The organism is Pseudomonas sp. CCC3.1 (genome assembly GCF_034347405.1).
GTDB lineage: Bacteria > Pseudomonadota > Gammaproteobacteria > Pseudomonadales > Pseudomonadaceae > Aquipseudomonas.
Genome location: NZ_CP133778.1, coordinates 5,297,157 through 5,354,132, shown reverse-complemented (window position 1 = coordinate 5,354,132; position 56,976 = coordinate 5,297,157). Strand labels below are relative to the sequence as shown.

Annotated in this window: 50 protein-coding genes and 1 pseudogene (2 of these 51 running past the window's edge); 29 read left to right on the top strand and 22 right to left on the bottom strand. The window is 58.3% G+C overall.

What is annotated here, in order from left to right:
* Positions 1 to 792: the 3' portion of a sulfate ABC transporter ATP-binding protein gene (locus tag RHM56_RS23405; protein WP_322236502.1), read on the top strand. 189 nt of this gene lie to the left of the window's left edge; the window shows 792 of its 981 coding nt (coding positions 190–981); its start codon lies beyond the left edge, outside the window; the stop codon is at positions 790 to 792.
* A gap of 108 nt (positions 793 to 900) precedes the next feature.
* Here the strand turns inward: RHM56_RS23405 and RHM56_RS23400 are convergent, their stop codons facing one another.
* Positions 901 to 1,179 carry a YheV family putative zinc ribbon protein gene (locus tag RHM56_RS23400; RefSeq protein WP_095027602.1) on the bottom strand — a complete coding sequence of 93 codons (279 nt, stop codon included), beginning with the start codon at positions 1,177 to 1,179 and terminating at the stop codon, positions 901 to 903.
* Positions 1,176 to 3,254, bottom strand: coding sequence for an oligopeptidase A (gene prlC / locus RHM56_RS23395; RefSeq protein ID WP_322236499.1), 2,079 nt, complete (start codon positions 3,252 to 3,254; stop codon positions 1,176 to 1,178). The genes RHM56_RS23400 and prlC overlap by 4 nt, the downstream gene beginning before the upstream one ends.
* Before the next feature lie 75 nt (positions 3,255 to 3,329).
* On the opposite strand from prlC, the gene RHM56_RS23390 reads away from it, so the two are divergent.
* Together RHM56_RS23390 and RHM56_RS23385 are read left to right on the top strand one after the other, a co-directional pair.
* Positions 3,330 to 3,878: a gamma carbonic anhydrase family protein gene (locus RHM56_RS23390; protein WP_322236497.1), complete on the top strand. Its 549-nt coding sequence runs from the start codon at positions 3,330 to 3,332 to the stop codon at positions 3,876 to 3,878.
* Positions 3,879 to 3,899: 21 nt separating this feature from the next.
* Entirely contained in the window at positions 3,900 to 4,544 is a 645-nt protein-coding gene (locus RHM56_RS23385; RefSeq protein ID WP_322236494.1) for an HAD family hydrolase, read from the top strand.
* Between the two features lie 72 nt (positions 4,545 to 4,616).
* Here the strand turns inward: RHM56_RS23385 and RHM56_RS23380 are convergent, their stop codons facing one another.
* The 3 genes from RHM56_RS23380 to RHM56_RS23370 form a co-directional block, all read right to left on the bottom strand.
* A complete protein-coding gene (locus RHM56_RS23380; protein ID WP_322236492.1) occupies positions 4,617 to 5,108 on the bottom strand; it encodes a DUF962 domain-containing protein in 492 nt (163 codons plus the stop codon).
* Between the two features lie 258 nt (positions 5,109 to 5,366).
* Positions 5,367 to 6,182, bottom strand: a complete 816-nt coding sequence (locus RHM56_RS23375; protein ID WP_322236490.1) for an ABC transporter ATP-binding protein — start codon at positions 6,180 to 6,182, stop codon at positions 5,367 to 5,369.
* On the bottom strand, positions 6,179 to 7,777 hold the full coding sequence (locus tag RHM56_RS23370; protein WP_322236489.1) for an ABC transporter permease: 1,599 nt from the start codon (positions 7,775 to 7,777) through the stop codon (positions 6,179 to 6,181). Before RHM56_RS23370 ends, RHM56_RS23375 begins: the two co-directional genes overlap by 4 nt.
* Before the next feature lie 307 nt (positions 7,778 to 8,084).
* Between RHM56_RS23370 and RHM56_RS23365 the strand changes: the two genes are divergently transcribed.
* Entirely contained in the window at positions 8,085 to 9,107 is a 1,023-nt protein-coding gene (locus RHM56_RS23365; protein ID WP_322236486.1) for an ABC transporter substrate-binding protein, read from the top strand.
* Between the two features lie 52 nt (positions 9,108 to 9,159).
* Positions 9,160 to 10,065, top strand: coding sequence for a TauD/TfdA family dioxygenase (locus RHM56_RS23360; RefSeq protein ID WP_322236484.1), 906 nt, complete (start codon positions 9,160 to 9,162; stop codon positions 10,063 to 10,065).
* Positions 10,066 to 10,149: 84 nt separating this feature from the next.
* Here RHM56_RS23360 and RHM56_RS23355 read toward each other — a convergent pair whose 3' ends face one another.
* A complete protein-coding gene (locus RHM56_RS23355; protein WP_322236481.1) occupies positions 10,150 to 11,763 on the bottom strand; it encodes an alkaline phosphatase family protein in 1,614 nt (537 codons plus the stop codon).
* Positions 11,764 to 11,863: 100 nt separating this feature from the next.
* Entirely contained in the window at positions 11,864 to 12,811 is a 948-nt protein-coding gene (locus tag RHM56_RS23350; protein ID WP_322236479.1) for a LysR family transcriptional regulator, read from the bottom strand.
* A gap of 155 nt (positions 12,812 to 12,966) precedes the next feature.
* Between RHM56_RS23350 and RHM56_RS23345 the strand changes: the two genes are divergently transcribed.
* From RHM56_RS23345 to RHM56_RS23325, 5 genes are all read left to right on the top strand, one after another.
* Positions 12,967 to 15,339, top strand: a complete 2,373-nt coding sequence (locus RHM56_RS23345) for a TonB-dependent receptor (protein WP_322236477.1) — start codon at positions 12,967 to 12,969, stop codon at positions 15,337 to 15,339.
* Positions 15,340 to 15,554: 215 nt separating this feature from the next.
* A complete protein-coding gene (locus RHM56_RS23340; RefSeq protein WP_322236475.1) occupies positions 15,555 to 16,136 on the top strand; it encodes an alpha/beta hydrolase in 582 nt (193 codons plus the stop codon).
* 50 nt (positions 16,137 to 16,186) lie between these two features.
* A complete protein-coding gene (locus RHM56_RS23335; RefSeq protein ID WP_322236473.1) occupies positions 16,187 to 17,083 on the top strand; it encodes a sigma 54-interacting transcriptional regulator in 897 nt (298 codons plus the stop codon).
* 195 nt (positions 17,084 to 17,278) lie between these two features.
* A complete protein-coding gene (locus RHM56_RS23330; protein ID WP_322236472.1) occupies positions 17,279 to 18,061 on the top strand; it encodes a MetQ/NlpA family ABC transporter substrate-binding protein in 783 nt (260 codons plus the stop codon).
* Between the two features lie 149 nt (positions 18,062 to 18,210).
* The gene (locus tag RHM56_RS23325) at positions 18,211 to 19,254 is read left to right on the top strand and encodes an RHS repeat-associated core domain-containing protein (protein WP_322236470.1); all 1,044 of its coding nucleotides are present in this window, start codon (positions 18,211 to 18,213) and stop codon (positions 19,252 to 19,254) included.
* Positions 19,255 to 19,261: 7 nt separating this feature from the next.
* Here the strand turns inward: RHM56_RS23325 and RHM56_RS23320 are convergent, their stop codons facing one another.
* Positions 19,262 to 20,422, bottom strand: a complete 1,161-nt coding sequence (locus RHM56_RS23320) for an AAA family ATPase (protein WP_322236468.1) — start codon at positions 20,420 to 20,422, stop codon at positions 19,262 to 19,264.
* A 221-nt stretch (positions 20,423 to 20,643) separates the two neighbouring features.
* On the opposite strand from RHM56_RS23320, the gene RHM56_RS23315 reads away from it, so the two are divergent.
* The 3 genes and pseudogenes from RHM56_RS23315 (at position 20,644) to RHM56_RS23305 (ending at position 25,857) form a co-directional block, all read left to right on the top strand.
* Positions 20,644 to 21,735 carry an efflux RND transporter periplasmic adaptor subunit gene (locus RHM56_RS23315; RefSeq protein WP_322236466.1) on the top strand — a complete coding sequence of 364 codons (1,092 nt, stop codon included), beginning with the start codon at positions 20,644 to 20,646 and terminating at the stop codon, positions 21,733 to 21,735.
* The gene (locus RHM56_RS23310; protein ID WP_322236464.1) at positions 21,732 to 22,799 is read left to right on the top strand and encodes an efflux RND transporter periplasmic adaptor subunit; all 1,068 of its coding nucleotides are present in this window, start codon (positions 21,732 to 21,734) and stop codon (positions 22,797 to 22,799) included. The genes RHM56_RS23315 and RHM56_RS23310 overlap by 4 nt, the downstream gene beginning before the upstream one ends.
* Positions 22,796 to 25,857 (top strand): annotated as a pseudogene (locus tag RHM56_RS23305) (efflux RND transporter permease subunit). Before RHM56_RS23310 ends, RHM56_RS23305 begins: the two are co-directional and overlap by 4 nt.
* A 194-nt stretch (positions 25,858 to 26,051) precedes the next feature.
* On the opposite strand, the gene betT reads toward RHM56_RS23305, so the two are convergent.
* Complete coding sequence (gene betT, locus RHM56_RS23300) at positions 26,052 to 28,055, bottom strand: choline transporter BetT (RefSeq protein ID WP_322236462.1); 2,004 nt, start codon at positions 28,053 to 28,055, stop codon at positions 26,052 to 26,054.
* A gap of 195 nt (positions 28,056 to 28,250) precedes the next feature.
* Here betT and RHM56_RS23295 point away from each other — a divergent pair, with 195 nt between their 5' ends.
* Positions 28,251 to 28,406, top strand: a complete 156-nt coding sequence (locus RHM56_RS23295) for a hypothetical protein (RefSeq protein ID WP_322236460.1) — start codon at positions 28,251 to 28,253, stop codon at positions 28,404 to 28,406.
* Here the strand turns inward: RHM56_RS23295 and RHM56_RS23290 are convergent.
* The 3 genes from RHM56_RS23290 to RHM56_RS23280 form a co-directional block, all read right to left on the bottom strand.
* Positions 28,401 to 28,835 carry a hypothetical protein gene (locus tag RHM56_RS23290; RefSeq protein ID WP_322236458.1) on the bottom strand — a complete coding sequence of 145 codons (435 nt, stop codon included), beginning with the start codon at positions 28,833 to 28,835 and terminating at the stop codon, positions 28,401 to 28,403. The two genes, RHM56_RS23295 and RHM56_RS23290, sit on opposite strands and share 6 nt — an antisense overlap.
* A 92-nt stretch (positions 28,836 to 28,927) precedes the next feature.
* Positions 28,928 to 29,758 (bottom strand): lipid II-degrading bacteriocin, encoded by an 831-nt coding sequence (locus tag RHM56_RS23285; RefSeq protein ID WP_322236457.1) that lies wholly within the window; start codon positions 29,756 to 29,758, stop codon positions 28,928 to 28,930.
* 162 nt (positions 29,759 to 29,920) lie between these two features.
* The gene (locus RHM56_RS23280) at positions 29,921 to 30,247 is read right to left on the bottom strand and encodes a DOPA 4,5-dioxygenase family protein (protein ID WP_322236455.1); all 327 of its coding nucleotides are present in this window, start codon (positions 30,245 to 30,247) and stop codon (positions 29,921 to 29,923) included.
* Positions 30,248 to 30,408: 161 nt separating this feature from the next.
* On the opposite strand from RHM56_RS23280, the gene RHM56_RS23275 reads away from it, so the two are divergent.
* Positions 30,409 to 31,977, top strand: a complete 1,569-nt coding sequence (locus RHM56_RS23275) for a SulP family inorganic anion transporter (protein WP_322236453.1) — start codon at positions 30,409 to 30,411, stop codon at positions 31,975 to 31,977.
* Between the two features lie 76 nt (positions 31,978 to 32,053).
* Here RHM56_RS23275 and aroE read toward each other — a convergent pair whose 3' ends face one another.
* Together aroE and hemF are read right to left on the bottom strand one after the other, a co-directional pair.
* Positions 32,054 to 32,875, bottom strand: a complete 822-nt coding sequence (gene aroE, locus RHM56_RS23270; RefSeq protein WP_322236451.1) for a shikimate dehydrogenase — start codon at positions 32,873 to 32,875, stop codon at positions 32,054 to 32,056.
* A 22-nt stretch (positions 32,876 to 32,897) separates the two neighbouring features.
* Positions 32,898 to 33,812 (bottom strand): oxygen-dependent coproporphyrinogen oxidase, encoded by a 915-nt coding sequence (gene hemF, locus RHM56_RS23265; protein WP_322236449.1) that lies wholly within the window; start codon positions 33,810 to 33,812, stop codon positions 32,898 to 32,900.
* A gap of 159 nt (positions 33,813 to 33,971) precedes the next feature.
* Here hemF and RHM56_RS23260 point away from each other — a divergent pair, with 159 nt between their 5' ends.
* Together RHM56_RS23260 and RHM56_RS23255 are read left to right on the top strand one after the other, a co-directional pair.
* The gene (locus RHM56_RS23260) at positions 33,972 to 34,949 is read left to right on the top strand and encodes an NADPH:quinone reductase (protein ID WP_322236447.1); all 978 of its coding nucleotides are present in this window, start codon (positions 33,972 to 33,974) and stop codon (positions 34,947 to 34,949) included.
* Between the two features lie 137 nt (positions 34,950 to 35,086).
* Positions 35,087 to 36,154: an IS110 family transposase gene (locus tag RHM56_RS23255; RefSeq protein WP_322241852.1), complete on the top strand. Its 1,068-nt coding sequence runs from the start codon at positions 35,087 to 35,089 to the stop codon at positions 36,152 to 36,154.
* Positions 36,155 to 36,483: 329 nt separating this feature from the next.
* Here the strand turns inward: RHM56_RS23255 and RHM56_RS23250 are convergent, their stop codons facing one another.
* Entirely contained in the window at positions 36,484 to 37,041 is a 558-nt protein-coding gene (locus RHM56_RS23250; RefSeq protein ID WP_322236445.1) for an L-threonylcarbamoyladenylate synthase, read from the bottom strand.
* Positions 37,042 to 37,076: 35 nt separating this feature from the next.
* Entirely contained in the window at positions 37,077 to 38,174 is a 1,098-nt protein-coding gene (dprA, locus tag RHM56_RS23245; RefSeq protein ID WP_322236444.1) for a DNA-processing protein DprA, read from the bottom strand.
* Between the two features lie 394 nt (positions 38,175 to 38,568).
* Here dprA and def point away from each other — a divergent pair, with 394 nt between their 5' ends.
* From def to RHM56_RS23220, 5 genes are all read left to right on the top strand, one after another.
* Positions 38,569 to 39,075, top strand: a complete 507-nt coding sequence (def, locus tag RHM56_RS23240; RefSeq protein WP_322236442.1) for a peptide deformylase — start codon at positions 38,569 to 38,571, stop codon at positions 39,073 to 39,075.
* Positions 39,076 to 39,216: 141 nt separating this feature from the next.
* Positions 39,217 to 40,167 carry a methionyl-tRNA formyltransferase gene (gene fmt / locus RHM56_RS23235; protein WP_322236440.1) on the top strand — a complete coding sequence of 317 codons (951 nt, stop codon included), beginning with the start codon at positions 39,217 to 39,219 and terminating at the stop codon, positions 40,165 to 40,167.
* The gene (gene rsmB / locus RHM56_RS23230) at positions 40,164 to 41,474 is read left to right on the top strand and encodes a 16S rRNA (cytosine(967)-C(5))-methyltransferase RsmB (protein ID WP_322236438.1); all 1,311 of its coding nucleotides are present in this window, start codon (positions 40,164 to 40,166) and stop codon (positions 41,472 to 41,474) included. Before fmt ends, rsmB begins: the two co-directional genes overlap by 4 nt.
* 23 nt (positions 41,475 to 41,497) lie before the next feature.
* Positions 41,498 to 42,874, top strand: a complete 1,377-nt coding sequence (gene trkA, locus RHM56_RS23225; protein ID WP_322236437.1) for a Trk system potassium transporter TrkA — start codon at positions 41,498 to 41,500, stop codon at positions 42,872 to 42,874.
* 12 nt (positions 42,875 to 42,886) lie between these two features.
* Positions 42,887 to 43,207, top strand: a complete 321-nt coding sequence (locus RHM56_RS23220) for a tetratricopeptide repeat protein (RefSeq protein WP_322236435.1) — start codon at positions 42,887 to 42,889, stop codon at positions 43,205 to 43,207.
* A gap of 42 nt (positions 43,208 to 43,249) precedes the next feature.
* Here the strand turns inward: RHM56_RS23220 and RHM56_RS23215 are convergent, their stop codons facing one another.
* Together RHM56_RS23215 and RHM56_RS23210 are read right to left on the bottom strand one after the other, a co-directional pair.
* The gene (locus RHM56_RS23215; RefSeq protein ID WP_322236433.1) at positions 43,250 to 44,137 is read right to left on the bottom strand and encodes a lysophospholipid acyltransferase; all 888 of its coding nucleotides are present in this window, start codon (positions 44,135 to 44,137) and stop codon (positions 43,250 to 43,252) included.
* A gap of 108 nt (positions 44,138 to 44,245) precedes the next feature.
* Positions 44,246 to 44,803 carry a DNA-3-methyladenine glycosylase I gene (locus tag RHM56_RS23210; RefSeq protein ID WP_322236431.1) on the bottom strand — a complete coding sequence of 186 codons (558 nt, stop codon included), beginning with the start codon at positions 44,801 to 44,803 and terminating at the stop codon, positions 44,246 to 44,248.
* 81 nt (positions 44,804 to 44,884) lie between these two features.
* Between RHM56_RS23210 and glyQ the strand changes: the two genes are divergently transcribed.
* The 4 genes from glyQ (at position 44,885) to RHM56_RS23190 (ending at position 49,281) form a co-directional block, all read left to right on the top strand.
* Positions 44,885 to 45,838, top strand: a complete 954-nt coding sequence (glyQ, locus tag RHM56_RS23205) for a glycine--tRNA ligase subunit alpha (protein ID WP_003437964.1) — start codon at positions 44,885 to 44,887, stop codon at positions 45,836 to 45,838.
* Positions 45,835 to 47,889 (top strand): glycine--tRNA ligase subunit beta, encoded by a 2,055-nt coding sequence (gene glyS, locus RHM56_RS23200; protein ID WP_322236428.1) that lies wholly within the window; start codon positions 45,835 to 45,837, stop codon positions 47,887 to 47,889. Before glyQ ends, glyS begins: the two co-directional genes overlap by 4 nt.
* Before the next feature lie 7 nt (positions 47,890 to 47,896).
* A complete protein-coding gene (gene gmhB, locus RHM56_RS23195) occupies positions 47,897 to 48,433 on the top strand; it encodes a D-glycero-beta-D-manno-heptose 1,7-bisphosphate 7-phosphatase (RefSeq protein ID WP_322236427.1) in 537 nt (178 codons plus the stop codon).
* A gap of 77 nt (positions 48,434 to 48,510) precedes the next feature.
* The gene (locus RHM56_RS23190; protein WP_322236425.1) at positions 48,511 to 49,281 is read left to right on the top strand and encodes a lysophospholipid acyltransferase family protein; all 771 of its coding nucleotides are present in this window, start codon (positions 48,511 to 48,513) and stop codon (positions 49,279 to 49,281) included.
* A gap of 242 nt (positions 49,282 to 49,523) precedes the next feature.
* Here the strand turns inward: RHM56_RS23190 and RHM56_RS23185 are convergent, their stop codons facing one another.
* Entirely contained in the window at positions 49,524 to 51,149 is a 1,626-nt protein-coding gene (locus RHM56_RS23185) for an MFS transporter (RefSeq protein ID WP_322236423.1), read from the bottom strand.
* A gap of 90 nt (positions 51,150 to 51,239) precedes the next feature.
* Positions 51,240 to 52,901: a GMC family oxidoreductase gene (locus RHM56_RS23180; RefSeq protein WP_322236421.1), complete on the bottom strand. Its 1,662-nt coding sequence runs from the start codon at positions 52,899 to 52,901 to the stop codon at positions 51,240 to 51,242.
* A gap of 137 nt (positions 52,902 to 53,038) precedes the next feature.
* Here RHM56_RS23180 and RHM56_RS23175 point away from each other — a divergent pair, with 137 nt between their 5' ends.
* The 3 genes from RHM56_RS23175 to RHM56_RS23165 all read left to right on the top strand — a co-directional run bounded on the left by RHM56_RS23175 (position 53,039) and on the right by RHM56_RS23165 (position 55,571).
* Complete coding sequence (locus RHM56_RS23175; RefSeq protein ID WP_322236419.1) at positions 53,039 to 53,926, top strand: LysR family transcriptional regulator; 888 nt, start codon at positions 53,039 to 53,041, stop codon at positions 53,924 to 53,926.
* A gap of 114 nt (positions 53,927 to 54,040) precedes the next feature.
* The gene (locus RHM56_RS23170; RefSeq protein WP_322236417.1) at positions 54,041 to 55,108 is read left to right on the top strand and encodes an XRE family transcriptional regulator; all 1,068 of its coding nucleotides are present in this window, start codon (positions 54,041 to 54,043) and stop codon (positions 55,106 to 55,108) included.
* The gene (locus RHM56_RS23165; protein ID WP_322236414.1) at positions 55,089 to 55,571 is read left to right on the top strand and encodes a PIN domain-containing protein; all 483 of its coding nucleotides are present in this window, start codon (positions 55,089 to 55,091) and stop codon (positions 55,569 to 55,571) included. The genes RHM56_RS23170 and RHM56_RS23165 overlap by 20 nt, the downstream gene beginning before the upstream one ends.
* Here the strand turns inward: RHM56_RS23165 and RHM56_RS23160 are convergent.
* Both RHM56_RS23160 and gyrB read right to left on the bottom strand, forming a co-directional pair.
* A complete protein-coding gene (locus RHM56_RS23160) occupies positions 55,568 to 55,768 on the bottom strand; it encodes a YgjP-like metallopeptidase domain-containing protein (RefSeq protein ID WP_322236412.1) in 201 nt (66 codons plus the stop codon). The genes RHM56_RS23165 and RHM56_RS23160 overlap by 4 nt on opposite strands.
* Before the next feature lie 206 nt (positions 55,769 to 55,974).
* Positions 55,975 to 56,976, bottom strand: the end of a protein-coding gene (gyrB, locus tag RHM56_RS23155) for a DNA topoisomerase (ATP-hydrolyzing) subunit B (RefSeq protein WP_322236410.1). The gene runs 1,416 nt beyond the window's last position; only the last 1,002 of its 2,418 coding nucleotides appear in the window; its start codon lies off the right edge, out of view; its stop codon occupies positions 55,975 to 55,977.

Genomic DNA, 56,976 nt, shown 5'->3' with positions numbered 1-56,976 from the left:
GAAGACGTCTCGGGGCATGACGTGCGCGATCGCAACGTCGGTTTCGTGTTCCAGCATTACGCGCTGTTCCGCCACATGACGGTATTCGACAACGTGGCGTTCGGCCTGCGCATGAAGCCCAAGGGCGAGCGCCCGAACGAGACCCGCATCGCTGAAAAAGTCCACGAACTGCTGAACATGGTTCAGTTGGACTGGCTCTCCGACCGCTACCCCGAACAGCTCTCTGGCGGTCAGCGCCAGCGTATCGCCCTGGCCCGCGCCTTGGCGGTCGAACCCAAAGTGCTGCTGCTCGACGAACCGTTCGGCGCCCTCGACGCCAAGGTGCGTAAAGAACTGCGGCGCTGGCTCGCACGCCTGCACGAAGACATCAACCTGACCTCCGTCTTCGTGACCCACGACCAAGAAGAAGCGATGGAAGTCGCTGACCGCATCGTGGTCATGAACAAAGGCGTGATCGAGCAAATCGGTTCACCGGGGCAAGTCTACGAAAACCCGGCCAGCGATTTCGTGTACCACTTCCTGGGCGACTCCAACCGCCTGCACATCGGCGAAGACCAGCACGTGCTGTTCCGTCCGCACGAAGTATCGTTGTCGCGTCACGAACTCGAAGACCACCATGCCGCGCAAGTACGCGACATCCGCCCGCTGGGTGCGACCACCCGGGTGACGTTGAAGGTTGAAGGTCAAAACGAGCTGATCGAAGTGGAAGTGGTCAAAGACCACGACAGCCTGGCCGAGCTGGCCCGTGGCGAGACGTTGTTCTTTAAGCCGAAGGTGTGGCAGAAGGCTTAAAAACGCCCTGACCAGAGGGTTGTAGTCGCTGACGAGGTACGAAGGCTGCGATGCGGTTTGCATCGCAGCCTCATGCTTCGTCAGCGACTACAGGGTTTTCGCAAGGCTTTAAGGCTTTTTCAGCTTCGGATTAGGAAAGAACTGCACCGCCTGGACTTTCGGGTCCGGTGCTTTTTTCAGCGCTGAAGTATTGACCCGCGTACCCAATTCCTTGGGCACCGACAGGCCTTGCTCGTTCAGCGTGTCGGAGTAGCCACACGCCACGCATTCGCGGTGCGGCACTTCGTCTTCGTTCCACATCATCAACTTGTCAGGCTCGCTGCACGCCGGGCAAACAGCCCCGGCGATAAAGCGTTTTTTTGTCACGTTTACCGGTGCATCACTCATGCTGCCGCGTCCTCGGTCAGACCGCTGTGGCGCAAGAGGGCGTCAATCGACGGCTCACGGCCACGGAAGTCCTTGAACAGTTCCATCGGTGCCAGCGAGCCACCCCGCGCCAGAATCGCCTGACGAAATGCCTTGCCGGTTTGCGGGTTGAACACGCCTTCTTCTTCGAAGCGCGAGAAGGCATCTGCCGACAACACTTCAGCCCATTTGTAGCTGTAGTAACCCGCCGCATAACCGCCCGCAAAAATGTGCGCGAAGCTATTCGGGAATCGGTTATAGGCAGGAGGACGCATCACCGACACTTCGTCACGAATGCCATCCAGCACCTGCGCCACACTGCGGCCATCGCCGTGAGTGGCGTGCAGTTCGAAGTCAAACAGCGAGAACTCCAGCTGGCGAACCATCATCAGCCCGGACTGGAAGTTCTTGGCTGCCAGCATTTTATCCAGCAGGTCTGTAGGCAGTGCTTCGCCGGTTTCGTAGTGCCTGGAAATCAGTGCCAGACCTTCCGGCTCCCAGCACCAGTTTTCCATGAACTGGCTTGGCAACTCGACCGCATCCCACGCCACGCCGTTGATACCGGACACGCCTGCGTGTTCGATTTCAGTCAGCATGTGGTGCAGGCCGTGGCCGAATTCGTGGAACAGGGTCGTTACTTCGTCGTGGGTCAGCAGCGCAGGCTGGCCCGAAACGGCTGGCGTGAAGTTACACACCAGGTTGGCCACCGGGCTCTGCAACACACCGGCTGCTGTGCGGCGACGGTCGCGCGCGCCGTCCATCCATGCACCCCCCCGCTTGTTGGCGCGGGCATACAGGTCAAAGAAGAAGCGCCCGATGTGCTGGCCGTTTTCCTTGATTTCGAACAGGCGAACATCCGGGTGCCACGTGTCGAAACCTTTGATTTCAGCAATCTCGATCCCGTACAGGCGATGCACGATGGCAAACAAGCCCTCCAGCACGGTGTCGATCGGGAAGTAGGCGCGCAGTGCTTCCTGAGACACGCTGTAACGCTGCTCGCGCAGTTTCTCGCCGAAGAAGCCGGTGTCCCAGCTTTTCAGTTCCGGGCAGCCTTGCTCGCTGGCATAGGCTTGCAATTGCTCAAGGTCGCGGGCTGCGAATGGCTTGGTGCGCTTGGCCAGATCCCGCAGGAAGGTCAGCACCTGATCCGGCGTTTCAGCCATTTTGGTGGCCAGGCTCAGCTCGGCAAAGCTGCCGAAACCCAAGAGTTGGGCAAGCTCTTGGCGCAGGTCGAGGATTTGCTCCATCACCGGGCCGTTATCGAACTTACCGGCATTTGGGCCTTGGTCCGACGCACGGGTGCAATACGCGGCGTAGACTTCTTCGCGCAGGGCGCGGTCTTCGGCGTAGGTCATGACCGGGTAATAGCTTGGGAATTCGAGCGAGATCAACCAGCCATCCAGACCTTTGGCCTGTGCAGCAGCGGCCATTTGCGCCTTGGCCGAGTCTGTCAGGCCCGCCAGCGCGGCTTCGTCGGTAATGTGCTTGGTCCAGGCCTGGGTCGCGTCCAGCAACTGGTTAGAGAACTTGCTGCCCAGCTCCGAGAGTTTGCTCTGCACTTGCGCGTAGCGCTTCTGCTCGGCTTCTGGCAGATCAATGCCCGACAAGCGGAAATCGCGCAGCGAGTGCTCAAGAATGGTTTTTTGCGCTTGGTCAAAGTCAGCCACTTGCGGGCTGTGCGCCAGGGCTTCGAAGGCCTGGAACAACTCGCGGTTCTGGCCCATCTCAGTGGAGTAGGCGCTCAACGCAGGCAAGCACGCCTCGTAGGCGTCACGCAGTTCACTGCTGTTGCACACGGCGTTAAGGTGGCTGACCGGGCTCCAGGCCGCGCCCAGACGGTCGTTCAACTCATCCATCGCCAGCACCAGACCGGCCCATGTCGGGTTCTGGCCCTGGTCCGCGAGGATCTTTTGAATGCCAGCGCGGTTGTCAGCGAGGATCTGCTCGATGGCCGGCTGTACGTGCTCAGGACGGATCGCCGAGAACGGCGGCAGGTCGTAGGGCTGCAATAGAGGGTTGTTCTCGCTCACGTTTGGCACCTTGGCTGGAAGAAACATTGGGCCATCTTAATTACAATCGACGCTCTGCGCAGCACTCAGCCCCGCTATTACTGCTAAAGAAGGAAGCTATTTGTGTCCATCCGTCCGTTCCAGCAGCACACACCCTTATTGGGCGCACGCGCCTTTGTCGATCGTTCGGCGGTCGTGATTGGCGATGTCGAGATTGGGGCCGACAGTTCTATCTGGCCATTGACCGTGATTCGCGGCGACATGCACCGCATCCGCATCGGTGCGCGCACCAGCGTGCAAGACGGCTGCGTGCTGCACATCACCCATGCCGGGCCATTCAACCCCGAGGGTTTCCCGCTGCTGATCGGCGATGACGTGACCATCGCCCACAAAGTCATGCTGCATGGTTGCAGCGTAGGCAGCCGCATCTTGATCGGCATGGGCAGCATCGTGATGGACGGCGCTGTGATTGAAGACGACGTGATCGTCGGCGCAGGCAGCCTGGTGCCACCGGGCAAGCGGCTGGTCAGCGGTTTTTTGTATGTCGGCAGCCCGGTCAAACAAGTGCGCGAACTGACTGAAAAAGAGAAAGCCTTTTTCACCTACAGCGCCGGCAACTACGTAAAACTCAAAGACCAGCACATGGCCGAAGGCTACGACCTGCCCCTTTAAGCCGCCTATTTTGGAGCCTGCATGAAATACCAGAACGTATTATTCGACCTCGACGGCACCCTGACCGACCCGCGCGAGGGCATCACCCGTTCAATCCAGTACAGCCTGAGCAAAATGGGCATCGATGAGCCTGACCTGCGCAAACTCGAACACTTCATCGGCCCGCCCTTGCTGCAAGCCTTTATGGAGTTTTATTCGTTCAGCGAAGCCCAGGCGTGGGAGGCCGTGGGCTTTTACCGCGAGCGTTTTTCGGTGACTGGCCTGTACGAAAACCGCGTATTTGACGGCGTCACGCCGCTGCTTGAAGCACTGGTCGGGCAGGACCGCCAGCTGTATATCGCCACCTCAAAGCCGCAGATTTACGCCCGTGAAATCGCCCGACATTTTGACTTCGCCAAGCACTTTAAGGTGATTTACGGCAGCGAACTGGACGGCACGCGCACCAACAAGGTCGAACTGATTGCACACCTGATGGCAGAGGAAAGATTGGACCCGACGCAGACCGTGATGATCGGCGACCGCAAGCACGACCTCATCGGCGCCAGCGAAAATGGCCTAGATGCAGCGGCAGTGGGCTATGGCTTTGGCAGCTTCGAAGAGCTGAACTCGCATGCGCCCACGTACCACTTTGAGACGTTGGATGAGCTGCACCAAGCATTCAGATAACACCAAAACTGTAGGAGCGAGCTTGCCTCGCGATCTTTTAGAAGATCAAAAGATCGCGAGGCAAGCTCGCTCCTACAAGATCGGCGCACTCAGCCGCGCGTCTATCTCGCGCTGCAAATCGCCGCGCCAGCCCAGCAAAAAACCCAACTCCACCACCACAAACAATGGCCCCACGATCAGGCCGGTCACGTCGTCGATAAACGCCGGTTTTCGCCCTTCGTAGTAATGCCCGACAAACTGAATCACCCAGCCGAGCACAAACAGCCCAACTCCCCAGCTCAACCACGCCCCCGTACTCAAGGCCGCCAACGTGTGCCCCAGCCATACGGCCAAGCCCAGCAAAACGGTCATCACTAAACCCAGGCGCACTTCAAGGCGCAGGTAAAACACGGCACTGGCGATCATCACTAAAACGGCAGGCGAGATACCCGCCCATTGCGGCCGCGATAACAGCACGGCCACGGCAATGACAATCAGCGGGATGCCCACAAAGTGGGTGACGATATTGCGCTTATCGCGGTGATAAGCGGCGTATTGGCTCAGATGGTCGATCAGGCTTTTCATGGCGCAAGCTCTTTGCGGGGGACAATGAGCTGAGTGTAATACGCCCTAGTGGGAGCTGCCGCAGATCTACGGCGCGTGCACCCGTAGCAGCTGCCAAGCTTGCGAGGCTGCGTCCGGCTGCGTAGCAGTCGTAAAATCAAGCACTGTGGTGGGTCAGTTAAACCCTGCACTTAGGGTTTACGATCGCTTCGCAATCGGACGTAGCCTCGCAGGCTCGACAACTGCTACGAAATCGACTTTCTGCACGAGACAGGTGTATCAGCAGGCAATAAACGCCAGCGGCAAATCCCGAATCTGCTCGCGCACCGGCGGCTGATAGGGCCCTTCACGGGTCAATTCATGCAACAGCTCTTCACGCAGTTGATGAAACTCAAAACTGCTGCGATGACGCGGATGGGGCAGGTCGATGTTGACCACTTGCTTGATCCGCCCGGGGCGCGGTTCCAGCACTACCACGCGGTCAGCCAGAAAAATCGCCTCTTCGACGTCATGCGTCACCAACACGGTGGTGATTTTGGCCCGCTCGCGAATCGCCAGCAGCTCGTCCTGCATTTGCTGGCGGGTCAGGGCATCCAGCGCCCCGAACGGCTCGTCCAGCAGCAAAATCCGTGGGCTGGCCACCAGCCCGCGAGCGATCGCCACGCGCTGCGCCATACCGCCGGACAGTTGATGCGGAAACGCCCGGGCGAAGTCTTTCAAGCCCACCAGTTCAATAAACGCCGCGACCCGCTGCTGACGCTCGGCCGCAGTCAGCGGTTCATTCACCAGCCCCAGGCCAATGTTGTCTTCAACGCTCAACCACGGGAACAGACGGTGTTCCTGAAACACGATCCCACGCTCGCTGCCGACGCCGTTGACGGCCTTGCCATCCACTTCAATCGAGCCGCGAAACTCAGTGTCGAGCCCCACCAGCAAACGCAGCAAGGTCGACTTGCCACAGCCGCTGGAACCGACAATGGCGACAAACTCACCTTCCGCAATCTGCAAATTGAAATCGCGTATGGCTTCCAGTTCCAGGCCGTCCACTTCGAAGGATTTACCGACCTGATTAAAACTGACGATAGGTGCGTTCATGCATTTCTCCAGCGGGTTGCGCGGGTTTCAAGGCGTTGGCCAATCAGGTTCAGCAGGGCGCCGGTCAGGCCCACCAGCAGCATGCCGCTGAGGATGGTGTCCATGCGCAGCAGTTGTTGGGCGCCGATCATCAGGCTGCCGATGCCACCATTGGACGGCATAAAGTATTCCGCACCGATGGTGCCCAGCCAGGCGTAGATCAGGCTCAGGCGCAGCCCGGCGAAGATCCCCGGCGCGGCGCCCGGCAACACCAGCAGGCGCAAGCGTTGCCACAAACTCAGGCGCATCACCTGCGCCGCTTCACGCAACTGCGGCGAAAGGTTGGCCACACTGCGTTGGGTGGCAATAAACAGCGGGAAAAAAGCGGCCAGGGCGACGAAAACCCACTTCGACAACTCGCCCAGGCCAAACCATGCCGTGAGTAACGGTACCCACGCAAAAATCGCAATCTGGCGCAGCGCCGACAGGCTCGGCCCCAACAACCGTTCGCAGGTCGGCGACAACCCCAGCACCACGCCACCGACAAAACCCAAACCGCCGCCCAGCAACAAACCACCCAAGGTGCGCTTGAGGCTCAAAGCCATCGCCGTCGGCAAGCTGCCATCAACCAGACCGCTCCAGGTGCTGTGCACCACTGCCCACGGGCTCAATAGAATCTGCGGGTCGACCCACGCTTGCGTCACCGCGACTTGCCACAGCGCCAGCAGAAACAGCGGCAACCACCCTGATTGCAGACGCTGCCAGCCGGTCGAACGCGGGCCACGGGTCAATTGCGCGGTCGCCGCATGCGGCCAATGCACCAGTTTTTGATCCAGCCAGCCAATGCCGCGATCCATCGAGACGCCGATCACGCCAATCACCACGATGCACACAAACACAATATCGAGCATGAACAACTGCCGCGCATAGACCATCAAGTAGCCGATACCTTCGCTGGAGGCCAGCAACTCCACGGCCAGCAACGAGGTCCAGCCAGCCGCCAGCGCCAGACGCAAACCGGCCATAAAACCGGGCAGGGCGGCAGGCACGATCAGTCGGCGAACTTTAAGGTGCAGCGGCAAGCGCAGCACCTGCGCGGCTTCACGCAACTTGGGCTGAGCATCGCGCACCGCAACCAGCGTGTGCAACGTGATGGGCACCACAATCGCCTTGATCAGCACCACCAGCTTGAGCACTTCACCGATGCCAAAAAACACCATGAACAGCGGGATCCAGGCCAAGGTTGGGACTTGCGCCAGTGCGCTGAAGGTCGGTAAAACCAGCCGTTCCGCCGCACGGCTCAAACCCAGCGTGGCGCCCAGCACCGCGCCTATACCGACGCCGACCAGCAAACCAAAGAACAGACGTTGCAGGCTGATCGCCAAATGCCCCCACAGCTCACCCGCGCCCAACTCCAGCGCGCTTTGCCAGACCAGCGAAGGCGGCGGCAAAATCTGCTCGCTCATCCATTGCTCGCGAGCGGCCAACCACCATAGAAAAAAAAGGCCTATCGGCAATAACCACGGCAGTGCGCGCTGACTGACGTTAGGTAACCAGGCCTTCACACCCAACGCTGGGTCAGTCAAAGGCAAATTGAGCAGCGAAGCTTTAGCCATCGCAGACCTCCGTTGTCGGTTGTGCGGGCGCAACCAAACGTTCTATTTATATTCCCGTTTGATCTATAAATATTGATATTCATATCTATCAGAGATAAGGCCGTCCTTTATGCCGTGTCTTGAGACCCGCTGCCAATGCATTAAATGAATATTTTCAGTGCGGCTTATGCATATCAGGCCGACAGCCGCAGACTAGAACGCTTATTCCTTTTAGTTACTAAATTGTGAGCTTTTAGTATTTATTGTTCGCTACATCTTATGCCTACTTTTTGCTCCTCAATGCCCGCCGTATTCAGGAGCTGCACCCATGCCAATCCCTCTCAAACACGCCTTTCGCCGCCTGGCCGCACCTGCCTTAGCGGGCTTGCTGGGCTGCTTGCCATTGCTGGGCCACGCCGATGACTTAAAGCAAATCCGCATCGCCGTGCCCGACCTCAGCGCGGGCAGCCAACACAGCGGCGGCGGGATCAGCGACGTGCTGCGCAGCCAGCAGTTGCTGGAAAAAGCCTTCGCCGACGACGGCGTCACCATTGAATGGAAGTACTTCAAAGGCGCAGGCCCGGTGATCAACGAGGCCTTCGCCAACGGCCAGGTCGATTTCGCTTATCTGGGCGATCTGGCCGCCATCATCGGTAAAGCCAACGGCCTGGACACACGCCTGTTGAGTGCCGCCGCACGCGACAACAAACAGTATTTGGCCGTGGTGCCGGGTTCGGGGATCAAAACCCTGCAAGACCTCAAAGGCAAACGGGTCGGGCTGTTTCGCGGCACCGCTACCCAACTGTCGTTTGACGCCGCGCTGGCCAGCGTGGGCCTGACCGAGAAAGACCTCAAAATCATCAACCTGGACTTCAACGCCTCAGTGGCCGCGCTGGCAGCCAAACAAATCGACGCCTCGTGGGGCGGCTCCAACTTGAGTTCGTTGCAGGCCAAAGGCTTGGCAGACATCCCGCTGAACACCAAAGACCTGAACAACGCGGGCAGCGTGCAAAGCGTGCTGGTGGCCTCGGGTGCCTTTGTCGATGCCCACCCGCAAGCCGTGGCCAAACTGCTTAAAGCCCAGGAACAAGGCGTGCAATGGCTGACCAACGACGCCAACAAACCGGCCTACATCGCGCTGGTCTCCGGGCTGGCCAACTACCCGGCGCACATCCTTGAAAAAGACACGCAAGATCAGAAATTCAGCGAAATCTTCGTCTCGCAACTCGACCCGGTGTTCCTCGGCAAATTACAGGACTCCGTCACCCTGGCCGCCGAGCAACGCCTGATCCGCAAACCGTTCCAGGTCAGCGAATGGGTCACACCGCCGCTGGCAGCCGCCTCCCGCTAAGCCTTTTCGTCGCACTCAAACCGTAAGCCGTCAAAACAATGAGGGTCATCCAATGAGCACTGCCGCTTTAGCCGTAAAACCAGACGTTCAAACACTTGAAATACACCCGGTGGCCGGGCGCATTGGCGCCGAGATCCGCGGGATCAAACTGTCGGGCGATCTGGACGCCAGCACCGTCGACGCGATTCAACAGGCGTTGCTGACCCACAAAGTGATTTTCTTCCGCGACCAGACTCACCTCGATGACCAAAGCCAGGAAGCCTTCGCGCAACTGCTCGGCGACCCGATTGCTCACCCCACCGTGCCCGTGCGTGACGGCACGCGCTTTTTGATGGAACTGGACGGCGCCCAGGGCCAGCGCGCCAACTCGTGGCACACCGACGTGACCTTCGTTGACGCGTACCCCAAAGCGTCGGTACTGCGCTCCGTACTGGCCCCGGCGTCGGGGGGCGATACGGTGTGGGCCAACACCGCCAGCGCGTACGCCAAACTGCCTAAAAACCTGCAAGAACTGGCTGACAACCTGTGGGCCGTACACAGCAACGAATACGACTACGCGAGCACCAAGCCGGATGTCTCACCAGAAAAAATTGAGCAATACCGCAAGGTTTTCACCTCAACCGTGTATGAAACCGAGCATCCGGTGGTGCGTGTGCACCCGGTGAGTGGTGAAAAGAGTTTGGTGCTGGGGCATTTTGTGAAACGCATCAAGGGCTATTCGCCGTCTGATTCGGCGCACCTGTTCAACCTGCTGCAAAGCCACGTGACGCGTTTGGAAAATACCGTGCGCTGGCGCTGGAATACGGGTGACGTCGCGATCTGGGACAACCGCTCGACCCAGCATTACGCCATCGACGACTACGGCACCCAAGACCGCATCGTGCGCCGTGTGACCTTGCAGGGCGATGTGCCAGTTAGCGTGCAAGGACACCGCAGCCAGACCACAAAAGGCGTGTAGCCCATACAAAACCTTGTAGGAACGAGCTTGCTCGCGATCTGTTGCTCTTAAAGATCGCGAGCAAGCTCGGTCTTAGAAAGGGACTTACCACACCCCGATCTGCACCACCTTCTCAACCTCTGGCTCGCCATACCGAAAGCTCTCCGCACGGCGATCCACTTCCTGATGGCTGATGGTGGTGCGGCGCTTCAACCCACGAAGCCAGTCAAACAAATACCCCATGTGCTGCTCACGCACCGCGGCATAGGCCGGGTCCTCACCCAAGTCATTCAACTCCTGCGGGTCATTGCGCAAGTCAAACAGCTGCGGGCGAAAACCGTCATACGCCAAGTATTTCCAGCGCTCACTGCGCACCATGGTCATGCGGCAACGATCAATCGGTTGGCCCAGGCGTTCACGTGCCGGGGCCTGAAACGCGTAGTCGTATTCACTGATCGCGTACTCGCGCCACGCAGGCGTTTGCCCATGCAGTAACGGAATCAGCGAGCGACCCTCCAACCGGTGCTCAGCCCCCGTCACCCCCAGCGCCTGCAAAAAAGTCGGCAGGGCATCAATGGTTTCCGCCAGGCGTTGATCGACCGTGCCACGCGTCACATCCGCCGCCGCACGCGGGTCACGCACGATCAGCGGCACGCCCACCGCAGGCTCCAGCAAAAACTCTTTTTCGCCTAAAAAGTGATCACCCAAAAAGTCGCCGTGGTCACTGGTGAACACAATCAGCGTGTCGTCCCAGCGCCCCGTGCTTTGCAGCAGGTCAAACAGCCGCCCCAATTGATCATCAACCTGCTTGATCAGCCCCATGTACGTCGGGATCACATTCAAACGCACCTCGTCCCGCGAAAAGTTCTGGCTCTCTTCGTGCTGGCGAAACGCGTTGTACACCGGGTGGTCGCAGGCTTTGCCCGCACTCGGGCGAATCGGCGCCAGCACCTGCTCTGCGCCATACAGCGCGTGATACGGCGCCGGGGCGATGTAGGGCCAATGCGGCTTGATGTACGACAAATGCAGGCACCACGGCTGCTCGCCTTGCTCCTGGATAAAGTCGATGGCGCGGTCGGTGGTGAACACTGTTTCCGAATGCTGTTCCTGCACCCGTGCCGGCAAGTGCGCGTTGCGCATTTTCCAGCCGCTGAGCACTTCGCCATCTGCCCCCGCACCTGCATTGGCCCAGTCATGCCACGGGTTGGCACCGTCGTAGCCCAAGTCCTTTAAATACTGGGTGTAGGGCGCAGAGTCGCGCTTGTCGTCAAACAACGGGCTGTCAGGGTAAATGCCGTCGTGGCGGGCGTAGGCCTCAAAGCCCACCTCATTGAAGATTTCGGCTTGTTGGCTGTTCGGATCAATCGCCAAACGCTGTAAGGCATCGACGTTGGCCGTGGCGTGGGTTTTACCCACCAGCGCGGTACGAATCCCGTGGGGGCGCAGGTAATCGCCCAGGGTCAGTTCTTCCAGCGGCAACGGCACCGCGTTCCAGGCCACCTGATGGCTGCTGACATAACGCCCGGTGTACGCCGACATGCGTGACGGGCCGCAAATCGTGCCTTGGGTATAGGCCCGGCTGAAACGCACGCCAGCCGCGGCCAGGCGGTCGATATTGGGGGTGTGCAAATGCGGGTGGCCGTAGCACGACAAATAATCGCGACGCAGTTGGTCGCACATGATGTACAGCACGTTTTTGATGGGTTGCAGCTGTGGCATGAAGGTTCACCTTTGGCAGATAGATGACCGATTTCGCGCGAGCGCGCCGCGTGCGACAAGCGCATTTGGTGAATGGGTTTGATGCACACAGCGCATGCCGTTAAATCGCGAAGTTCTCAACCGCACACACATCATGGTCGTCGCTGTTATCCAGTTGTTTGATTTCATCGATCATGGCCTGGGCCAAGGGCGAGAGGCGGGTCGATGAGCGGCTGACGATGCCATAGCGGGTGTAGAGCGCGTCCTGGTCTTGGGCCAGTTCGTCGACCTCAATGCGCACCAGGTCGCCCTTGGCGTACAAGAAAACGTCGCTGTAGGCGCCGCAAATACCGATGGCATCGCTGCTCAACACCACGCTCATGAGGCTGAACGGGCTTTCGCATTCCACATTCGGCGCGTAGTCCTGACGTCCACTTAACTGCACCAGCACTTTGCGCAGGTTAGGCGGGCGGATGGTCACGGCCAGTGGATAACTCAACAGTTCTTCGGCGCTGACGCTGCTGCGCTGGGCCAGCGGGTGGCCTGCGCGGCAGCAAAAAAACCAGCGCCGCGGTCGCAAACGCTGGGTTAAGTACGCCGGATCGGCTTCGAAATTGCGGGTATCGGCGATGAAAAACTCGAATTCTTCGTTGAGCATGCGCTTGCTCAGGCTTTGCCAATCATCGACCTGAAAATGCACCCGCGCTTTCGGGTAACGCCCGATAAAACGTCCAATGGCTTTGGGCACTAACCCCGAAGCAGGCGCCGGGCCGCACCCAAACAACACCTCACCGCTTTCCAGGCTATTGAACTGGTTGATCTCGTTGGTCAGTTGCCGGGCGCCACTGACCAGTCGCCGCGCGTGCTCTAACAGCAACTGGCCTTGCTTGGTGGGCGCCAGGTCCTTGCGCCCACGGTCCACCAACGAGCAACCCACGCTGTGTTCCAACGCCTGAATGCTGCGGCTGAATGCCGATTGCGAGAGGTTTACCGCCTGCGCGCCCGCAACAAAACTGCGCTGCTCGGCGAGGGCGATGAAGTGACGAAGTTGGCGCAGGTCGATATGCATTTTTCACATCAAAAATATCGGGGAAATGCATTGGCTATGCATTCGATGGACTCCTTATAAAGGCAATCTCTTATGCAGTAAATATCTGTCAAAAAATAAACAAATAACTATTAGGAATATACAAGGTTGTGTATTTCGTCGACCAGGAGCCGCCCATGAGCCAATCCCAGCAAGCCCTACCGTTCCCTTCAAGGCGTTTTAAACGCCTGCCGATGGCGCTATTTCTGGCGGGCTGCTCCACGGGCTCGATGGCACTGGCCGATGAAAACCAAGCCGCCGTGGACGCCACGCCCGTTACCAAAACTGCGCCGGCAAAAGCCGATGACAGTCAGTTGAAAACCGTGACCGTGACCGCTCGACGCCGTGAAGAAAGCGCGCAAAACGTGCCCACGCCAATGAGTGTGATCAGCGGCCAGACCCTCGAAACCCAGCGCGTTTACCGGATTCAGGATTTGCAGCAGTTGGTGCCCAGCGTCAACGTCGCCTACATGCATGCCCGCCAGTCCAGCGTGTCGATTCGCGGGCTGGGCAATAACCCGGCCAGCGATGGCCTGGAAGGCAGCGTGGGGTTGTACATCGACAACGTGTACCTGGGGCGTCCGGGCATGGCGGTGTTTGACTTGATGGACATCGAGCAACTGGATGTACTGCGCGGCCCGCAGGGCACGTTGTTCGGCAAAAACACCACCGCCGGGGTGATCAATATCACCACCCGTGCGCCGACCTTTACCCCCGAGCGCAGCATCGAAACGTCAGTGGGCGAGGACGGTTATTTCCAGACCAAGGGGACGATTTCCGGGCCGCTCACCGATGATCTGGCCGGGCGTTTTTCGGCCTACCGAACCCGCAGCGATGGCGACATCAAAAACGAATTTGACGGCAATAAACTCAACGGCGGCGCACGCGAAGGGTTTCGCGGGCAACTGCTGTACAAGCCCAGCGAGACGTTCAACCTGCGCTGGATCGGCGACTACAACGAAGAGGATTCCAGCGCGGGAACCCGCACGCTGTTCAGTACCGGGCCGACCATTAATGGCGTTAACCAATACGAAACACGCGCTGCCGCAGCCGGGGCCACGCTGGTCGACGGCTCGAACCGCAAGGTCAATCTCGACAACCAGCAATCGGTCACCGTGTTTCAGGGCGGCACGTCGCTTGAGGCCAACTGGACACTGCCCAGTGACTACACGCTGACCTCGATCACCTCCTACCGCTGGTGGGATTTCACCCCGCGCAACGACGACGGCCTGGACGTAGCGGCGACTTACAACGCAGGCGTGTCCGTGAATGACAAACAGTGGTCTCAGGAGTTTCGAATCGCTTCGCCAACCGGCGGCTTTTTCGATTACGTGGCGGGGGCTTACTACTTCGGCTCCGACCTAGACAACAAATCCTTCACCTACTACGGCCCCAAGGCTGACATCTGGAATGGCACAGCAACGGGTGCCTTGGCGGACGTGAACTCCGTGGGCAACGGCCACATTTCGACCAACAGTTTTGCGCTGTTTGCCCAAGGCACGTGGCACCTGACGCCGCAGCTGGATTTCACAGCCGGGCTGCGCGGCACGTATGAAGAGAAAAGCGCGTGGGTGACACGCAATGCACCCGTCGGCGGGGCCGCTGTCACCGGCGCCGCAGCAGCGGCACGCCAGGCGCGGGTCGGCGCTTATGATTCGGGCGACTTGAACCAATACAGCACCAGCCCTTCAGGCTTGCTGAACCTGACCTACCACTTCAACGACAACGTGCTGGGCTACGCCAGCCTGTCGCATGGCGAGAAGTCGGGCGGGGTGAACCTCACCGTTGGCTCGGCGCCAACCGCCGGGGCCGACTCGCTGCTGATCGGGACCGAGCGCGCCAACAATGCCGAGCTGGGGGTTAAAAGCACGCTGTGGGATCGCCGCCTGCAACTCAACGCCAACCTGTTCTGGACACAGGTCAACGGGTACCAGACCACGGCTTACGACGATTCCACACGCGCTCAATACCTGACTAACGCAGGCTCTGTGCGCTCACGCGGGGTCGAATTCGAGAGCACGTTGATCCCCGTGCGCGGGCTGACGCTGAACCTCAACGGATCGTTTAATGACGTGCGTTACCTGTCGTACAAAGATGCGCCATGCCCGCCGGAAGTCAGCCTGCAAGCAGGCGCGCCTGCCTCGTGCGACTTGAGCGGGCATCAGGTGGTCGGCGCTTCGAAGTGGATCGGCAACGCCAATGGCGAATACAAATGGAACCTCAACAACGGCCTCGAAGAGTACGTCACCGCCAGCTACGCGTTCCGCTCCAAAGCCGTGGGCACGGTCGAAGACTCGGCTTATGCACAGATCCCGAGTTACGCGGTGGTCAACTTATCCACAGGCTTGCGCGGGGACTTTCACCAAGGTCAGTGGGACGTGTCGCTGTGGCTGAAAAACGCCTTCGACAAAACCTACTACACCACCCTGTGGAGCGCCGCCAACGGCGGTTATGAAGGGTTGTTGGGCACGCCACGGACACTGGGCGTGACCGGCCGTTATGATTTTTAAAGGCTGACCACACCTTGCCGTATGGGAGCGGGCTTGCTCGCGATGGGATCGCTGCGGTGTGCCTGATACACCGCAGTGTCTGCGTCGCGAGCAAGCCCGCTCTCACTTTAAAAAAGTTTTTTGGTTATTAACAAATAGCTTCTTATTCCTTAGCGAATCTAAAAACCGTCCCTATACTGACTCGGTAACACACATACCGCTGGAGGCATGCACCCATGGGCAACGAATCGATTCGCTATTTGATAGTGCCGGGCTGGCAAGGGTCGTCTGACGATCATTGGCAAACCCACTGGCAAAACAGCTTGCCGAACAGTGCTCGGGTGGAGCAAGCCGACTGGCTGACACCCCGCCGCGAAGACTGGATTGCTGCGTTGGCCGAGGCGATTGCCGCCGACAGCACGCCCGTGATTCTGATAGCCCACAGCCTGGGTTGCATCACCGTCGCGCATTGGGCCGAACGCGCGCCCGCTAGCCTGCTGAACCAGGTGCGCGGTGCTTTGCTGGTGGCCCCGGCCGATGTCGAACGCCCAACCTGCGCCCCCGCGCTGCGTAACTTTGCACCGATCCCGACGCACACCCTGCCGTTCCCGAGCCAAGTCGTCGGTTCGGACAACGATGCAGCGGCCAGTGCGCCTCGCGCCATGGAGTTCGCTCGTCAATGGGGCGCCGAGGTCGGCATTCTCAGCGGCGCTGGACATATCAACGTCAAGTCCGGCCACCAACGCTGGGAGCAAGGGTTCGCCTTTTTGTATCGCCTGCAAACCCGCATTGAGCACGGCGCCCTGCGCCGAGCCTGAATTTTTTGTAACGCCCGCGCCCACCCATCGGCGGCGGGCGGGAGCCTGCCATGAGTCAGCATGAAACCTTTGGTCAGCCCTTGCTGACCTTTCCCGACGCCGAAAAAAGCCCGCTGAGCATTCGCGCCAAAGCGCTGGTGTTTGTCGACCCGCGCTCACGCCAATTACGTGACGACCTGGAACTGCTCGCCCCACGTGCTTTGCCCGTGCTGATTCGCGGCGAAACCGGCAGCGGCAAAGAGCTGCTGGCCCGGCATATTCACCGCGCCAGCGACCGCTCTGGTTTGTTTGTCTCGGTTAATTGCGGCGCGATCAGCCCAACCTACGCCGACGCCGAACTGTTCGGCTACGCACCGGGCGCCCACAGCAGTTCGGCCAGCAGCCGCGCCGGATGGTTTGGCTCGGCCAATGGCGGCACCTTATACCTGGATGAAATCGGTGATTTGCCGCTGGGTATTCAGGTCAAGCTGCTGGCGGCCCTGGAAACCCACGAAGTCACGCGGGTCGGTGCCCATCAGCCAAGCCCGGTGGATGTGCGGCTGGTCGCGGCCACCAGCATCGATCTGGCGCAGGCTGTAAAAGCGGGCAAATTTCACGAGCGGCTGTATCACTACCTCAGCGAAGGGCAATTGGCATTGCCAGCCCTGCGCGAGCGCGTGGGCGATATTTTGTCGCTGGCCGAATACTTTTTGGGCATCTACAGCCAGCGCCTTAATCTGCCGGTGCCGTTTATCAGCGACAGCGCGCAACGCGTACTGGAGCGCCACAGCTGGCCGGGCAACACCCGTGAGCTGGAGAACGTGATTCACTTTGCGCTGCTGGTCAGCACGGGCGAAGAGATACAACCCGAGCATTTAAACCTGCCCGACAGCCTGAGCCAGATTGAGCTGTTTATAAAAGGCGCAACGGCGCAGGAGTTGGCAGCGCTGAAGAACCTGCTGCCGTAGCCCTTTTTAGGAGCGAGCTTGCCTCGCGATCTTTTGATCGTTTAAACAATCGCGAGGCAGGGACAGCGCAATCCAAACAAAACGATCTAAGAAGCTTAAGAAATATTATTTTTCTGGAATAAAAAAGTTAGGTATTGTCCGCTCCGACTTCCAATAAAACCGTCATTCGAACGGTCATTTACTTAAGGACATTGCATGAAAAAGGTTCTGTTGTTTACCGCATTGGCGGCTGCTTTGACGGCAGGCCTGGCACAGGCTAACGAAAAACTGGTAGTCGCTGCGACCCCGGTTCCTCACGCCGAAATCCTTGAGCTGATCAAACCGACCCTCGCCAAAGAAGGCGTGGATCTGGAAATCAAAGTCTTCACCGACTACGTTCAGCCGAACGTACAGGTCGCAGAGAAACGTCTGGACGCCAACTACTTCCAGACCCTGCCGTACCTCGAAAGCTTCAACAAAGGCAAAGGCACCAACCTGGTGACCGTGATCGGTGTTCACGTTGAACCGTTCGGCGGCTACTCGAAAAAAGTTAAAAACCTGTCTGAGCTCAAAGATGGCGCAACCATCGCCATCCCTAACGAAGGCAGCAACAGCGGCCGGGCGTTGATCCTGCTGCAAAAGGCCGGCTTGATCGAACTGAAAGATCCGACCAACGCCGTGTCCACACCAAAAGACATCGCCAAAAACCCGCACAACTTCAAATTCAAAGAGCTTGAGTCTGCGCTGCTGCCACGCGTGCTGGACCAGGTCGACCTGGACATGATCAACACCAACTACGCGCTGGAAGCGGGCCTGAACCCGGCCACGGACGCGCTGATCATCGAAGGGGCTGATTCGCCTTACGTGAACTTCCTGGTAGCTCGCCCGGACAACAAAGACAGCGACGCGATCCAAAAGCTGTCCAAAGCCCTGACCAGCCCAGAAGTTAAAGCGTTTATCGCGGAAAAATACAAAGGTGCGGTGCTACCAGCGTTCTGATTGAGCGCCAGCTCCACTGAAAACGCCGACGGCTATTACAGTCGTCGGCGTTTTTTATTATTTGGTAAAACTACCTAGCAGATTTCGCAGGTAGGCAAGATCATTGTTTGGGGCAAAGCTGAGGGGACTTCCGCAAAGAGCCAACCAATATGCCTCTTACACACTATGCTTACGATCCTTTGGATCGCTTAACAACAACCTCAGTGGGCGCCCCACCCTCAACGCAGCGTTTTTATAACCATGAACGCTTGAGCACGACATGCCAGGGTGAGCACAGCCAGTCAGTCTTTCAGCACCACAACCTGCTGTTGGCTGAAAAACACACATCAGAAACCCTGTTGCTGGGCACCGACCTGCAACGCAGCGTTTTGCACTCACTCAGCGGTGCACACAAACACCCGCGCGCTTATAGCCCTTATGGTCATCATCGCGTTCAAAGTGAACAACAGAGCCTGTTAGGGTTTAACGGAGAAGCGCCCGACCCAATAACCGGCCACTATTTGTTGGGCAACGGTCACCGAGCGTACAACCCCGTATTGATGCGCTTTAACAGCCCCGATACGTTAAGCCCGTTTGGCAAGGGTGGGATTAATCCGTATGCGTATTGCTCTGGCGACCCGGTGAATCGAAGCGATCCGAATGGGCGATTCTGGGGCGTAAATGTGAAAACCCTTATCAGTAGTTTCATGGGTTTATTTTCTGTAGCCGTCTCAACGATGCCCTCCCTCGGGTTTAGAGAATCACTCATTGCCATTAAAAGGCGCACACACACGCTTGACCATGTCGTAAAGGTCGGCACAACATCGGCGGCATTCATTGGTGCAAGCGCATCAACCGCTCGCGCCTCACTGCTTGATCCGGGGGGGGACGTAGGGGAGGCATTACACTGGATATCAACGGCGGCGACGGGTGTCTCATTAGCCGGCAGCGCGTTTATAACCGGCCGAGACTTTCAAAAGCGCAGGGTCTTGAGAAATCTGGAAACAATACCTGATGTAGAATTGCAGAACGGATCTAGTTCAAGATCCTACACACTTCAACACCTCAGCACGACGACCACCTCGACAACGACAACGACAACGACAACGACAACAACCACGACAACAACCTCACATACAGCGCGCTCTCAGCGAAACCCAAGCCCTTCTGTGGTCCTCAATATTCAAGGGGATCATATTCGAAGCGGCCCTTAGCCTCCCCTCAATCCGCCCAATGCCAAGCCGGCTGATCCAGCATTCGCTGCCCCACCACCTCGGTCTGACCGAGGTTTTTCTCCAGCACGATGCAGTTGCACTCCGGGTCTTGCTGCAAGGCGGCAATCAAACGCCGGGCGTGTGACACCACCCACACCTGGGAATGGTGCGAAGTGCGAATAATCAACCGCGCCAGCGCGGGCAGCAGGTCGGGGTGCAGGCTGGTTTCGGGTTCGTTGAGCACCATCAGCGTCGGTGGGCGCGGGGTGAGCAAGGCGGCCACCAACAGCAGATAGCGCAAAGTACCGTCCGATAACTCTGCCGCCGACAGGGGTCGCAACAAACCCTCTTGATAAAACTCGACGGCAAAGCGCCCACCGAGCATGAAATTGATTTTTAGCTGCGCACCGGGGAAGGCGTCGCTGATGGCGCTGTGCAACGCCTCGGGGTCGCCGATTTCGATGATGGTTTGCAGCGCGGCGGCCAGGTCTCGGCCGTCGTGGTGCAACACGGGCGTGCGCGTGCCCAGTTGCGGTTGACGCACCGGCGCCTCGGGGTCCGTGCGAAAGTGGTCATAAAAACGCCAACCACGGATCGATTCGCGCAATTGCAGCACTTCAGGTGAGGCATGCAGGCTGCCGACTTGATCGAACAGGCTGTCGAACATCGGCGCATGTTGCGCCAGCACCTGCCAACTGCGCTCAGCGCGGGCGCGAATCATCGGACCTTCACGCTCCACCAGCTCACTGGCGGGCCGATAACAAGGCCCCACCCAAATGCTCTCGTGCTTGATTTGCGGGTCGAGGGTAAAGGCCGAATGTTCGGGTGGCGCCAGCCCCAGGGCGATGGCGTAGCTAAAGTCATCGCCCGCAAACCCTAAGCGCAGGCGTTTGACCTTATTGCGCGGCCCGCCTTCAACAGCCACTTCGCCTGACTTCATGCGCCGCGAAATATGTTCAGGCCCAGCCCAGAACGTGGACTCCAGCCCGCCCTCGCGGGCCAACGCATTGATGACCCCGCCTTGGGCCGTTTCGGCCAACAAGCGCAGTGCGCGGTACAGATTTGATTTACCGCTGCCATTGGGGCCGGTAATCAAATTAAGTCGGGCCAACGGCACGATTAACTGGTTGATGGAGCGGTAATTGGCCACCGCCAGAGTGGTGAGCATAGGGTGACCTCTAAAAGTTATTGCCACTCTGTGGGAGCCTGGCTTGCCAGCGATGCAGGCGATGCGGTTTTTCTGTTAAACCGCGCAGATGCAATCGCTGGCAAGCCAGACTCCCACGGTTAGATGGAGCCGAGCGCAAACAGAGTCCCACAAACACTAAACCCTGTTCTACGCTGTCTGTCGTATCGTCCCGTCAATCGGCATCACGCAAAGGAGTCTGCATGGCTGGTCAACGAGTCAAGTGTGTTTGGGGCTTAAGCCTTTTGGCGCTCCTGACCGCTTGTGGCAAAGAAGGCCCCAAAGAGCCTTTGTCCCCACGGGTCTATGTACAGCAGGTGAGCACGCGTGAGTTTGCGCCACCCATTCAACTCAGCGGCGATATTCAGGCTCGGGTCGAAACGCAGCTTTCGTTCCGCGTTGGCGGCAAGATTATCGAGCGTCAGGTCGATGTCGGTGATCACATTCAGGCCAATCAGGTGTTGGCCCGTCTTGATCCCAAAGACCTGAAAATCCAGGTCCAAACCGCGCAAGCCAGCGTGTATGCGCAACAGGCGCAAGTGGTGCAAACCCGCGCGGCCTTTATTCGTCAGCAAAAACTGCTGCCAAAAGGCTACACCAGCCAAAGCGAATACGATGCCGCCAACGCCGCGCAGCTCAGCGCCCAAAGCGCCCTGACCGCCGCGCAGGCGCAGTTGGCCAATGCCCGCGAGCAACTGAGCTACAGCAACCTGGTCGCCGAAGCGCCAGGCATCATCACCGCGCGCCAGGCCGAAGTCGGCCAAGTGGTGCAAGCCACCATGCCGATTTTTACCCTGGCCCGTGACGGCGCCCGCGACGCGGTCTTTAACGTGTATGAGTCGCTGTTTATTGAGCCGCCCAAAGACCCGACTGTGCAGGTCACATTGCTGAGCGACCCGACGATCAAGGTCAACGGCCAAATCCGCGAGATCACCCCGACCGTGGCGGCGCAAAGCGGCACGCTGCAAATCAAGGTGCAACTGGACACCTTGCCCAAGGGCATGGAGTTAGGCTCGATTGTCAGCGTCAACCTGACCCCGGCGCCTCGGCCCAGCGTTGAGCTGCCGTGGTCCGCCCTGACCAAAGATGTCTCGGAACCTGCCGTGTGGGTGGTCGACGGTCAAAACAACGTGCGCATACAGCGCGTCACCGTGGGGCGCTACCTCACCGGCAGCGTGATCATCAACGATGGCCTCAAGGACGGAGAGAATGTGGTGGTCGCAGGCGGGCAATTGCTACACCCCGGCATGCAGGTCGAAATTACCCCCGTCCCGGCCGGAGGGATGGCGCTATGAGCCGCTTATGGATCGTGCCGCTCGCCGCAGTGTTGCTGCTGGGCTGCTCTGAGAAAAAACCACCAGAGCCTGTCAGGCCGGTGCTGTTCGTGGTGGCAACACCTGAGCTGGCGCAAAACCTGGGGCGCTTTGCCGGCAATATAGAAGCCCGCTACGAAAGCACATTGGGCTTTCGCGTGCCGGGCCGTATTGTGCGACGCCTTTACGATGTCGGGGCGATGGTCAAAGAAGGCGATATTTTGGCCAGCCTGGACCCCACCGATCAGCAGAACAATGTGCGCGCAGCCCAAGGCGATCTGGCCAAGGTCCAGGCGCAATTGATCAACGCCCAGGCCAATGCCCGCCGTCAGCAAGAGCTGTTCAATCAGGGCGTAGGCGCGCAAGCGCAACTCGACGCGGCGCAAGCCGACCTCAAAACCACTGACGCGTCGATGCAACAAGCCGTCGCGGCGCTCAATCAGGCCAAAGACCAACTCAGTTACTGCAACCTGCGCGCCGACCATGACTCGGTCATCACCGACTGGCAGGCCGAAGCCGGGCAGGTGGTCAGCGTGGGCGAAGAGGTCGTCACACTGGCACGGCCTAACGTCAAGGAAGCGGTGATCGACCTGCCAGGGCCACTGGCTGAGGCCCTGCCCAAAGACATCGTGTTCCTGGTCGCAGGCCAGCTCGACCCGAACGTCAACACCACCGCCCATGTACGCGAAATCGCCCCACAAGCCGACAGCGCCACGCGCACCCGACGCACCCGCCTGACACTCGACCAGACCCCGCCGGCTTTTCGCCTCGGCAGTTCGGTCAGCGTGACCGTCAGCAGCCCGATTGCCGAACACTTCCAGTTGCCGCTCACCGCCTTGCAAGAAGTCGACGGCCGCACCCGGGTCTGGGTCATCGACCCGCAGACCCTCGCCGTCAACCCGCGCGACGTCAGCGTGTTGCGGCGCGAGGGCAATACCGTGCTGCTCTCGGGCGGCCTGCACAGCGGTGACAAAGTCGTCAGCGCAGGCGTTCACAGCCTGACCCCCGGACAGACCGTCAGATTCGACAAGGAAAGCTCGCTATGAATGGGACGTTCAACCTCTCCGAGTGGGCCCTGAAGCACCAATCGTTCGTCTGGTACCTGATGTTTGTCGCCGTGCTGGCCGGGTTCTTTTCGTACTTCAATCTGGGCCGGGCAGAAGACCCCAGCTTTGCCATCAAAACCATGGTGATCCAGACCAAATGGCCCGGTGCCACGGTCGATGACACCATGCTGCAAATCACTGACCGCATCGAAAAAAGCTCGAAGAGCTGGACTCGCTGGACTACGTGCAGAGCTACACCCGGCCGGGTGAGTCCACGGTGTTTGTGTTTTTGAAGGACACCACCAAAGCCGATGCCATCCCCAATATCTGGTATGAGGTGCGCAAAAAAATCGGCGATATTCGCGGCGACTTCCCGCAGGGCATTCAAGGCCCGGGGTTCGACGATGAGTTCGGTGATGTCTACGGCACGATTTACGCCTTTACCGGCGATGGCTTCACCATGCGCCAACTGCGCGATTACGTGGAGCACGTGCGCCTGGGGATTCGTGACATCCCCAATCGCGGCAAAATGATGACCATTGGCGAGCAGGAAGAAACCTTCTACCTGGACTTTTCGACTCGCAAACTGGCCGCCCTGGGCCTGGACCAACAACACATCCTCGAAAGCCTGCAAGAACAGAACGCCGTGACCCCCGCAGGCGTGATTGAAGCGGGCCCCGAGCGCATGTCCGTGCGCGCATCGGGGCAGTTCAAGAGCGTGGCCGACCTTGAGGCCGTGAACTTGCGGGTCAACAACCGCTTCTACCGGCTGGCGGACGTAGCCGACATTACCCGTGGGTACGTTGACCCGGCCGCGCCGATGTTCCACTACAACGGCCAGCCTGCCATCGGCCTGGCGGTGGCCATGAACGCGGGCGGCAACATTCAGGCGTTCGGTGAGCAACTGCAACAACGCATCGACGAACTGACCGCCGAACTGCCCGTCGGCGTGGGCGTGCACATGGTGTCCAATCAGGCAGAGGTGGTTGAGGTGGCCGTGCACGGCTTCACCAGCGCGCTGTTTGAAGCGGTGATCATCGTGTTGGCGGTGAGCTTTATCAGCCTGGGCCTGCGCGCTGGCATGGTGGTCGCCATCTCGATTCCGCTGGTGCTGGCGCTGGTCTTTGTGTTCATGGAGTTCACCGGCATCGCCATGCAGCGCGTGTCACTGGGCGCGTTGATCATCGCCCTGGGGCTGCTGGTGGACGACGCGATGATTACGGTGGAGATGATGATCTCGCGGCTCGAACTAGGAGAAACCAAGCAACAGGCCGCAACGTTTGCCTACCACTCCACGGCCTTTCCGATGCTCACCGGCACCCTGGTCACGGTGTCAGGCTTTGTGCCGATTGGCCTCAACAGCAGTTCTGCGGGGGAATACACCTTCACCCTGTTCGCGGTCATTGCCGTGGCTCTGATTGTGTCGTGGGTGGTGGCCGTGCTCTTTGCACCAGTGCTGGGCGTGCACATCCTTAGCCAAAAGGTCAAACCCAAGTCCGAAAAACCGGGGCGTCTGGCCCGGGCCTTCGACACCAGCCTACTGTGGTGCATGACCCACCGCTGGCTGACCATCATCGCCACGGTGGTGATGTTTTTGCTGTCGGTGGTCGGCATGACCTTCGTGCAGAACCAGTTTTTCCCGGCCTCGGACCGCCCCGAAATTCTGGTGGACCTGAACCTGCCACAAAACGCTTCGATTCAAGAAACCCTCAAAGTCACCCAGCGTTTTGAGGAGTCACTCAAGGGCGACCCGGACATCGTGCGCTGGAGCACCTACGTGGGCGAGGGCGCGATTCGCTTCTACCTGCCGCTGGACCAGCAACTGCAAAACCCGTTCTTCGCCCAATTGGTGATCGTCAGCACCGGCCTCGAAAACCGCGACGTGCTGATCGATCGGCTCAACAAACGCCTGCGCGAAGACTTTGTGGGCATCGGCAGTTACGTCCACACCCTGGAACTGGGCCCGCCCGTGGGGCAACCGCTGCAATACCGGGTCAGTGGCCCGAACATCGACAAGGTGCGCAAATACGCCCTTGACCTGGCCTCCGTCCTCGACGCCAACCCCAACGTAGGCGAAACCCTGTTCAACTGGAACGAGCCGGGCAAGGTGCTGCGCATCGACATCGCGCAAGACAAGGCCCGCCAATTCGGGTTGTCATCCGAAGACGTGGCGCAAGTGATGAACAGCATCGTTACCGGCGCGACCGTCAGCCAGGTCAAAGACAGCATCTACCTGATCAACATCATCGGGCGGGCCAACGGCAACGAACGCGGCACGCCGGAAACCCTGCTCAACCTGCAAATCACCACACCGAGCGGCACGTCGATTCCGTTGCTGGCGTTTGCTTCCGTGCGCTATGAGCTGGAACAGCCGCTCATCTGGAGCCGTGATCGCATCCCCACCGTGACCCTCAAGGCCTCGGTGCGCGGCAGCATTCAGCCGACCGACCTGGTGAGCGACCTCAAACCGAGTATCGACGCCTTCATCGACAAACTGCCGCAGGGCTACACGGTACAAACCGGTGGCACCGTGGAACAAAGCGCCAAGGCCCAGGGCCCGATTGCCAAGGTGGTGCCGTTGATGCTGTTCTTGATGGCCACCTTCCTGATGATCCAGCTGCAAAGTGCGCAGAAAATGTTCATCGTGGTCAGCGTCGCTCCGCTGGGGCTGATTGGCGTGGTGCTGGCCTTGGTGCCAACGGGCACGCCGATGGGCTTTGTGGCGATCCTGGGGATTCTGGCGCTGGTGGGCATCATCATTCGTAACTCGGTGATTCTGGTGACCCAGATCGACCAGTTCGAACGCGACGGCTACGACCCGTGGCACGCTGTGATGCAAGCCACGCAACACCGTCGCCGACCGATTCTATTGACGGCGGCGGCGGCCAGTCTGGGCATGATCCCGATTGCGCGTGACGTGTTCTGGGGGCCGATGGCCTACGCCATGATCGGCGGCATCATCTCGGCCACTTTGCTGACGCTGTTGTTCCTGCCAGCGCTGTACGTGGCCTGGTACAAAATCAAGGAGAACAAAAACCCGCCACCGGCCATGCACTGACCTGGCAGGAGCGAACTCGCACTGGCTCTGTGCCTCGTCAGCGGCTACAAAAGAACCCTGTGATCAGGCTTGCACGCCCGAACGCTGATGATTCAGCGACGGGGGTCAACACGAGCAAGCCGCATCCCACCGTAGTCGCTGCCGAGGACCGAAGGCTGCGAGCGAACCCGCCCGGGGTGGGCGGGTTTTGTTGGTCAACGCACCAAATGCAAGAACTGCATGTGGCGTTCGTACTGGTCGAGGATGTCGTTGATGATTTGCTCTTTGGTGTAGCCGGTCAGGTCGTAGTCCTGGCTGCCTTCACTCAAGTGCACTTCTGCGCGGTAGTAACGACGGTTGCGCAGTTGCTCTTTTTTGCCAAAACCGCCACGGGCGAAGGACGGCGTGAAGTAGCCACGCATCTGCACCTGATAGATGAACGGGTGCTCTTCGCCATGGCCGATTTCCAGGCTCACGTTGTCGTTGGCCGGGTCTGGCTGGGTGATGACGTTGAGGCCTTTTTCGCGGAACACAGCGCTCACTTCTTCAATCGCCGGACGCACGGTGGTGTCCATGAAGCGGTACACCTCGTCACGCGACGGGAAGTGCACGGCCTGGCTCAAGCGCTGACGCCACCCCCCACGACCACGGCGCGAAGCCGACACCGGCGCCAGCGAGTGCATCTGGGCGATTTGTTTCTGCGACTCAAGGTAGAACGCCTTGTGCAGGCCCCACATCATGAGCAGCAAGATCAGCGAGAACGGCAGCGAGGTCAGCACCACCGCCGATTTGAGCGCATCAATGCTGCCCGAGAACAACAGCGCGCTGGTCACCAGCGCGGTCATCGCGCCCCAGAACACCCGCAGCCATTTAGGGCCGTCTTCGTCGGCGTTGTTGCCACGCGCCGAAAGGGTCGACAGCACCACAGTGCCGGAGTCGGCCGAGGTCACGAAGAACACAAAACTGATGAACACCGTCACGGCGATCACGGTTTTGCTCCACGGGTAGGTTTCGAGCAGCAGGTACAACGTGCGCGACGGATCGTCGATGGCCGACTGGCCGAGGGCAACCATGCCGTGGTTGAGCACTTGATCGATGGCGCTGTTGCCGAAGATAGACATCCACGCCAAGGTGAAGCCCAACGGGATCAACAGCACGCCAAACACAAATTCGCGGATGGTGCGGCCACGGGAGATACGCGCAATGAACAGGCCCACAAACGGCGACCACGCGATCCACCAGGCCCAATAAAACACGGTCCAGCCGCCCAACCAGTCGCTTGGCTTATCGTAGGCATACACATCAAAACTCTTGGTCGGCAGCGCGCCCAGGTAGTCACCGATGTTCTGGATCAAGGTATTGAGCAAGTGCTGGGTCGGCCCGGCGAACAACACAAACAGCAGCAGCGCACAGGCCAGCAGCATGTTGATGTCGGACATCACGCGCACGCCTTTGTCGACGCCCGCGACAGCCACCAGAATGGCGGCGCCCATCATCAGGGTGATCAAGCCCACCTGAATCCATTGGGTGTGGGGGATACCGAACAGATAATCGAGGCCGGAGTTGAGGTGCAACACTCCAAAGCCCATGTCGGCCCCCAGACCAAACACCGTGGCAATGATGCCGAAGCCATCCACCGCATAGCCGATAGGCCCGTTGATGCGCTTGCCGATCAGCGGGTACAGCGCCGAACGCAGGGCCAATGGGAGGTTATGCCGGTAAGCGAAATAGGCCAGCGCCATGCCGACAAAGGCAAACACACCCCAGCCGTGCAAGCCCCAGTGCAGAAACAGCAACTGCATGGCCTGACGTGCAGCCGCTTCGGTGCCTGCCGGACCTTGAGGCGGGGCGAGCATGTGGGTGAGGGGTTCTGATACACAGAAGAAAAATAGCGTGATGCTGATCCCAGCGGCGAAGAGCATGCCCGCCCAAGACAGGTAACTGAACTCAGGTTCGTCGTGGTCGGCACCGAGCTTAATCTTGCCGTAGCCAGACAAGGCGGTGACGACCACGAAGATCAGATACAGGGTCATCGCTAACATGTAGTACCAGCCGACCGTATTGGCCGCCCAGGTCTGTGCAGCGAGCAGCCATTCCCCGGCCGCTTTTGGCATGGCGATAACCACCATACCGAAGACCAGAATGAACGCGGCGGCAAAGTAAAACACCGGCGGATTCATACGGATCACAGACGTCTGCGACGTCGCAGGTGCACTCATTGGATGTGCACCTCATAGAGGTGAAACGGGATCAAAAAGAACGAATTCGGCAAAGGTTAGCCTCCTGTTGTGAGCGGGCAGCGGACCACCGTTTAACTTGAACAATCGTTCAAGTTAAACATGGATGGCGTGTGAGGACTAATCGCAACCCTTAGCTACACGCGTCTTACGTTAGCTCATGACAAGGTATGACACATGGCCGTGAACGAACGTTCAGCCGTTATGGCCCGGGGCTATCCGGGGATTTTTGGAGGGCTGATTTCAGGAGGATTGGGAAGGGATAAAAAGCATGAAAAAAAAATTGGGACGGACGGTTATGAGGCCAAAATAGCTTTGGCCTCATCGTTATGATGAAAGGTCGCTCCCATCAATGAATTTTGATCGCCTAGGCGCCGAAGCAACCACAAGGGCGATAGCAGCCAAATCAAGCGTAATACCCACATAACCAAGCCAGGTGCCAAACACATACGCAGAAATCACTAAAACAGTGAACAACGAAGCTAAGACAAGCATAAAGTTAAACACTATAAACGCTGCCATTCTGACCTTGAAAGAACACCTCGAAATTTTAATAGAAACAACAGCTCCCAAGCAGGTTAGCAATACTGCAAAAAAATAAATCACCAGCAACAGGGCAACATACACAGCAACTGCTGGCACGCCATTGGTATCATTCAAATCACTAAAATTTTCTGGAACATCAACTGCAACAAAGAACAAGCAGATATAACTCAGCACTAATAAAACAATCGAGCCTAACAAAAATTTTATCTGCCCCATATTAAAACTGAACCTCCACTCTTCTGATTAACACGAGAAAACCCATCTCTAATTATCATCATTGATGGCTGCTTTAGTGTGAATAAAATTTATTACTGCCCGAACATATTAACAGGTATCTCACCAGGAATTTCGATTGTATAACTCTGCTTCATTACCTTACCAAGAACTAACGTAAGATTTTCTCCTAACCAGTCACGATGAGTTGAAGGATTAGCATCGTATGTATCATTGTAAGCACGAATAGCGCCATTAAATGACCAGTCTCCACTTGAGTTTTTATTTACCTCACCCACTACTCTCAGCGTGATATGACCCAGAACAAGCCAAGATGCCTTACTGTCGTTGCCGACATCGTAGGAAAAACTAACATCTACTGTGCTTTTCCCTACAGGTCGAGCATTTCTAATAACATTCATCACATCAGGTATCTTCGCTAAATTCACGTTCAATCCGATATTATTAATTGGAAATGTCGCAGTTTCTCCCTTGCCATCAATAGCGTGTTGTATAGCATGTAACCCTGACAAATACCCACCAGAAAAAACTCGCCCCCCGGTAGGGTACCGAATTATGTACTCATTTATTTGCTGGCATCCGACGATACTATCAACTACCATTTTTAGAGAGTTTGTCAAACCCTCACCTTCTGCGCATAATTGATCTGCGGCAGCCAATGCCTTTAGTTCAATTGCTAAAGCTATAGTCCACGTTGGGTTTTGAAAAAACGTTTTTAAAGCATCTAAATAATTTGGAGTTGCGTAATTATCAATTCTGGTATTTAACGAGGCGGCAAGAGGATTAGCCATGCCCGGCGGGAAGCTTTGACCAGCATTTAGATTTGGAGCTGAAGGGTTGAACTGACCGTTCGGGCTCATTTCAGGATAAGCCGTTACATAGGTATTAGGAAGCGTGATTTTCATGACTAGCCTTTCTTATGGAATATTAATACTTCGTTCAAACACCCTAGACCTGGTATCAAAATATGACCACAGCGAAGCCGCCGTTATTAATGTCGGATATTTCCGCAAATAAACAAGATGGAAAAGTTACAACAACATGGGCGCAGCGCTGTGCGCCAAAGATCAAAATATAGACAAATTCAACGGCCGCATCGCACCCATCCAGATCGCATGATCGGTGTGATCCAACAGATCATTCCCTGTGTCGGGGTGCAAAAACACCACCAGCCCGTGCCGACTGATGGCCAGCCACGGTAAGACAATGCCGAGCAGTTCGGGGCCGAAGGCCAGTTGGCAGCTCCAGTCGGGGTGCGGGCCGACCGGGCGCTCGTGGACGCGGCCCATGCTGATGTCAAACCGGTGCGCCGCTTCTTCGCACAGGGTGCGCGCCTGGTCGATGGTGCTCGCATCAAAATAGACGTGGGCGTGGTAGCCCTTGATTCGTTGCATAAGCGCCTCTTAAAAAACGGTCTGTTGTCGCTGCCGAAGGCTGCGAAGCGTTGCGTAGCAACGCGTTTTTTGAACCCTGCGCGATCCTTACACAGCCTTCATTCATCGGCAGCGACTACATGCTAGGGTTTTGCCTTGCTTACCTGTCCAACGAGAGCCTTATGCCCCGGCCCAACCGCGCTGACATCCTGCCATTTTTAAACTGGCTGCCCAAGCAGACCCGCGCAAGCATTGGCCGAGATGCGCTGGTTGGCCTGAGCGGGGCAATTCTGGCATTGCCGCAGTCCATCGCCTACGCCTTGATTGCAGGATTACCCCCCGAGTACGGGCTGTATGCGGCGATTGTGCCGGTGATTATTGCCTGCTTGTGGGGCTCGTCGTGGCATTTGATCTGCGGCCCGACAGCGGCGATTTCGATTGTGCTGTTTGCCAGCGTCAGCCCGCTGGCGGTGCCCGGCAGCCAGGATTACATCGGCCTGATTCTGCTGCTGACGTTTCTGGCCGGGGTTTTTCAGTGGCTGTTGGGCCTATTGAAATTTGGCGCGCTGGTCAATTTTGTCTCGCACTCGGTGGTGCTCGGTTTCACCCTCGGCGCGGCGGTGGTGATTGCGCTGGGCCAGTTGCCCAATGTGTTGGGCGTCGATGTGCAAGGCAAGGCCACTGCCCTCGACAGCCTGCTGACGTTGCTGCGTCATGCTCGCGATTTCGACCCCGCCTCGCTGGCGCTGGGCGTGGCGACGGTGGTGCTGGGGGCTGTGCTTAAGCTGTGGCTGCCACGCTGGCCCACCTTGCTGATGACGCTGGTGCTGGCAAGCCTGGCGGTGTGGCTGACGCCGCAGGTGTTTGGCCATGTGCAATTGGTGCAAGCGTTCGTGGGCCGTCTGCCGCCCTTTAGCCCGTTGCCGCTGGATGTCGAGACCGTTTTGCGCTTGCTGCCAAGCGCCGTGGCGGTGGGCATGCTGGGGTTGGTGACCAGTTTGTCGATTGCCCGCTCGTTAGCCGTTCGTTCGCAGCAGATGCTCGACGCCAATCAAGAAGTGCGTGCGCAGGGTGTCTCCAACGTCGTCGGCGCGCTGTTCTCGGGCTATTTGTCGGCGGGTTCGTTTACCCGCTCAGGGCTCAATTTTGAAGCCGGGGCTCGCTCGCCACTGGCCGGGGTGTTTTCGGCGTTGTGGGTGGCGCTGTTTGCCGTGACCGGCTCGGCACTGATTGCCCACATCCCGATCCCGGCCATGGCGGGCAGTATTTTGTTGATCAGTTGGGGGCTGGTGGACACGCGCGGTATTCGGGCGCTATGGCGGGTGAGCCGCGCCGAGTTCGCGGTGATGGCGCTGACCTGCGTCGCCACCTTGCTGCTGGAGCTGCAAACGGCGATTTATGCCGGGGTGCTGGCCTCGCTGTTTTTCTATCTCAAGCGCACCTCGCGGCCGCGTATTCAGCAGTGGCTTGATGGGGATGAAGAGATTCTGCGGGTCGGCGGCTCGATTTTTTTCGGCGCCAGCCATTACCTGCAAGTGCGCTTGCAACGCACCCATGGCAAGCGGGTGGTGGTTGAGGCACAGCAGATCAACTTTATTGACTACTCGGGGGTTGAGATGCTGCACCAGGAGGCGCGCAGGTTGCTGGGGTTGGGCCGCAGCCTGACCTTGCGCGGAGCGCGGGCGCAGGTGGTTGAGGAATTGATGAAGCTGGAAGGGGCAGATAACTGCCCGATTTTGTTTGAGGATTGACCTGTAGGAGCGAGCTTGCCTCGCGATCTTTTTGAAGATCAACAGATCGCGAGGCAAGCTCGCTCCTACAGTGGATTTACTGCGCCAGCAGGCGGCGCAACTCGGCCAGCGCCGGGGCTGTGTCCGGGCGCACGCCGCGCCACAGGTAAAAGGCTTCTGCCGCCTGTTCGGCCAACATGCCCAAGCCGTCCATGACCTGACCCGCATGATGCTCGGTGGCCCACACGCAAAACGGCGTCGGCTCTTTGCCGTACATCATGTCGTAGCACAGGGTCTTGCCCGGCTCGATCAGGCTGCTGGAAATCGGCGGTACTTCACCAGCCAGACTGGCCGACGTCGCGTTGATGATCAGGTCGACCGGCTCTTTTAACCAGTCAAAGCCACTGGCGGCTACCGGCCCCAAATCGCTGAACAGTTCGACCAGCAGTTCGGCTTTTTCGACCGTGCGGTTGGCGATGGTCACCGAGGCCGGGCCTTCGGCCAAAATCGGTTCTAGCGCACCACGTACTGCGCCGCCCGCACCGAGGATGAGAATACGTTTGCCCTTGAGGCTGAAACCCGCATTCACCGTCAGGTCACGCACCAGGCCCGCGCCGTCGGTGTTGTCACCCAACAAGGTGCCGTCTGCCAGTTTGCTCAGGGTGTTGACCGCGCCTGCCCGTTGCGCACGAGCCGTCAGGCTGTTGGCCAACCGATAGGCGTCTTCCTTGAACGGCACGGTGACATTGGCCCCGCGCCCTTGCTGGAAAAATTCCAAAGCGCAGCCGGTGAAGTCATCCAGCGGCGCCAGCAACGTGTCGTATTGCATCGACTGCGCGGTTTGCTCGGCAAACAAGCGGTGCAGCACCGGCGATTTGCTGTGGGCAATCGGGTTACCAAAAACGACGTAACGGTCCATCAGGCAAGCTCCTCGGGCAATATCAGGCGTTGGCTAACCAGTCGCGGTCTTGCAGGAAGTAGTCAGTCAAGCGCGCTTCGGCGCTGCCGGGCTCGGCTTTCCAGTCATAGCCCCAACGCACGTGCGGCGGCAGCGACATCAGGATCGATTCGGTGCGCCCGCCCGATTGCAGGCCGAACAGGGTGCCACGGTCGTAGACCAGGTTGAATTCAACGTAGCGCCCGCGGCGGTATTCCTGGAATTCACGCTGTTGGGCGGTGTAAGCGTCGGCTTTGCGGCGCTGAACAATCGGCAAATAAGCGTCGATGTAGGCGTCGCCGATGGCACGAATGAAGGCGAAGCAGGTGTCGAAGTCCCACTCGTTCAGGTCATCAAAAAACAGGCCGCCGATGCCACGCGGCTCGTTGCGATGCTTGATGTGGAAGTAGCGGTCGCACCAGGCTTTGTAGCGCGGGTACACGTCAGCGCCAAACGGTGCACACGCTTGCTCGGCCACGCGGTGCCAGTGCACGCAGTCTTCTTCGACGCCGTAGTACGGCGTGAGGTCGAAGCCGCCACCAAACCACCAGACCGCCTCTTCGCCTTCTTTTTCAGCGATGAAAAAACGCACGTTGGCGTGGGAAGTTGGCACATGCGGGTTGTGCGGGTGGATCACCAGCGACACACCCAGGGCTTCAAAACCACGGCCCGCAAGCTCTGGGCGATGGGCGCTAGCTGAGGGTGGTAAACCGCTGCCAAACACGTGGGAAAAGTTGACGCCGCCTTTTTCGATCACGTGGCCATTTTCGATCACACGCGTACGACCGCCGCCGCCCGCTGGGCGCACCCAGGCATCTTCAACGAAGCGCGTGCCGCCGTCTTCGGTTTCCAGAGCGGAGCAAATGCGGTCTTGAAGGTCGAGCAAGTAGGCTTTTACGGCCTCGGTGCGGGTAGTCATGACATCACCTTTTTAGGTCAAAGCTACGCGGCACTTCGTCTGAGCGGGCCGGCGGCAAAGGGCGGCTAGCATAACACCGCACTCGACCTCGCCACAGTTGACGAAGATCACGGTAAAGCGTTGGATAGGGCCTTCGTCAATTCAGCGAGGACAGTGCAGATGGCTAAGCGTATCCAGTTTCGGGCCCACGGCGGCCCAGAAGTGCTTGAGTATGTCGACTACCAACCCGCCGAGCCGGGCCCGCAGCAGGTGCGGGTACGCAATCAGGCCATCGGCCTGAACTTCATCGATACCTATTACCGCAGTGGCCTGTATCCGCTGGCAGATCTGCCGTCTGGCCTGGGCAATGAAGGCGCGGGCTTTGTCGATGCCATCGGCAGTGACGTGCACAACGTTAAAGTGGGCGATCGCGTGGCCTACGGCACGGGTCCTCTGGGGGCAAACAGCGAATTGCACGTGTTGCCTGCTGCGAATGTGGTGAAGCTGCCCGACGACATTTCGTTTGAGCAAGCAGCCGCCGTGATGCTCAAGGGCCTGACCGTGCAGTACTTGCTGCGTCAGACGTACGAGTTAAAAGGCGGCGAAACGGTACTGTTCCACGCCGCAGCCGGTGGTGTTGGCTCGATTGCCTGCCAATGGGCCAAGGCCCTGGGCGTGAAGTTGATCGGTACAGTCAGCTCGGCAGAGAAAGCCGCGCATGCCAAGGCACTGGGCGCCTGGGAAACCATCGATTACAGCCATGAAAACGTGGCCCAGCGGGTGCAGGAATTGACCGGCGGCAAGAAGGTCCCGGTGGTGTATGACGGCGTCGGCAAAGACACCTGGCTCACGTCGCTGGACAGCTTGGCGCCACGCGGGCTGATGGTCAGCTTCGGTAATGCGTCAGGAGCGGTGACCGGGGTAAACCTGGGAATTTTGTCGCAGAAGGGCTCGCTGTACGTGACCCGACCAACGCTGGCGAGCTACGCCAACAACGCCGAGAACCTGCAAAAAATGGCCGATGAGCTGTTTGAGATGATCCGCAGCGCCAAGATCAAGGTTGAGATCAGCCAGCGCTTTGCGTTGAAAGACACCGCCAAGGCGCACATTGAATTGTCGGCCCGCCGCACCACGGGCTCGACGATTTTGCTGCCGTAACCTCTCCCCGAACCAACGCCCTGTAATTACATGGACTCGCCCAAGCCGAGGCGTCTGTGCGCCACGGTGGCATTCTATTAGAAGCCAACGACAGCGAGGGCGAGACCATGAAAAAGAATACGACGACCAATCAGTCGATGCCAACCGATGTTTCGAAATGCACCATCATTGCCGTAGATCTGGCCAAGAGGGTCTTCCAGGTAGCCGGCGAGGATGCTTATGGCGTAACCGTGTATGAAGAACGTATCTCTTCGCGCGAAGCCTTCCATACGTTTCTTCGCAAGTTGCCAACAAGCGTAACCGTGTTGGTGGAGACAGGTCCGGGGGCTCAGGCATGGGCGCAATTACTGAAAACCCAAGGCAATCCTGTCCGGATATTGCCAGCCCAGCATGTCGCCAATCACCGCAGCGGACCCAAGAACGATCGCAACGATGCACTGGCTATCTTGCGCGCAGGGCGAGATATCAATATCTCGTCGGTACCGGTCAAGAGTGCTGCTGCCTTGGCCATGCAAGCTCTTCATCGTGTCCGGCAAGGTTACGTGCGCCGTCGCACAGCAATGAGTAATCAGATGCGCGGCCTGTTGCTAGAGCATGGTCTTGCCATGGCGCAGGGCGAAGCAGCAATCAGCCAGGTTATCCCCCGGATTCTGGAGGATGCCAGCCAACCATTGCCTGACCTGTTACGCGAATTGATAGATGAGTTACTGGGCGAATGGAGTCAGTTGGGCGAGCGCATCAATGTACTGACCGGTCGACTGGAAACAGCGGCAAAAAATGACGAAACAGCCAAACGGCTGATGACCGTACGCGGTATCGGCCCAATTATTTCTACAGCAGTGATCGCTAAACAAACCGAACCTGAGCGCTTTGCCAACGCGCGGCAGTTCGCTGCTTACTTCGGCTTGGTGCCCAAGCAGCACAGCAGCGGCGAGAAAGTCCGATTGGGCAAGATGAGCAAGCATGGCGATGCCTACTTGCGAAGCTTGGCGATTCAGGGCGCTCACGCGGTGTTGAGACAGGTACGCACTGATTCAGAGGATCCAGATGACCGGCGCTTGCAACGCTGGGTATCAAAGTTGGGTCGCAAAGAGGCGGCCGTTCGGTTAGCCAACCGAAACTTGCGCATCATCTGGGTGCTGTTACAAAACGACCAAACGTATCGCCGCCAAGTGAGCAACGGCCAGGAGACAGCGATGAGTTAAGGATCTAAAGAGTTCTGCCACCGGGGTGTAAACCGCTCCAACCCATGCTTAAGAACATTGATCACAGGTCAGACCGTCGCGAATTTATGCCTGCGCTCCTACCGGCCCTTGAGGCCTAACTGTAATTGGCATATCGCGAGCTCATAAAATGTTGGCCAGAAGCCGATTATGGCTTCATCAAACAGGCCTTATACATAGATGCAACCGGGTATCAGTGAACAAAAGCGGGTTGACAGTGGGGGCGAGTCCATACATAGGAGCGAGCTTGCTCGCGATCTCTTGATTTTTAAAAGATCGCGAGCAAGCTCGCTCCTACAGAATGTTGATGTTCAGGAAGGACGCACAACCTTGCCGGTCGCCAAATCACGGATCAGGCTCGGGTTTTTTCGCCCGCCCAGATTGCCGCCCAAGACGTAATCAACTTGCCCTCGAAAGTACTGCTCAACCTTCAGTCGCGTCCGCGCCGCCGGTAAACCCGCCGGGTTGGCTGACGTCGAGACGATGGGCCCCACCAACGAGCACAACTCACGCACCTGTGGATGATCGCTCACCCGCAACGCAACGGTTTCGTGCTGGCCGGTGATCCATTCCGGCAATAAGCCCTGATGCGGCACCAGCCAAGTGTTCGGCCCCGGCCAGGTGCTGGCCATGCGGTCAAGCCACGCTTGCGGGAAGTCTTCGAACAAAAAGTCGAATTGGTGAATGTTGTCGGCAACCAGAATCAGGCCTTTATCCACAGATCGAGATTTAATCGCCAGCAAGCGCTCCACCGCGTCTTCATCCCAAGGGTCGCAACCCAACCCCCAGACAGCTTCGGTAGGGTAGGCGATCACCGCGCCTGCGCGAATGGCTCTTGCTGCTTGTTGGACGCGCCAGGTGCTGAGCATTGAATGTCTCCAAATAGGTACTGGGCGCAGTGTACTTAGCTGGCGCGAGCAAACCAACGCCCGCCCTCAAGCACTACGTGCCCGTCGAGCTCCAGTTCGGTCAGCGCGGCCAGCAGCCGGGGCAAGTCCCAACCGCTGGCACACGCCAGCGCTTCACTGGTGTGGGGCGCTGCCTGCAACAATTGCACTAATGGATGACAGCTGTGAGTAAACAGTTCAGGCGTGGACAACGGCATCGAACGCCAGCCGCGCAAGCCTTCGAGGATGTGTTCGACGGTTTCAACCAAAGTAGCGCCATCCCGGATCAATTGATGACAGCCCCGCGCGCCGGGGTGGTGGATAGAACCCGGCAGCGCGTACACCTCGCGGCCTTGTTCGGCCGCCAGGCGGGCGGTGATGAGTGAACCGCTGGCCACGCTGGCCTCGACCACCAACACGCCCAACGACAAACCGCTGATGATTCTGTTTCGCCGCGGGAAGTTTGCCGGCAGCGGCCCGGCGTCCAGCGGGAACTCCGAAACCACCGCGCTACCGCTCTCGATCATGGCGTCGGCCAGCGCACGATGGCGCTGTGGATAAAGTTTTTCCAGGCCGGTGCCCAGTACACCAATTGTTTGCCCGCCGACGTCCAGTGCCGCCTGATGCGCGGCCCCGTCGATGCCCAGTGCCAGCCCGCTGGTGATCACAAAGCCTGCGCCTGCCAGACAACGCGAAAAGGCCGCTGCGGTGTCCATCCCCGGCCTTGAGGCCCGGCGGCTACCGACCATCGCCAGTTGCGGCTTTTCCAGAATCGAAGGGTCACCCGCCACGAACAGCAATGGCGGTGGGTCTTTGATTTCGCCCAGTAACGCGGGGTAATCGGGCTGATCATGCAACACCACATGGTGCTTGCAGCCCTCAAGCCAGCGCATTGCAGCGCTGGCACCATCACGAATTTCGGGGCTGCGACGTGCATCGCTGCTCACCGCTGGCAGCCCCAACGCCCGCCACGCGCTAGCGGGGGCGCTGAGCGCCGAACTGGCCGAGCCAAAGGCCCGGAACAGGCCGTGATAACGCTGTGTGCCCACCTCAGGCAAGCGATGCAAACGCAAACGGGCTTCCAGCTCTGCCGGGGAAATATCAGACATCGACATGGGATCATCCTTGATCTGTTTCATCAGCTTTACGGAAGGAACAACCTGTGGATAAGTCTGTTGACAAGTTGTTTAGCAAACGATGGGAAAAACCGGATTGAATGCCCAGCTGCTCCTTGAAATAACACCTCAAACCTCAACCTTAGTTGAACGCTCCACACAGGCCGCACACATTGGTTTCAAGCTGCGACACGCCACGGCTGGCGCCCGCGACATGCAGCTGGGCAGCTAGTCGTTTCATCCGGTGTTGAATCCCTTTATTATGTGCGCTCGCGTGAAACGCCAGAGCCCGAGCGGGCTCTCTCTGAAGGAGACGTTTTGCACAGGTTGCCGAGTCTCAATGACCCCCTGACAACCGTTTTTGAATCTTTCACACAGTGCCCCAATCAAACTTATGGCTATTTTAAACATCCTCGAATTCCCAGACTCGCGTCTGCGCACCATCGCCAAACCGGTGACGGTTGTGGACGACAGCGTCCGTCAGTTGATCGATGACATGTTTGAAACCATGTACGAGGCGCCTGGCATTGGTCTGGCCGCGACCCAGGTCAACGTGCACAAGCGCATCGTGGTCATGGACCTGAGCGAAGACCGCAGCGAGCCGATGGTGTTTATCAACCCCGAGTTCGAAACCCTGACCGACGAGATGGGCCAGTACCAAGAGGGCTGCCTGTCGGTGCCGGGTTACTACGAAAACGTAGATCGCCCGCAACAAGTCAAAATCAAGGCGCTGGACCGTGACGGCAAGCCGTTTGAAATGATCGCCGAAGGCCTGCTGGCGGTGTGCATTCAGCACGAGTGCGACCACCTTAACGGCAAGCTGTTCGTCGATTACCTGTCTACGCTCAAGCGTGACCGGATCAAGAAGAAGCTGGAAAAGCTGCACCGCCAGAACGCTTGATTCTCGGCATAACCCTACGCCTGTCACGGACTCACTGTAGGAGCGAGCTTGCTCGCGAGCTTTTAAACGATCAAAAGATCGCGAGCAAGCTCGCTCCTACAGGATTATTCCCGCGCCTCCCCCATTCCAAGTGAGTAATCCATGACTGAGCCACTGCGCATCGTCTTTGCTGGCACCCCCGAATTTGCCGCTGAACACCTCAAGGCGCTGCTCGACAGTCCGTACGAGATCGTCGCGGTGTACACCCAACCGGATCGTCCGGCGGGGCGCGGGCAAAAGCTGATGCCAAGCCCGGTCAAGCAACTGGCGCTGGAACACAACATTGTGGTCATGCAGCCGCCCACCCTGCGCGCGCCAGAAGCACAAGCCGACCTCGCAGCCCTCAAGCCAGACTTGTTGGTAGTGGTAGCGTACGGCCTGATCCTGCCGCAGGTTGTGCTGGATATTCCGCGTCTGGGCTGCATTAACAGTCACGCGTCCTTGCTGCCACGCTGGCGCGGGGCGGCGCCGATTCAGCGCGCAATCGAAGCGGGCGATGCCGAAAGTGGCGTGACGGTGATGCGTATGGAGGCGGGTCTGGACACCGGCCCTATGCTGCTCAAATCCGTGACCCCCATTACCCCGCAAGACACCGGCGGCAGTCTGCATGACCGTTTGGCCGAGCTGGGGCCGCCTGCCGTGCTCGAAGCCATCAAGGGTTTGGCCGCTGGCACGCTGCAAGGCGAAGTGCAGGACGACAGCCTCGCGACCTACGCCCACAAGCTGAATAAAGACGAAGCACGCCTCGACTGGGCCCGCCCAGCAGTCGAGTTGGAGCGGCTGATTCGTGCCTTCAACCCGTGGCCGATCTGCCACAGCACGCTCAATGGCGAAGCACTGAAAGTGCTGGCCGCCACCCTGGCAGACGCGAAAGGCGAGCAGGGACAGATTCTCGCCGCCAGCAAAGACGGCCTGATCGTCGGCTGTGGCGAAGGCGCGTTGTGCCTGACACGTCTGCAATTGCCAGGCGGCAAAGCGCTGAACTTCAGTGATTTCTTCAACAGTCGTCGTGAGAAATTCGCCGTTGGCACCGTTCTGGGCGCCGCGCAATGAACCCGCGTCTGGCTGCCGCCAAGGCACTGACCGCCGTCCTCAACGGCAAAGCATCGCTCAACAGTTCGTTGCCACTGCAACTGGACAAGGTTGAAGTCCGCGACCGTGGCCTGACCCAGGATCTGGCGTTCGGCACCGCACGCTGGTATCCGCGCTTGTCGGCGCTGACCAACAAGCTGCTGCAAAAACCCTTCAAAGCCGCCGATGCCGACGTTGAAGCGCTGCTGTTGGTGGGGCTGTATCAATTGCTCTACACGCGCATTCCGGCACACGCCGCGATTGGCGAAACCGTGGGCTGCGCCGACAAGCTGAAAAAGCCGTGGGCCAAAGGCCTGCTGAACGCCGTGTTGCGCAACGCCCAACGCGAGAGTGAAGCCTTGCTGGCCGAGCTGGAGCACGATCCGGTGGTGCGCACCGCCCACCCGCGCTGGCTGCAAAAGTCGTTGAAAGCGTTCTGGCCTGAGCAGTGGGAAGCCATCTGCGCGGCCAACAACGCGCATCCGCCGATGATTCTGCGGGTCAATCGCCGTCACAAAACCCGTGATGCCTACGTGCAGTTGCTGGTTGAAAGCGGCATCGAAGCCCAACCATGCGTGTACAGCCAAGACGGCATCGTGCTGGCCGAAGCGTGCGACGTGCGCAACCTGCCAGGCTTTGCCGAAGGCTGGATCAGCGTGCAGGACGAAGCCGCGCAATTGGCCGCCGACCTGCTGGACCTGGCACCCGGCCAACGCGTACTCGACGCCTGCTGCGCACCCGGCGGCAAGACCTGCCACATTCTTGAGGTTGAGCCTAAGCTTGCGGGCGTGGTGGCGGTCGATCTGGAAGCCAAGCGCTTGGTGCGTGTGCGCGAAAACCTTGAGCGCCTGGGCCTGAGTGCCGAGCTGATTGCGGCCGATGGTCGCGACACCGCAACCTGGTGGGACGGCAAGCCATTCCAGCGCATCTTGCTGGATGCCCCGTGTTCGGCAACGGGCGTTATTCGCCGTCACCCGGACATCAAGCTGACCCGCCAGCCGGACGACATTGCCGCCCTCGCCACCTTGCAAGGCGAGTTGCTGGACGCGATGTGGCCTACGCTGGAAGTCGGCGGCATCCTGCTGTACGCAACGTGCTCGACGTTACCGACCGAAAATACCCACGTGATTGAAGCCTTTTTGGCCCGTACGCCGGGTGCACGAGAGCTGGATATTGCCGGGCAGTTCGGCATCAAGCAGCCGCACGGGCGCCAACTGTTGGCGCAAGAGGGCGGGCATGACGGTTTCTACTACGCCAAATTGATCAAGATCGCTGCCGCTCGCGGCTAACCGCTGGAACAGGGAATGACGGCATGAAAATCATCATCCTCGGCGCAGGACAGGTCGGCGGCACGCTGGCTGAGCATTTGGCCAGCGAGGCCAATGACATCACCGTGGTCGACACCGATGGCGACCGCCTGCGCGATTTGGGCGACCGTCTCGACATTCGTACCGTGCAAGGCCGCGCCTCGCTGCCCAACGTGTTGCGCCAGGCCGGTGCCGACGATGCCGACATGCTGGTGGCGGTGACCAACAGCGACGAGACCAACATGGTCGCGTGCCAAGTGGCCTACACGCTGTTCCACACCCCGACCAAAATCGCCCGGGTGCGCGAATCGGCCTACCTCACGCGCGGCGAAGAACTGTTCGATAACGACGCGATTCCCGTCGATGTGTTGATCAGCCCCGAGCAAGTGGTGACCAACTACATCAAGCGCCTCATTGAGCACCCCGGCGCCTTGCAGGTGATCGACTTTGCCGAAGGCAAGGCACAACTGGTGGCGGTCAAGGCGTACTACGGCGGCCCGTTGATTGGTCAGCAATTGCGCCAGCTGCGTGAGCACATGCCGAATGTGGACACGCGGGTGGCGGCGATTTTCCGACGTGATCGACCGATCACGCCTCGCGGCGACACGGTCATTGAAGCCGACGATGAGGTGTTTTTCATCGCTGCCAAAGCCAACATTCGCGCAGTGATGAGCGAAATGCGCCGGCTCGATGAAAGCTATAAACGCATTGTGATTGCCGGTGGCGGGCAGATTGGCGAGCGCTTGGCCGAGGCCATCGAAAGCCGTTATCAGGTCAAGATCATCGAGATGAGCCCGGCCCGCTGCCGTTATTTGTCCGACACGCTCGACAGCACCGTAGTGTTGCAAGGCAGCGCGTCAGACCGCGATCTGATGCTGGAAGAGAACATCGCCGACGCCGACCTGTTTCTGGCCCTGACCAACGACGACGAGGCCAACATCATGTCCTCGTTGCTGGCCAAACGCCTGGGCGCGAAAAAGGTGATGACCATCATCAACAACCCGGCCTACGTGGATTTGATTCAGGGCGGCGAGATCGACATCGCCATCAGTCCGCAGTTGGCCACCATCGGTACCTTGCTGGCCCACGTACGCCGTGGCGACATTGTCAGTGTGCACTCGCTGCGCCGGGGTGCAGCCGAAGCCATCGAGGCGATTGCCCATGGAGATTCGAAGTCGAGCAAGGTGATCGGCCGCCGTATTGGTGAAATCCACCTGCCGCCGGGCACCACGATTGGCGCAATTATTCGCGACGAAGAAGTGCTGATTGCCCACGACGCCACGGTGATCAATGCCGGCGACCACGTGATTTTGTTCCTAGTGGATAAAAAGCATATTCGCGACGTGGAAAAGCTGTTCCACGTGGGGTTGAGTTTTTTCTAAAGAGAGACGGCAATGCTGGAGTCACTGGAAAAAATGCTGGCCAAGGGTGTGGATAACGCTTTATTGCGCTTTGGTTTAGGCAAGGGTTATCTCGACCTTGGGGATAACCTCAAGGCGGCGGAGCATTTGCAGCGTTGTGTTGAATTTGACCCCAAGTACTCCGCAGCCTGGAAGTTGCTGGGCAAAGCCCAGTTAGCGGCGGGGGATCGTGCAGCAGCGCGCACAGCGTGGGAGCAGGGGCTCAGTGCAGCCCAAGCCCATGGCGACAAACAGGCCGAAAAAGAAATGACCGTGTTTTTGAAGAAGCTGGAAAAGCAACAGCCCTCACCCTAGCCCTCTCCTGGGGGAGAGGGTTGGGGTGAGGGGGACGTGACCTCAGTACCAGCGCGCCTCACCCGGCGGACGTTTTTTGAAGCGTTTCATGCTCCACATGTATTGGCTCGGGTAAGCCCGTACGTACTTTTCAACCACTTGGCTCATGGCCGCGCACGCTGTTTCGGTGTCGGTGCTGTACATGGCTTCTGGCGCGGCTTCCAAAATCACCTTAAAGCCTGAACCGTCCGGCAAGCGCAGTGCGTGCAGGAACACGCCCACCGCTTTGCCACCCGCCAACATGTTGGGCACGAACTTGCTGGTCAGGGCCATGGTGCCGAGAAACGGCACAAAGATACCCGCCGACTCAGCGGGCTCAGGATCTGCCGGAATGCCGACCTGGCCGCCTTTGCGGACTTCTTTAATGACACTCAAAATGCCTTCTTTGGTCGACGCGGCGACGCGGTTGCCGAGCTGTACGCGCTGTTTGCGCAGCAGTTCGTCGACGGCCTTGAGCTTGGGTGGACGGTAAAAAATGATCGGCTTGCACTGGCTGCAATAGAAGTGGTTGAGCACTTCCCAGTTGCCCAGGTGACTGGTGATGCCGACCACGCCTTTGCCAGACGCCAGGGCGTCTTTGAGCACATCGAGGCCTTCGACTTCACGCACCAGGTCAATCGAGCGTTGAGCGGGCCAGATCCAGGCGCAGGCGCTCTCGGTCAGGCTTTTGCCGATGTCTTTAAGGCTTTGCCCGACCAATTGTTCACGGGCAACCGGGTCCATTTCCGGGAAGCATTTGGCCAGGTTGATGCGCACCACTTCGCGGGAGCGATTAGGCAGTTTCCACATCAGCCAGCCGATGGCCGAACCCACGCGTTGCACCGCGCCCCAGGGGAGCATGGCAAACAGCCTTAAAGCCCCGACCAGCAAGGCGCCTTTAAACTTTTCCACAGGCAAATCTCTCAGAAGTAACGATGTCTGTAGGAGCGAGCTTGCCTCGCGAGCTTTTAAAAGATCGCGAGGCAAGCTCGCTCCTACAGGTTTTGCGCAGGCGGCATTCTACCCGGCGTTGGACAGCTCAGCGTAGCGGTCGCACGTGGTGCCGTGGTCCATGACCATGCCGCTGGCCTGCATGAAGGCGTAGCAGATGGTCGGGCCAACAAACGTAAATCCGGCTTTTTTCAGCCCTTTGCTCATGGCTTCGGCTTCGGGTGTCACGGCCGGGAATTCATGGCGTTCGGTGAAATGGTTGATCTTCGGCTGGCCGCCGACAAACGACCATAAAAACTCTACCGGGTCTTTAAGCGCCAGCCAGGCTTGGGCGTTGCGCCGTGCACCGGTGACTTTCAAACGGTTGCGCACGATGCCCGGATCCAGCAGCAAGGCCTCTATTTCAGCGTCGGTCATGACCGCCAAACGCTGCACATCAAAACCGAACATGACCTTTCGATAGTGCTCGCGTTTACGCAAAACGGTGATCCATGACAAACCCGCCTGGAACCCTTCGAGCAATAACAACTCGAAGAGCCCATGCGCATCGCGCAACGGCACGCCCCACTCTTGATCGTGATAGGCCGCATACAGCGGGTCGTCAGGGCACCAGAAACAACGTGGCATATAGGCTCCAAGAGGTGGTGGCGCGACCGAATCGGGTATACTCCCGCTCTTTAAATCGCAGCCCAAGAAACAGGTGAATTTGTGAGCCAGCCTACGCCAGCAGTGCGTACCTTCCAAGACTTGATCCTCGCCCTCCAGCAATACTGGGCCGAGCAAGGTTGTGTGGTGCTTCAGCCCTACGATATGGAAGTGGGCGCCGGCACTTTCCATACCGCCACGTTTTTGCGCTCTCTGGGCCCAGAAACCTGGAACGCCGCTTATGTGCAGCCCAGTCGTCGCCCGACTGACGGCCGCTACGGCGAAAACCCGAACCGTTTGCAGCACTACTACCAGTTCCAGGTGGTATTGAAGCCCAATCCGCCAAACTTTCAGGAGCTGTACCTGGGCTCCCTGAAGCACATCGGCCTGGACCCGCTGGTTCACGACATCCGTTTCGTCGAAGACAACTGGGAATCGCCAACACTGGGCGCCTGGGGTCTGGGCTGGGAAATCTGGCTCAACGGTATGGAAGTCACGCAGTTCACGTACTTCCAGCAAGTGGGCGGCATTGAGTGCTACCCGGTAACCGGCGAAATCACCTACGGCCTTGAGCGTCTGGCGATGTACTTGCAAGGCGTAGATTCCGTCTACGACCTGGTCTGGACTGACGGCCCGTTCGGCAAAGTGACCTACGGCGACGTGTTCCATCAGAACGAAGTCGAGCAGTCGACTTACAACTTTGAGCACGCCAACGTCGACAAGCTGTTTGAGCTGTTCGATTTCTATGAAAGCGAAGCCAAGCGCCTGATCGAACTCGACCAGCCGCTGCCGCTGCCAAGCTACGAAATGGTGCTCAAGGCATCGCACACCTTCAACCTGCTGGACGCGCGCCGGGCTATTTCGGTGACGGCACGCCAGCAGTACATCCTGCGTGTGCGGACCCTGGCACGTTCGGTGGCGCAGGCGTATCTCGAAGCACGCGCCAAGCTGGGCTTCCCGATGGCTCCACCTGATTTGCGTGATGAAGTGTTGGCTAAGTTGGAGGCTGCACAATGAGTGCTCAAGATTTTCTGGTTGAACTGGGCACTGAAGAACTGCCGCCAAAAGCCCTCAATACCCTGGCCGATGCATTTTTGGCCGGTATCGAAAAAGGCCTGCAAAGCGCCGGTCTGAACTTCAGCGCGAAAAAAGTCTATGCCGCACCGCGTCGTCTGGCCGTGCTGCTGACCCAACTCGACACGCAACAGCCTGATCGCAGCATCAACATCGACGGCCCGCCACGTCAGGCCGCGTTCGACGCTGAAGGCAACCCGACTCAAGCAGCCCTTGGTTTTGCCAAGAAGTGCGGCGTTGAGTTGAGCGAAATCGATCAAAGCGGTCCAAAACTGCGTTTCAGCCAGGTGATCGTCGGCAAGCCGACCGCCAGCCTGCTGCCGACCATCGTGGAAGACTCGCTGAACGACCTGCCAATCCCTAAGCGCATGCGCTGGGGTGCACGCAAAGAAGAGTTCGTGCGTCCAACCCAATGGCTGGTCATGCTGCTGGGCGATGACGTTATCGACTGCACCATCCTTGCGCAAAAGGCGGGCCGTGACTCCCGTGGTCACCGTTTCCACCACCCGGAAAACGTGCGCATCACCGCGCCTGCCAACTACCTCGAAGACTTGCGCAAAGCTCACGTGCTGGCGGATTTCAATGAGCGTCGCGAGCTGATTTCCAAGCGTGTGGCCGAACTGGCCACGATGCAGGAAGGTACAGCCATCGTGCCGCCAAGCCTGCTCGACGAAGTGACCGCACTGGTTGAATGGCCGGTGCCGCTGGTGTGCTCGTTCGAAGAGCGCTTCCTGGATGTGCCGCAAGAAGCCCTGATCACCACCATGCAGGACAACCAGAAGTATTTCTGCCTGCTGGACGTTGATGGCAAGCTGCTGCCGCGCTTTATCACCGTGGCCAACATCGAGAGCAAAGACCCGAAGCAAATCATCTCGGGTAACGAGAAAGTGGTTCGCCCGCGTCTGACCGATGCTGAGTTCTTCTTCAAGCAAGACAAAAAGCAGACGCTGGAAAGCTTCAACCTGCGCCTGCAAAACGTGGTGTTCCAGGCGCAACTGGGCAGCGTTTTCGACAAGGCCGAGCGCGTGTCCAAGCTGTCCGCGTTCATCGCGCCACGCATTGGCGGTGACGCTCAGCGCGCAGCCCGTGCAGGCTTGCTGTCCAAGTGCGACCTTGCCACCGAAATGGTTGGCGAGTTCCCGGAAATGCAAGGTATTGCCGGTTACTACTACGCCCTCAACGATGGCGAGCCAGAAGATGTCGCGCTGGCGCTGAATGAGCAGTACATGCCGCGCGGTGCTGGCGCTGAACTGCCGACCACCCTGACCGGTGCAGCGGTGGCCATCGCCGACAAGCTCGACACTCTGGTCGGCATTTTCGGTATCGGCATGCTGCCTACCGGCAGCAAAGACCCGTACGCACTGCGTCGCGCAGCGCTGGGTATCTTGCGCATTCTGATCGACAAGAAGCTCGACCTAGACCTGACCGAAGCGGTGAATTTCGCCGTGTCAGCGTTCGGCGCCAAGATCAAGTCGGCCGGTTTGGCGGATCAAGTGCTGGAATTCATCTTCGACCGTCTGCGTGCACGTTACGAAGACGAAGGCGTGGACGTGGCGACTTACCTGTCGGTACGTGCGTTGCAGCCGCGTTCGGCACTGGACTTCGATCAGCGCGTACAAGCTGTTCAGGCGTTCCGCCAATTGCCGGAAGCCGCTGCACTGGCCGCAGTGAACAAGCGCGTATCGAACCTGCTGAGCAAGGTTGAAGGCAAGATTTCGACCAACGTTGAAGCCAAGTTCTTCGACAACGCCAGCGAGTTCTCGCTGTACTCGGCCATTCAAAAGGCTGACGAAGCGGTACAACCGATGGCAGCTGCCCGTCAGTACAACGAAGCACTGACCCGTCTGGCCTCGCTGCGCGAGCCGGTGGATGCGTTCTTTGAAGCGGTGATGATCAACGCTGAAGACGCCAGTGTGCGCGCCAACCGCTACGCGCTGCTGGCGCGCTTGCGCAGCCTGTTCCTGGGCGTTGCTGATATTTCGTTGCTGAGCTAAGGGCCAAATGTTGAAACTGCTGATTCTCGATCGGGACGGGGTCATAAATGCTGACTCCGACGCTTACATCAAGTCTGTCGAGGAGTGGATCCCGCTCCCCGGCGCGATTGAGGCCATCGCGCAGTTGAGCAAGGCGGGCTGGACGGTCGCCGTCGCGACCAACCAGTCCGGCATTGCCCGCGGCTATTACGACATCGCCACGCTGGACGCCATGCACGCACGCCTGCGCGCGTTGGTGGCCGAGCAGGGCGGCGAGCTTGGGCTGGTGGTGTATTGCCCTCACGGGCCCGACGAAGGCTGCGCGTGCCGCAAGCCAAAGCCGGGCATGTTGCGCACAATCGCTGAGCATTACGGTACAGATCTGACCAAATGCTGGTTTGTCGGTGACAGTTTGGGTGACTTACAGGCTGCACAAGCCGTCGATTCTCAGCCCGTTTTGGTAAAAACCGGAAAAGGCCTACAAACTTTGACCAAAGTGTTACCGGTTAATACCTTAATATTTGACGATCTGGCGGCAGTCGCCGCAGAACTTATCCACAAATAAAGCAGGTTTGAACACACGCCAGTTCGCTGTGCGTCGGGTTGTTCAATCGTGTTTTATCCGCAACGGTAAAAGTCGCTATGTCGATACTGCAGGCCATCAGAACTTTTTTCTTTTACCTGCTGCTGGGCACCAGCTCTCTGCTGTGGTGCTCACTGAGTTTTTTTGTCGCTCCCTTTTTGTCCTTTCCTGCGCGTTATCGCTTTATCAACGTGTATTGGTGCCGCTGCGCGTTGTGGCTGACGCGGGTATTTTTGGGCATCGACGTTAAGGTCACCGGGGCTGAGCACATCCCTGAACGCCCGTGCGTGATTCTGGCCAACCACCAAAGTACCTGGGAGACGTTTTTTCTCTCGGCCTACTTTCAGCCGTTGAGCCAGGTGCTCAAGCGCGAGCTGCTGTACGTGCCGTTTTTTGGCTGGGCGATGGCGATGCTGCGTCCGATTGCTATCGACCGCGAGAACCCGAAAGCAGCGCTCAAGCACATCGCCAAGAAGGGTGATGAGCTGCTCAAGGACAACGTTTGGGTGCTGATTTTTCCAGAGGGCACACGTGTGCCGTTCGGGCAGGTCGGCAAGTTTTCCCGGGGCGGTACAGCGCTGGCGGTCAACGCCGAGTTGCCGGTACTGCCGATTGCCCACAATGCGGGCAAGTTCTGGCCCAAGACTGGCTGGGCCAAACGCCCAGGCACGATTGAGCTGGTGATCGGTGAGCCGATGTACGCCAACGGCAGCGGCCCGCGGGCCATTGCTGAGCTCAATGACCGGGTGCAAGCCTGGAATGAAGACGCTCAACGGGCGATGGGTTCGCTGCCGCCTGTGGCCGCGCCAGCAGAGACAACCGTCATCTGAGCGAATTGTGGATAACGTGTGCACAAGTTTTGGATTTCTTTGTAAAAACAGTCATAACCTCATGATTTAAATACTTATTTCTAGGAATTACTGTTTAGCGAAAAACGTGCATAAGTTTTTCTAAGCGCACAAAAAAACCGACCCTTGAGTCGGTTTTTTTGTGCTTTCTGTAGGAGCGAGCTTGCTCGCGATCTTTTGATCTTTTAAAGATCGCGAGCAAGCTCGCTCCTACAGATCTGCCGTTACACCTTGTCGATGTTCACGTTTCGGGTCTCCTTGAGGAACAGCATCCCCACCACCAGGCTCACGCCGGTGATGACCACCGGGTACCACAGCCCGTAGAAAATATCCCCAGTGAAGACCACCAGCGCAAAGGACACAGTCGGCAGGAACCCGCCAAACCAGCCGTTACCGATGTGGTAGGGAAGGGACATGGAGGTGTAGCGGATACGCGTCGGGAACAGTTCAACCATGACCGCTGCCAATGGGCCGTAAGTCATGCAGGCGATGATCGTCAGCAGCACCATTATCAGAACCACCATCGGCTGATTCACGGTGCTCGGGTCGGCCTTGGCCGGGTAGCCCGCAGCGGTAATGGCAGCGCGCATGGCCGCTTCGTCGAAGCCTGTGATCTGTTGCTCACCCACCGACACCTGCACCGGGGTGCCCGCCGGGACGGACTTCGAGGTGTAAGGCAGGCCCTGTTTCACCAAGAAGGTTTTGACCTTGTCGCACGGGCTGTCAAAACGCGCTTTGCCCACCGGGTCGAACTGGAAGGTGCAGGTCGACGGGTCGGCCATCACCACAATCGGTGACTGACGGCTGGCAGCATCAATCTGCGGGTTGGCGTAGTGGCTCAGGGCTTTGAACAGTGGGAAGTACAGCACCGTTGCCAGCAGCAAGCCGAGCATCAAGATCGGTTTACGCCCCACACGGTCCGACAGCCAGCCAAAGAAGATGAAGAACGGCGCGCCGATGACCACGCTGATAATCAGCAGCATGTTGGCCTGGGCCGGATCTATTCTGAGCATCTGGGTGAGGAAGAACAGCACGTAAAACTGCGCTGTATAGAAGGTCACAGCCTGGCCTGCGTTGATGCCGAACAGGGCGATCAGGACGATCTTCAGGTTTTCCCATTTGCCGAACGATTCACGGATCGGCGATTTGCTGGTTTTACCTTCGGCCTTCATTTTTGCGAAAGCAGGCGACTCGTGCATGCTCATGCGGATCCAGGTCGAGATGCCCAGCAGCACGATGGACAGCAGGAACGGCAGGCGCCAGCCCCAGACTTCAAACTGATCACCCGTGAGGTAACGGCAGCTCAGCACCACGATCAGCGACAGCAGCAAGCCCAGGGTGGCGGTGGATTGAATCCAGCTGGTGTTGAAACCCCGCTTGCCGGGGGCCGCGTGTTCAGCCACGTAGGTCGCCGCGCCGCCATATTCACCGCCCAGCGCCAGCCCCTGGAGCATGCGCAGCACCACCAGCATGATCGGCGCTGCAATGCCGATGCTGGCGTAGGTCGGCAGCAGGCCGACAGCGAAGGTCGATAAGCCCATCAGAACGATGGTCATAAGGAAGGTGTATTTTCGCCCGATCATGTCACCCAAGCGGCCAAACACCAGTGCTCCGAACGGCCTCACCAAAAAGCCGGCGGCGAAAGCCATCAAGGCAAAGATAAACGCGGTGGTGTCGTTAACCCCGGCAAAGAATTGCTTGCTGAGTACCGTCGCCAGCGCGCCATACAAGAAAAAGTCATACCACTCGAACACTGTCCCGAGGGATGACGCAAAGATGATCTTTCGTTCTTCACGGCCGGTAGTCCCTTTCGCGGGGGCTGCTGCCGATGGTGCTATTGAGTCCGACATGTTCAATGTCCTCAGCCCTGTGGGCCACAGTGATTATTGTTGTTGTCCACTGTCGGTTTCGGATGACTGCGACCGAAACCACGATCGCTGTCAGGCGACCGGTACTGCTGCGTTGCGGTTCGCGCCCGCTTCTTTCTCCTGTGCATGAGAGTGCGCATTCAGAATCAACTGTGCGGCTTTTTCGCCAATCATCAGCGTAGGCGAACAGGTGTTACCCGAAACGATAGTTGGCATGATGGACGCGTCCGCAACCCGCAGGCCTGCGATGCCATGCACCCGCAACTCGGCATCGACCACCGCTTCTAGGTCTTGCCCCATGCGGCAAGTGCCCACAGGGTGAAAGATGGTCGTACCGATTTTGGCAGCCGCTTCATACAACTCCTGTTCGCTTTGCAGGGCGCTACCGGGCAGGTATTCCTCGGGGCTGAAGGTCTGCAGGGCAGAACTGGCCACGATGCGCCGGGTAAGACGTATCGCGTCGGCCGCGACTTTCAGGTCGTCGGGGTGGCTCAGGTAATTGGGGTCGATGACTGGCGCGTCATCCGGGTTGGCTGAGCGAATATCGACCCGGCCACGGCTTTTAGGCCGCAGGTTGCACACCGACGCGGTAAACGCGGGGAAGGTGTGCAACGGCTCGCCAAAGCGCTCCAGCGACAGTGGCTGTACGTGGTACTGCAAATTGGCTGAAGGTTGATCCGGATCGGATTTAACGAAGGCGCCCAGTTGGCTCGGGGCCATGGCCAAGGGACCACTTCGGTCATAAGCATAACGCAGGCCCATGCCGACTTTGCCCCACAGGCTGTTGGCCACTTGGTTGAGGGTGCGGGCGTTGCTCAGTTTGAAGATCAGCCGCAGTTGCAGGTGGTCTTGCAGATTGCCGCCGACGCCGGGCAGTTCGTGCTGAACCGTTATCCCCAGGCTTTCCAGCAGGGGGCGAGGGCCGATGCCTGAGCGCTGCAAAATGCCGGGAGAGCCAATCGACCCTGCACACACAATAATCTCGCGACGCGCCGTAAAGTCATGGTCGGCGCCTTGCCAGCGAGCACGCACCTGAGTGGCACGACGGTTTTCAAGCAGGACTTTGTCGACCTGGACGCCGGTCAACACAGTCAGATTCGAGCGTTTATCCACAGGGCGCAAAAAAGCTTTGGAGGCATTCCAGCGCACACCGGACCGCTGGTTAACCTGAAAGTATCCACAGCCCTGATTATCGCCACCGTTGAAATCATTAACGCTGGCGATCCCGTTTTGAGCGGCGGCGTCGCGGAAGGCATCCAGAATCGACCAGGTGTAACGCTGTTGCTCGACCCGCCATTCGCCGTCAGCGCCATGCAGTGCGGAGTTCCCGGCGTAGTGTTTTTCACTGCGTTTGAACAGCGGCAGCACGTCTTTCCAGGACCAGCCCGCATTACCCAACTCGGCCCAGCGATCGTAGTCACCAGCCTGGCCGCGCATGTAGATCATGCCGTTGATGGATGAACTGCCGCCCAGCACCTTGCCGCGCGGATAACTCAAGCTGCGGCCCTGCAAGCCGGGCTGAGCTTCGGTTTTGAAGCACCAGTCGGTGCGCGGGTTACCAATGCAATAAAGGTAGCCCACAGGGATGTGGATCCACGGGTAGTTATCTTTGCCGCCCGCTTCGAGCAGCAGCACTGTGTGCTTGGGATCGGCAGACAGCCGATTGGCCAACACCGAACCCGCAGGCCCGGCGCCCACGACGATGTAGTCATACACCTGATTGGCTGATGGCATGGATCACCTCGCGCCTCTATTTATTGTTCTTGTTCTACTCCATCGTATTGATTAATTTCGAGTTGAAAACGCGCGATTTCACCCATGGCTTGTGCGTTTTTGCACAGCCCGCGAATACCGGGCACTGAGGGATGACGATGTTCGACTGGAATGACCTGCGGTACTTTTTGGAGTTGCAGCGCAGCGGGCGCCTGCTCACGGCGGCCAAGCGCCTCAATACCACCCACAGCACCGTGGCGCGGCACATTGAGCACATCGAACAGCACCTCGGCACGGCGCTGTTTGTGCAGCATGCCCAAGGCTACGAACTGACCCCGGCCGGGCAGGCACTGCTCAAACATGCCGAAGCGATGGAAAACGTCGCGCTGTTGGCCCAAGAAGAAATCACCCAAGCCATCGCGCCTCTGGGCAAAATCCGCCTGGGCGTCACCGAAGGCATCGGGATCATGTTCATCACCTCGCGACTGCGCGGGTTGTTTGAGCGTTATCCGGGGCTGGAAGTTGAACTGGTGGCGGTGCCGCGCTTTATCAGCATCCTCAACCGCGAAGCTGAAATCAGCGTGCACCTCGACCGCCCGCACGCCGACCTGTTAATCACCCGCAAGCTCACCGACTACCGTTTGGCGCTCTACGCCAGCCGTACTTACCTCGAAAAAGCGCCCCCGCTGAACAATCGTGACGACCTGGCCAACCACTACTGGATCGGCTACGTCGACGACCTGCTGTTCAGTCAGGAACTGCTGTTTATCAACCACTTCTGCCGCAATCCGACCGTGACCTTTCGCAGCACCAGCGTTATTGCGCAGCAACAAGCGGCCCGCGCCGGGCTGGGCATCGCCGTACTGCCCAACTACATGGCCAGCCAAGACCCTGAGTTGGTGCGCGTACTGCCTGATGAATCGGTGCAACGCAGCTACTGGATCAGCACCCGGCGCGAGTTGCACAAGTCGGTGAGACTGCGGGTGGTGTGGGATTTTTTGCTGGAGTTGTGTAGGGAAGAGCAGGGGCTTTTGTTGGCGGTTTAGCACAGGTGATTTGGTCGGGACTTGGGCAAGCACTCAATAAATATATCGACGAGGTTAAGTTCAAGGTTTACACTTTTTTTGTTTTTAATAAATTCATAAACCAAGGAGAGCTGAATGATAGGCGAACGCCTGAAGCGTGCACGCGCAGCAGCCGGCCTGTCGATGCAAGACCTCGGCCTCCAGGCTGGCGTCAGCGCCAACATGATCAAAAAATATGAGCATGGCGAAAGCATGCCGAGTTCCGGCGTTCTGATCAAAATGTCTAAGGCCCTGTCGGTTCGTAGTGAGTACTTTTTTCGACCACTCAAGATTGAGCTAAAAGGGGTGGAGTATCGCAAACGTTCTAACACCTCGGCGGCAATCCTTAAGCGAATTGAAGCTGACGTGCTGGATCAAGCTGAACGCTGGCAAGAGCTAGCTAACGTATGGCCTGAGTTTCCTGTACCGCAATTTTCAGTACCTCAGAAGCTCCCTGTAAGTGTTGATACATTCGATGACCTTGATGATTTCGCAGATCAGGTTCGGGCTTCTTGGAACCTTGGGCTTAACCCTATTCCAGACCTAATTGATGTGTTGGAGTCACGCGGTATTCTGGTCATCATCACGAGCGTCGATGAGCACGCCAAGTTCGATGGGCTGCAAGCTTCAGTGGCAGGCACACCGGTCATTGTCCTGTCATCCAATTGGCCAGGAGATCGACAGCGCTTCACCCTTGCTCACGAATTAGGCCACCTCTTATTAGAGGGGCGACTGGCAGATCATCTTGACGAAGAAAAGGCCTGCAATCGTTTTGCCTGCGCGTTCTTGTTACCTGCCTCTTCGATTCGGCAGCAACTCGGCGAAAAACGTCACATGCTCGAAGTACGAGAACTGTTCTTTTTGAAAGTTGAGTACGGATTGAGCATGCAAGCGTGTCTATACCGAGCAGCCGACCTGAAGATCATTCCTGAAAATACCCGGCAACGACTGTTCATGGTTTTTTCAAAAAATGGCTGGCGCAAACAAGAACCCGGTGAGCCTTACCGCCAAGAAACCACACTGCTGTTTCAGCAGCTTGTTTACCGCGCCCTGGGCGAAGGTCTGATTGGGGAGTCAAAAGCCGCAGAGTTGCTAGGCCTTCCAGTTTTTCAGTTCCATCGGGTTCGAAAACTGGAGTCGCTGAATGCAGCTGTTAATCAGTGATGCCAATATCCTGATCGACTTGGAAGAGGGCGAGATTCTCGATATCTTCTTCCAACTGCCTTACCAATTCAGCGTTCCCGATATTTTGTTTTTTGAAGAGCTTGAAGATCAGCATGCGCATTTACTAGAGATGGGTCTGGCTCTGTGTGAAATAAGTGCGCAGACGCTGATCTATGCGCATGAGCTGATTCAACGAGTCGGTGGTGGCCCAAGCCGAAACGACTGCTTTGCATTAGCCTTGGCCAAACAAGAAAACTGCCCGCTCCTTTCCGGTGACGATGCATTGCGCAAAGCGGCGCGTCGCGAAGATGTCGAAGTCAATGGCACCATTTGGGTCGTTGAGAAGCTGATCGAACATGATCTGACGTCTGTTGGTGGCGCCCGTGATGCTTACAAAAAAATGAGAGCTAATGGCAGACGCCTACCTTGGGATCTGGCACTTCAACGGCTAAATGACCTTTAAAAAGCATCCCCAAACACCGCATGCTCCAACACCGCATGCTGGCGCTGCCAGCCCGGCATATGGCTATTCACCAGCGCCCAGAAGGCCTTTGTGTGGTTCTTTTCAAGCTTGTGGCAAAGCTCGTGAACGATGATGTAGTCCAGCACCGTTCCGGTAAACTCCATCACCTTTGGGTGAAACTCCAACACGTTATGCATCACAACTGGCCCAGCTAGTGTCTGCACGATAAAACGTGAGGAAGCCCAAGTGTCGCCGTCATAAAGGTGCAAGCCGTAATTGCTTACTTCCGTGAAAAACTGCGTCCCGCGTACGCACCAAAAAAACAAAAAGCCCGCGCTGTCTCTCGACAGGGCGGGCTTTTCTATTGGGCTGGGGATAAGTCTCTACCCCAACCCGTCACGCATCAGAAGTCCAGGTTGGACACTGCCAGTGCGTTGCTCTCGATGAATTCACGGCGCGGTTCTACGGCGTCGCCCATCAAGGTGTTGAAGATCTGGTCGGCGCCGACCGCGTCTTCAATGGTGACTTTCAGCATGCGACGCACGCTTGGGTCCATGGTGGTTTCCCAGAGTTGGTCCGGGTTCATTTCGCCCAGCCCTTTGTAACGTTGGATGGTGTGGCGCTTGGTACTTTCAGCCATCAACCACTCAAGGGCTTCTTTGAACTCGGTGACTTGCTTGCGACGTTCGCCACGCTGAATGTACGCGCCGTCGTCGAGCAGGGTACTCAGTTGTGCGCCCAGGGTCACAACGGTTTTGTAGTCGTTGCTACCGAAGAAGTCGCGGTTGAAGGTGATGAAGGTCGAGTGGCCGTGGGAGATCAATTCGACCTCTGGCAACCAGACATTACGTTCACGGTCTTCGCGCAGGCTGGCTTTGTAGACCAGGCCCGATTTCTCAACCAGACGCAGACGCTCTTCGTACTTGGCCATCCACGCTTGCATGGCAGTGTGGTCGCCCAATTGCTCAAGGGTAACGGCTGGCAGGTAGATGAAGTGCTCGGTCAGTTCCTGTGGGTACAGACGCGACAAGCGCTTGAGTGTCTTCATGACCATGCGGAAGTCGTACACCAGACGCTCCAGCGCCTCACCAGAGATGCCCGGGGCTTCTTCGTTGAGGTGCAGGCTGGCGTCTTCAAGGGCCGACTGGGTCATGTATTCTTCCATGGCCTCGTCGTCTTTGATGTATTGCTCTTGCTTGCCCTTTTTAACTTTGTACAACGGCGGCTGAGCGATGTAGATGTAGCCACGCTCGATCAACTCCGGCAACTGACGGAAGAAGAAGGTCAGCAGCAGGGTACGGATGTGCGAACCGTCGACGTCAGCATCGGTCATGATGATGATGTTGTGATAACGCAGTTTGTCGATGTTGTACTCGTCACGGCCGATGCCGCAACCCAGCGCGGT

Excerpts from the sequence above, each read along its gene's own strand:
- RHM56_RS23400 (WP_095027602.1), bottom strand. The coding sequence starts at position 1,179 with ATGAGTGATGCACCGGTAAACGTGACAAAAAAACGCTTTATCGCCGGG.
- prlC (WP_322236499.1), bottom strand. The coding sequence starts at position 3,254 with ATGTTTCTTCCAGCCAAGGTGCCAAACGTGAGCGAGAACAACCCTCTA.
- RHM56_RS23385 (WP_322236494.1), top strand. The coding sequence starts at position 3,900 with ATGAAATACCAGAACGTATTATTCGACCTCGACGGCACCCTGACCGAC.
- RHM56_RS23380 (WP_322236492.1), bottom strand. The coding sequence starts at position 5,108 with ATGAAAAGCCTGATCGACCATCTGAGCCAATACGCCGCTTATCACCGC.
- RHM56_RS23375 (WP_322236490.1), bottom strand. The coding sequence starts at position 6,182 with ATGAACGCACCTATCGTCAGTTTTAATCAGGTCGGTAAATCCTTCGAA.
- RHM56_RS23370 (WP_322236489.1), bottom strand. The coding sequence starts at position 7,777 with ATGGCTAAAGCTTCGCTGCTCAATTTGCCTTTGACTGACCCAGCGTTG.
- RHM56_RS23365 (WP_322236486.1), top strand. The coding sequence starts at position 8,085 with ATGCCAATCCCTCTCAAACACGCCTTTCGCCGCCTGGCCGCACCTGCC.
- RHM56_RS23360 (WP_322236484.1), top strand. The coding sequence starts at position 9,160 with ATGAGCACTGCCGCTTTAGCCGTAAAACCAGACGTTCAAACACTTGAA.
- RHM56_RS23355 (WP_322236481.1), bottom strand. The coding sequence starts at position 11,763 with ATGCCACAGCTGCAACCCATCAAAAACGTGCTGTACATCATGTGCGAC.
- RHM56_RS23350 (WP_322236479.1), bottom strand. The coding sequence starts at position 12,811 with ATGCATATCGACCTGCGCCAACTTCGTCACTTCATCGCCCTCGCCGAG.
- RHM56_RS23345 (WP_322236477.1), top strand. The coding sequence starts at position 12,967 with ATGAGCCAATCCCAGCAAGCCCTACCGTTCCCTTCAAGGCGTTTTAAA.
- RHM56_RS23340 (WP_322236475.1), top strand. The coding sequence starts at position 15,555 with ATGGGCAACGAATCGATTCGCTATTTGATAGTGCCGGGCTGGCAAGGG.
- RHM56_RS23335 (WP_322236473.1), top strand. The coding sequence starts at position 16,187 with ATGAGTCAGCATGAAACCTTTGGTCAGCCCTTGCTGACCTTTCCCGAC.
- RHM56_RS23330 (WP_322236472.1), top strand. The coding sequence starts at position 17,279 with ATGAAAAAGGTTCTGTTGTTTACCGCATTGGCGGCTGCTTTGACGGCA.
- RHM56_RS23325 (WP_322236470.1), top strand. The coding sequence starts at position 18,211 with ATGCCTCTTACACACTATGCTTACGATCCTTTGGATCGCTTAACAACA.
- RHM56_RS23320 (WP_322236468.1), bottom strand. The coding sequence starts at position 20,422 with ATGCTCACCACTCTGGCGGTGGCCAATTACCGCTCCATCAACCAGTTA.
- RHM56_RS23315 (WP_322236466.1), top strand. The coding sequence starts at position 20,644 with ATGGCTGGTCAACGAGTCAAGTGTGTTTGGGGCTTAAGCCTTTTGGCG.
- RHM56_RS23310 (WP_322236464.1), top strand. The coding sequence starts at position 21,732 with ATGAGCCGCTTATGGATCGTGCCGCTCGCCGCAGTGTTGCTGCTGGGC.
- betT (WP_322236462.1), bottom strand. The coding sequence starts at position 28,055 with ATGAGTGCACCTGCGACGTCGCAGACGTCTGTGATCCGTATGAATCCG.
- RHM56_RS23295 (WP_322236460.1), top strand. The coding sequence starts at position 28,251 with ATGGCCGTGAACGAACGTTCAGCCGTTATGGCCCGGGGCTATCCGGGG.
- RHM56_RS23290 (WP_322236458.1), bottom strand. The coding sequence starts at position 28,835 with ATGGGGCAGATAAAATTTTTGTTAGGCTCGATTGTTTTATTAGTGCTG.
- RHM56_RS23285 (WP_322236457.1), bottom strand. The coding sequence starts at position 29,758 with ATGAAAATCACGCTTCCTAATACCTATGTAACGGCTTATCCTGAAATG.
- RHM56_RS23280 (WP_322236455.1), bottom strand. The coding sequence starts at position 30,247 with ATGCAACGAATCAAGGGCTACCACGCCCACGTCTATTTTGATGCGAGC.
- RHM56_RS23275 (WP_322236453.1), top strand. The coding sequence starts at position 30,409 with ATGCCCCGGCCCAACCGCGCTGACATCCTGCCATTTTTAAACTGGCTG.
- aroE (WP_322236451.1), bottom strand. The coding sequence starts at position 32,875 with ATGGACCGTTACGTCGTTTTTGGTAACCCGATTGCCCACAGCAAATCG.
- hemF (WP_322236449.1), bottom strand. The coding sequence starts at position 33,812 with ATGACTACCCGCACCGAGGCCGTAAAAGCCTACTTGCTCGACCTTCAA.
- RHM56_RS23260 (WP_322236447.1), top strand. The coding sequence starts at position 33,972 with ATGGCTAAGCGTATCCAGTTTCGGGCCCACGGCGGCCCAGAAGTGCTT.
- RHM56_RS23255 (WP_322241852.1), top strand. The coding sequence starts at position 35,087 with ATGCCAACCGATGTTTCGAAATGCACCATCATTGCCGTAGATCTGGCC.
- RHM56_RS23250 (WP_322236445.1), bottom strand. The coding sequence starts at position 37,041 with ATGCTCAGCACCTGGCGCGTCCAACAAGCAGCAAGAGCCATTCGCGCA.
- dprA (WP_322236444.1), bottom strand. The coding sequence starts at position 38,174 with ATGTCGATGTCTGATATTTCCCCGGCAGAGCTGGAAGCCCGTTTGCGT.
- def (WP_322236442.1), top strand. The coding sequence starts at position 38,569 with ATGGCTATTTTAAACATCCTCGAATTCCCAGACTCGCGTCTGCGCACC.
- fmt (WP_322236440.1), top strand. The coding sequence starts at position 39,217 with ATGACTGAGCCACTGCGCATCGTCTTTGCTGGCACCCCCGAATTTGCC.
- rsmB (WP_322236438.1), top strand. The coding sequence starts at position 40,164 with ATGAACCCGCGTCTGGCTGCCGCCAAGGCACTGACCGCCGTCCTCAAC.
- trkA (WP_322236437.1), top strand. The coding sequence starts at position 41,498 with ATGAAAATCATCATCCTCGGCGCAGGACAGGTCGGCGGCACGCTGGCT.
- RHM56_RS23220 (WP_322236435.1), top strand. The coding sequence starts at position 42,887 with ATGCTGGAGTCACTGGAAAAAATGCTGGCCAAGGGTGTGGATAACGCT.
- RHM56_RS23210 (WP_322236431.1), bottom strand. The coding sequence starts at position 44,803 with ATGCCACGTTGTTTCTGGTGCCCTGACGACCCGCTGTATGCGGCCTAT.
- glyS (WP_322236428.1), top strand. The coding sequence starts at position 45,835 with ATGAGTGCTCAAGATTTTCTGGTTGAACTGGGCACTGAAGAACTGCCG.
- gmhB (WP_322236427.1), top strand. The coding sequence starts at position 47,897 with ATGTTGAAACTGCTGATTCTCGATCGGGACGGGGTCATAAATGCTGAC.
- RHM56_RS23190 (WP_322236425.1), top strand. The coding sequence starts at position 48,511 with ATGTCGATACTGCAGGCCATCAGAACTTTTTTCTTTTACCTGCTGCTG.
- RHM56_RS23185 (WP_322236423.1), bottom strand. The coding sequence starts at position 51,149 with ATGTCGGACTCAATAGCACCATCGGCAGCAGCCCCCGCGAAAGGGACT.
- RHM56_RS23180 (WP_322236421.1), bottom strand. The coding sequence starts at position 52,901 with ATGCCATCAGCCAATCAGGTGTATGACTACATCGTCGTGGGCGCCGGG.
- RHM56_RS23175 (WP_322236419.1), top strand. The coding sequence starts at position 53,039 with ATGTTCGACTGGAATGACCTGCGGTACTTTTTGGAGTTGCAGCGCAGC.
- RHM56_RS23170 (WP_322236417.1), top strand. The coding sequence starts at position 54,041 with ATGATAGGCGAACGCCTGAAGCGTGCACGCGCAGCAGCCGGCCTGTCG.
- RHM56_RS23165 (WP_322236414.1), top strand. The coding sequence starts at position 55,089 with ATGCAGCTGTTAATCAGTGATGCCAATATCCTGATCGACTTGGAAGAG.
- RHM56_RS23160 (WP_322236412.1), bottom strand. The coding sequence starts at position 55,768 with ATGCATAACGTGTTGGAGTTTCACCCAAAGGTGATGGAGTTTACCGGA.